37 protein-coding genes, 7 tRNA genes and 1 rRNA gene (1 of these 45 running past the window's edge) are annotated in these 57671 nt (G+C 39.1%); 17 read left to right on the top strand and 28 right to left on the bottom strand.

Annotated features, from left to right (window positions below; all coding sequences use genetic code 11):
- Positions 1–1280, top strand: the 3' portion of a protein-coding gene (locus tag BBI00_RS00220; protein ID WP_065396875.1) for a lipopolysaccharide biosynthesis protein. 199 nt of this gene lie to the left of the window's left edge; the window shows 1280 of its 1479 coding nt (coding positions 200–1479); the start codon falls outside the window, past its left edge; it ends in the stop codon at positions 1278–1280.
- 19 nt (positions 1281–1299) lie between these two features.
- Here BBI00_RS00220 and BBI00_RS00215 read toward each other — a convergent pair whose 3' ends face one another.
- The 4 genes from BBI00_RS00215 to BBI00_RS00200 all read right to left on the bottom strand — a co-directional run bounded on the left by BBI00_RS00215 (position 1300) and on the right by BBI00_RS00200 (position 5935).
- The gene (locus tag BBI00_RS00215) at positions 1300–2346 is read right to left on the bottom strand and encodes a hypothetical protein (protein ID WP_065396874.1); all 1047 of its coding nucleotides are present in this window, start codon (positions 2344–2346) and stop codon (positions 1300–1302) included.
- 164 nt (positions 2347–2510) lie between these two features.
- Positions 2511–3365: a glycosyltransferase gene (locus BBI00_RS00210; protein ID WP_065396873.1), complete on the bottom strand. Its 855-nt coding sequence runs from the start codon at positions 3363–3365 to the stop codon at positions 2511–2513.
- Between the two features lie 70 nt (positions 3366–3435).
- Positions 3436–4836: an aspartate ammonia-lyase gene (aspA, locus tag BBI00_RS00205; RefSeq protein ID WP_065396872.1), complete on the bottom strand. Its 1401-nt coding sequence runs from the start codon at positions 4834–4836 to the stop codon at positions 3436–3438.
- A 73-nt stretch (positions 4837–4909) separates the two neighbouring features.
- Complete coding sequence (locus BBI00_RS00200; protein ID WP_065396871.1) at positions 4910–5935, bottom strand: N-acetylmuramoyl-L-alanine amidase; 1026 nt, start codon at positions 5933–5935, stop codon at positions 4910–4912.
- Between the two features lie 136 nt (positions 5936–6071).
- Between BBI00_RS00200 and BBI00_RS00195 the strand changes: the two genes are divergently transcribed.
- The 3 genes from BBI00_RS00195 to BBI00_RS00185 all read left to right on the top strand — a co-directional run bounded on the left by BBI00_RS00195 (position 6072) and on the right by BBI00_RS00185 (position 6362).
- Positions 6072–6156, top strand: a tRNA-Ser gene (locus BBI00_RS00195).
- Positions 6157–6171: 15 nt separating this feature from the next.
- Positions 6172–6246 (top strand) — tRNA-Pro (locus BBI00_RS00190).
- 42 nt (positions 6247–6288) lie between these two features.
- Positions 6289–6362 (top strand) — tRNA-Arg (locus BBI00_RS00185).
- Positions 6363–6607: 245 nt separating this feature from the next.
- On the opposite strand, the gene BBI00_RS00180 is transcribed toward BBI00_RS00185, so the two are convergent.
- Positions 6608–7297, bottom strand: a complete 690-nt coding sequence (locus BBI00_RS00180; RefSeq protein ID WP_065396870.1) for an MBL fold metallo-hydrolase — start codon at positions 7295–7297, stop codon at positions 6608–6610.
- Between the two features lie 56 nt (positions 7298–7353).
- A complete protein-coding gene (locus BBI00_RS00175) occupies positions 7354–7941 on the bottom strand; it encodes a Crp/Fnr family transcriptional regulator (RefSeq protein WP_065399559.1) in 588 nt (195 codons plus the stop codon).
- A gap of 251 nt (positions 7942–8192) precedes the next feature.
- Here BBI00_RS00175 and BBI00_RS00170 point away from each other — a divergent pair, with 251 nt between their 5' ends.
- Positions 8193–9017: a 5'-nucleotidase, lipoprotein e(P4) family gene (locus BBI00_RS00170; RefSeq protein WP_065396869.1), complete on the top strand. Its 825-nt coding sequence runs from the start codon at positions 8193–8195 to the stop codon at positions 9015–9017.
- Positions 9018–9199: 182 nt separating this feature from the next.
- Here the strand turns inward: BBI00_RS00170 and BBI00_RS00165 are convergent, their stop codons facing one another.
- Together BBI00_RS00165 and BBI00_RS00160 are read right to left on the bottom strand one after the other, a co-directional pair.
- Positions 9200–10330: a tetratricopeptide repeat protein gene (locus BBI00_RS00165; protein ID WP_065396868.1), complete on the bottom strand. Its 1131-nt coding sequence runs from the start codon at positions 10328–10330 to the stop codon at positions 9200–9202.
- Positions 10327–11973, bottom strand: coding sequence for a helix-turn-helix domain-containing protein (locus BBI00_RS00160; RefSeq protein ID WP_065396867.1), 1647 nt, complete (start codon positions 11971–11973; stop codon positions 10327–10329). The genes BBI00_RS00165 and BBI00_RS00160 overlap by 4 nt, the downstream gene beginning before the upstream one ends.
- Positions 11974–12354: 381 nt before the next feature.
- On the opposite strand from BBI00_RS00160, the gene BBI00_RS00155 reads away from it, so the two are divergent.
- The 6 genes from BBI00_RS00155 (at position 12355) to BBI00_RS00130 (ending at position 24417) form a co-directional block, all read left to right on the top strand.
- Positions 12355–14646 carry a fibronectin type III domain-containing protein gene (locus BBI00_RS00155; RefSeq protein WP_083988385.1) on the top strand — a complete coding sequence of 764 codons (2292 nt, stop codon included), beginning with the start codon at positions 12355–12357 and terminating at the stop codon, positions 14644–14646.
- Between the two features lie 244 nt (positions 14647–14890).
- Positions 14891–18028: a T9SS type B sorting domain-containing protein gene (locus BBI00_RS00150; RefSeq protein WP_228394689.1), complete on the top strand. Its 3138-nt coding sequence runs from the start codon at positions 14891–14893 to the stop codon at positions 18026–18028.
- Between the two features lie 94 nt (positions 18029–18122).
- On the top strand, positions 18123–21212 hold the full coding sequence (locus tag BBI00_RS00145) for a T9SS type B sorting domain-containing protein (protein WP_065396865.1): 3090 nt from the start codon (positions 18123–18125) through the stop codon (positions 21210–21212).
- Between the two features lie 253 nt (positions 21213–21465).
- Positions 21466–22740 (top strand): erythromycin esterase family protein, encoded by a 1275-nt coding sequence (locus BBI00_RS00140; RefSeq protein WP_065396864.1) that lies wholly within the window; start codon positions 21466–21468, stop codon positions 22738–22740.
- A complete protein-coding gene (locus tag BBI00_RS00135; RefSeq protein WP_065396863.1) occupies positions 22740–23642 on the top strand; it encodes an ABC transporter ATP-binding protein in 903 nt (300 codons plus the stop codon). Before BBI00_RS00140 ends, BBI00_RS00135 begins: the two co-directional genes overlap by 1 nt.
- Entirely contained in the window at positions 23635–24417 is a 783-nt protein-coding gene (locus tag BBI00_RS00130; protein ID WP_065396862.1) for an ABC transporter permease, read from the top strand. The genes BBI00_RS00135 and BBI00_RS00130 overlap by 8 nt, the downstream gene beginning before the upstream one ends.
- 64 nt (positions 24418–24481) lie before the next feature.
- Here the strand turns inward: BBI00_RS00130 and BBI00_RS00125 are convergent, their stop codons facing one another.
- Positions 24482–25012 carry a thermonuclease family protein gene (locus BBI00_RS00125; protein WP_065396861.1) on the bottom strand — a complete coding sequence of 177 codons (531 nt, stop codon included), beginning with the start codon at positions 25010–25012 and terminating at the stop codon, positions 24482–24484.
- A 255-nt stretch (positions 25013–25267) separates the two neighbouring features.
- Here BBI00_RS00125 and BBI00_RS00120 point away from each other — a divergent pair.
- The 4 genes from BBI00_RS00120 to BBI00_RS00105 all read left to right on the top strand — a co-directional run bounded on the left by BBI00_RS00120 (position 25268) and on the right by BBI00_RS00105 (position 25693).
- A tRNA-Pro gene (locus BBI00_RS00120) sits at positions 25268–25342 on the top strand.
- Between the two features lie 14 nt (positions 25343–25356).
- A tRNA-Arg gene (locus BBI00_RS00115) sits at positions 25357–25430 on the top strand.
- Between the two features lie 96 nt (positions 25431–25526).
- Positions 25527–25601 (top strand) — tRNA-Pro (locus BBI00_RS00110).
- Positions 25602–25619: 18 nt separating this feature from the next.
- Positions 25620–25693: transfer RNA gene (locus BBI00_RS00105), tRNA-Arg, on the top strand.
- Between the two features lie 673 nt (positions 25694–26366).
- Here the strand turns inward: BBI00_RS00105 and BBI00_RS00100 are convergent.
- From BBI00_RS00100 to BBI00_RS00065, 8 genes are all read right to left on the bottom strand, one after another.
- Positions 26367–27212, bottom strand: coding sequence for an SH3 domain-containing protein (locus tag BBI00_RS00100; protein ID WP_065396860.1), 846 nt, complete (start codon positions 27210–27212; stop codon positions 26367–26369).
- 11 nt (positions 27213–27223) lie between these two features.
- Positions 27224–28051, bottom strand: a complete 828-nt coding sequence (gene prmA, locus BBI00_RS00095) for a 50S ribosomal protein L11 methyltransferase (protein WP_065396859.1) — start codon at positions 28049–28051, stop codon at positions 27224–27226.
- Between the two features lie 212 nt (positions 28052–28263).
- Entirely contained in the window at positions 28264–28977 is a 714-nt protein-coding gene (locus tag BBI00_RS00090; RefSeq protein WP_065396858.1) for a 3-ketoacyl-ACP reductase, read from the bottom strand.
- Between the two features lie 512 nt (positions 28978–29489).
- Positions 29490–31079, bottom strand: coding sequence for a calcineurin-like phosphoesterase C-terminal domain-containing protein (locus BBI00_RS00085; RefSeq protein WP_185116310.1), 1590 nt, complete (start codon positions 31077–31079; stop codon positions 29490–29492).
- Positions 31080–31105: 26 nt separating this feature from the next.
- Positions 31106–32551: a SusD/RagB family nutrient-binding outer membrane lipoprotein gene (locus BBI00_RS00080; RefSeq protein WP_065396857.1), complete on the bottom strand. Its 1446-nt coding sequence runs from the start codon at positions 32549–32551 to the stop codon at positions 31106–31108.
- Positions 32552–32563: 12 nt separating this feature from the next.
- Positions 32564–35536, bottom strand: a complete 2973-nt coding sequence (locus BBI00_RS00075; protein ID WP_065396856.1) for a SusC/RagA family TonB-linked outer membrane protein — start codon at positions 35534–35536, stop codon at positions 32564–32566.
- 446 nt (positions 35537–35982) lie between these two features.
- On the bottom strand, positions 35983–36729 hold the full coding sequence (locus BBI00_RS00070) for a glycerophosphodiester phosphodiesterase (RefSeq protein ID WP_065396855.1): 747 nt from the start codon (positions 36727–36729) through the stop codon (positions 35983–35985).
- A 166-nt stretch (positions 36730–36895) separates the two neighbouring features.
- On the bottom strand, positions 36896–39967 hold the full coding sequence (locus tag BBI00_RS00065; RefSeq protein WP_065396854.1) for a TonB-dependent receptor: 3072 nt from the start codon (positions 39965–39967) through the stop codon (positions 36896–36898).
- Positions 39968–40417: 450 nt separating this feature from the next.
- Here BBI00_RS00065 and ligA point away from each other — a divergent pair, with 450 nt between their 5' ends.
- Together ligA and BBI00_RS00055 are read left to right on the top strand one after the other, a co-directional pair.
- On the top strand, positions 40418–42424 hold the full coding sequence (gene ligA / locus BBI00_RS00060) for an NAD-dependent DNA ligase LigA (RefSeq protein WP_065399556.1): 2007 nt from the start codon (positions 40418–40420) through the stop codon (positions 42422–42424).
- Positions 42425–42621: 197 nt separating this feature from the next.
- On the top strand, positions 42622–44913 hold the full coding sequence (locus BBI00_RS00055; RefSeq protein ID WP_065396853.1) for a T9SS type A sorting domain-containing protein: 2292 nt from the start codon (positions 42622–42624) through the stop codon (positions 44911–44913).
- Positions 44914–44963: 50 nt separating this feature from the next.
- On the opposite strand, the gene BBI00_RS00050 is transcribed toward BBI00_RS00055, so the two are convergent.
- From BBI00_RS00050 to rrf, 11 genes are all read right to left on the bottom strand, one after another.
- Positions 44964–45371 carry a hypothetical protein gene (locus BBI00_RS00050; RefSeq protein WP_065396852.1) on the bottom strand — a complete coding sequence of 136 codons (408 nt, stop codon included), beginning with the start codon at positions 45369–45371 and terminating at the stop codon, positions 44964–44966.
- A gap of 13 nt (positions 45372–45384) precedes the next feature.
- Positions 45385–46098, bottom strand: coding sequence for a hypothetical protein (locus tag BBI00_RS00045; protein ID WP_065396851.1), 714 nt, complete (start codon positions 46096–46098; stop codon positions 45385–45387).
- 119 nt (positions 46099–46217) lie between these two features.
- Positions 46218–46733 carry an STM3941 family protein gene (locus tag BBI00_RS00040; protein ID WP_065396850.1) on the bottom strand — a complete coding sequence of 172 codons (516 nt, stop codon included), beginning with the start codon at positions 46731–46733 and terminating at the stop codon, positions 46218–46220.
- Positions 46734–46875: 142 nt separating this feature from the next.
- Complete coding sequence (locus BBI00_RS00035; RefSeq protein WP_065396849.1) at positions 46876–48591, bottom strand: HAMP domain-containing sensor histidine kinase; 1716 nt, start codon at positions 48589–48591, stop codon at positions 46876–46878.
- A gap of 91 nt (positions 48592–48682) precedes the next feature.
- Positions 48683–49792, bottom strand: a complete 1110-nt coding sequence (locus BBI00_RS00030) for a histidine kinase (protein WP_065396848.1) — start codon at positions 49790–49792, stop codon at positions 48683–48685.
- Positions 49793–49837: 45 nt separating this feature from the next.
- The gene (locus tag BBI00_RS00025; RefSeq protein ID WP_065396847.1) at positions 49838–50923 is read right to left on the bottom strand and encodes a porin; all 1086 of its coding nucleotides are present in this window, start codon (positions 50921–50923) and stop codon (positions 49838–49840) included.
- A 70-nt stretch (positions 50924–50993) separates the two neighbouring features.
- Positions 50994–51551: a potassium-transporting ATPase subunit KdpC gene (gene kdpC / locus BBI00_RS00020; protein WP_065396846.1), complete on the bottom strand. Its 558-nt coding sequence runs from the start codon at positions 51549–51551 to the stop codon at positions 50994–50996.
- 10 nt (positions 51552–51561) lie between these two features.
- The gene (kdpB, locus tag BBI00_RS00015; protein ID WP_065396845.1) at positions 51562–53601 is read right to left on the bottom strand and encodes a potassium-transporting ATPase subunit KdpB; all 2040 of its coding nucleotides are present in this window, start codon (positions 53599–53601) and stop codon (positions 51562–51564) included.
- Positions 53602–53772: 171 nt separating this feature from the next.
- Positions 53773–55467: a potassium-transporting ATPase subunit KdpA gene (gene kdpA, locus BBI00_RS00010; protein WP_065396844.1), complete on the bottom strand. Its 1695-nt coding sequence runs from the start codon at positions 55465–55467 to the stop codon at positions 53773–53775.
- 439 nt (positions 55468–55906) lie between these two features.
- On the bottom strand, positions 55907–57229 hold the full coding sequence (locus BBI00_RS00005) for a sigma-54-dependent transcriptional regulator (RefSeq protein ID WP_065396843.1): 1323 nt from the start codon (positions 57227–57229) through the stop codon (positions 55907–55909).
- 364 nt (positions 57230–57593) lie between these two features.
- Positions 57594–57671: ribosomal RNA gene (gene rrf / locus BBI00_RS23770) — 5S ribosomal RNA — on the bottom strand; the annotation flags it as partial.

The following is a 57671-nucleotide window of genomic DNA, read 5'->3' as shown; positions in this document are numbered from 1 at the left end:
ACTCCCTGCAGAAAGACGGTAAAAATCAGAATATGCTTTCGCTTTCGCTGATTACGATCTTGATCAACTTTCTCATATTCACCACGGTATTCTTTATTCTTCCGTATTTTTATCCGAAGTTCATTCATTCGGAAGCCTGGAAAATTAAAGAAATTATCCTGCCTTTAATTTTGATACTGTCACTCTGTGCTATTTTCAACAAATACACTTCCAATTATAAAAGAATCGTTGTCTCTAATATTTTTGACAATCTTTTTCCTAAAATAGCCAATCTTGGTGCTTTTTGCCTGTTCTTTTATTTTTCCCTGTCTCAGAATATTGCACTGGCGTTTTTCTTCGGCGTATTTGCGTTAATGCTTTTCGGTTATATTTATTACACCAATAAGCTTGAGAAGATTCATTTTGATTTCAGTACGGATTATTTCAAAAAGAATAATTTCTGGAAGGAATTTATGAATTACAGTTTCTTCGGTTTTCTGGGAACGTTTGGAAATTACCTGGCCATCAATAGTTTTATGATCGGAGAGTTTATGGGAATGGAGGAAAATGGTATTTATTCTGTTCTCTATGCCCTGATTTCCCTGATTTCAATTCCACAGCTGGGGCTGTTTAATATTTCAGCACCAATTATCAGCAAAAATCTGGCTGACGGTGACATGGAAGATCTGGACAGATTTCACAAGAAAACCTCTTTAACATTATATTTCCTGGGAGCAGTGCTCTTCTCATGCATTATGGTAGGCTTTCCTTACCTGACGCAATTCATGCCGAAAAACGGAACCATGCTCAGGGAATACGAACCTGTAGTCTGGATCTGGGGTTCTGCGGTGCTGATCGATCTGGCAACCGGTTTCAACGGAAATATTATTTCCCTTTCCAAGTATTACAGATTCAATATTCTGGTCATGCTTTTATTGGCAGGATTAACGATTGGGCTGAATTATTATTTCATTAAAAACACAGATCTCAAACTGATTGGAATTGCCCTGTCTACAGCTATTTCTCTGACCATTTATAATGTCGTGAAAATCATTTTCAATTATATCATGTTCAAAGTTTCACCTCTGAGCATTGAAATGATCTTTGTTTCCATTATCTGTACTCTGGCGATCACCGTAGCTATTGTTCTTCCGAACTTCAACAGCAACTTCATCAACCTGGTTTATAAGCCTGCGGTTGTTTTAGTACTGATCTACATCGGTAATTATTTCACGAAAATATTCCCGATTGAAGATTATCTGAACATGCGGTTTATTAAAAGTATTTTAAAAATCAAATAAAATCAGGAAGGATTCTGTCTTAAATGTGAATAAGACTGCTTAAAAGGCGCTTCAGATCATGCTGAACCTCTTCCTTTCCGTAGACTTTCTGAAAGTCGAAATGTATGGCTGAAACTTCTTTTAACTGCTCAAAGATATTTTCTTTTTCCGGAATGATAAAATGCAGTTTCGACGGATAATTCTGCGGGAAAATCGCCAGTTTACCATAAGTTATAGCATCACCTATATTTCCGGTCATCTTAGTGATTCCGTAGGTTTCTTTCATGCTGAAAAACTCTGTTCCCTGCCGGATCGGACACCACAGGACATCAGCTTTCTGCATCCATTTTTCAAAACCTTCTGAAGGCACTCTTTCAGGAAAGTAAGTGATCCTGATATTGTCCGGCAGTTGTGAAGATAAACTTTCAAGCTCCTTCAGTTCATGGCCGGCTGCTTTTCCAAGGAATACAAATTCACACTGATCTGTGTTTTTTATAGCCCGGATGGTTTTAAAAATATAATGATAATCCCTTCTTTTCTGTGAAACTCCCCCGGGAATAACCACCGTAAGTTCTTTATTTCCGGTCTTATCAAAATTTCTTGTGTAAAACAGGGGTAAAAACTGATATTTTCCTGAAACCAATACTTCATCCAGCACCAGAAGAGCCCCGGAATTCTGATAGACCTTCGTTTTATAAAACAGACCTTCCTTCAGCCATAGCTTTAATCTGAATATCACATCACCTTTAAAAATACTTCGAAAAAGATTTATTTTTGAAGCATTGATAAAGTTGAGATTGTGAGTAATAATAGCTGTATTATATTTTTTTGTGAGGGCAAAAAACGTATTGAAATAGCGATGAACGGTTCCTATAATCACCAGATCATATTTTTTCACTTTCAGCTGCTCCAGGATCATTGAACTGTCTGATAAAAACACGGATTCATCATGTGAAATGACCTGATCTTTAATTTTTTTTGAAAAATAATAGTCTACAGCAAAATCCTGGGCTCCTTTCATAACATCTATGAAAGCCTGCGCAATTTCTGCATGAGTATCGATTTCTATGTAAGCTATTTTTTTCACCTGCTGATAGGGATTATGTCTTTGATTTTATAAGTTTTTGGCTAAAGCCAATTGATTTTTCCTGTTTTGTTTAAACGGGCTAAAGCCCGTTCCAATTGAATATATTCCGTTTTGTTTATGATAACGCCGGTTTTTAAAGCAGCTTCATGACGATGTTTTTCCCTCTATATCTTCAGCCATTTTTTCTTCAACATTTTCCAGCGTTGGTTATTAACCACTTTTTGTTCCTCTTTAGTGATCTTAAGTTCAAGTTTCTTTGATCTGCAGCTTTCATAAGCATTAATGATATCAAAGAAAAACGATGGAGATTTGCTTTTCATTGCTTCTTTTGAAGCGGCAATATAAGCCAGGAACCTGTTCAGCCCTAAGAAATAGAAATACCTGCCATAGTAATCTGCCGGTCTGATGGTGTAGTCAGCTCCCTTTACTTTAATCAGCTTTACGTGAAGTTCCGGAATAACAACTTCTTTCCAGCCCAGGTTTTCCAGCAGAACAGAGTCGATATTATCCCAGCCTAATGTTTCTCTCAGGCCCCCCATCTGAATAAAGCATTCTTTACGGTAAGCCTTCATAGGTCCTCTTACGTGATGCTTATTGGAATTCCCTTCATATACCCAGTTTCCGTCTTTTTCTACATACAATAGCCCTCCTGTCAATCCGTATTCAGGGTTCTGTGTAAAAGCATTGACCACTGTTTCAAGATAATGTTCCGGAAGGATGATATCGGCATCAAATTTACAGATGATATCAAATTCATCAACAGCTTTTGTCTGCAGGCCGCTTTTAAAGGCATGCACCACCTTGGAACCTGGCTGGTGTTCAGATTTCTGAAGATTAACGGTTTCAAACCTGCTATCAGTTCCTGTATAGGCTTTTATAATTTCAGGAGTTCTGTCTGTGGAACCGTCATTCACTACCACTGTTTTGAAATCTCTGTGGCTTTGCAGCTTTAAAGAATCAAGGGTAAATGAGAGGTTGTCTTCTTCGTTATGGGCAGGAATTATAATTAAAAACCTCACGAATTATGGTATAAATGATGAATAATAAGTGGTAAATTTTTTGAGGTCATTTACCACTTATTGTTTTTTATTATTTGTTATGCGGTTTCAGCATATTTTTCGGATCAAGAATTTCATCCAGTTTCTCCTGTGAAAGAACTCCTTTCTCAAGGACAAGGTTGTAAACACTTTTTCCGGTTTCCAATGCTTCTTTTGCGATCTGTGTCGACTGCTTATAACCGATATATGGGTTCAAGGCTGTTACAATACCAATGCTGTGTTTTACCATATTCAGACAAACTTCCTTATTGGCTGTAATTCCTGTTACACATTTGTCACGAAGCGTGTCTAATGCATTGCAAAGGAAATTGATATTTTCCATGATAGCATGTGAAAGTACCGGTTCCATTACGTTAAGCTGTAGTTGTCCTGCTTCTGCGGCAAAAGTTACTGTAAGGTCATTTCCGAATACTTTGAAGCAAACCTGGTTCACCACTTCCGGGATAACAGGGTTTACTTTCCCCGGCATGATGGATGATCCCGGCTGCATCGGAGGAAGGTTGATCTCAAAAAGACCGGCTCTTGGTCCTGATGATAATAATCTCAGGTCATTACAGATCTTTGACAGTTTCACAGCAAGACGTTTTGTGGCTGAAGAATAGATAACATACGAACCTGTGTCAGGTGTTGCTTCTACCAGGTCCGGCGCCGAAACAATCGGGAAACCTGTAATCTGGGCCAGGTTTTTAGCACAAAGGGTTGCATAGCCTACCGGAGCATTTAATCCTGTTCCGATAGCTGTTGCCCCCATATTCACTTCTACAAAAAGGCCGGCATTGTTATTCAGTTTGGAAATATCTTCCTCTAAAGTGGCTGCATAAGCCTCAAATTCCTGTCCTAAAGTCATTGGTACAGCATCCTGAAGCTGGGTACGTCCCATTTTGATCACATCCTGGAACTCTACTCCTTTCGCACGGAAAGCAGCTACAATACTTTCAAGTCTTTCTACAAGCCCTGCATTCATCTGCAGCAATCCCATTTTGATCGCTGTAGGATAGGCATCATTGGTAGACTGGGAAAGGTTGATATGATCGTTAGGAGAGCAGAATTCATATTCTCCTTTATTTTTTCCTAATTTCTCCAATACGATGTTGGCGATTACTTCGTTTGCATTCATATTGATGGAAGTTCCTGCCCCACCCTGGATCATATCTACCGGAAACTGGTCATGATATTTTCCTTCTACAATTTCGTCACAAGCTTCTGCTATTTTAAAATACAGGTTTTCGTCAAGAAGTCCCAGTTCATAATTTGTTTTTGCTGCTGCTTTTTTTACAAAAGCCAAACCTTTGATGAACTCAGGATATGAAGACAAAAGCTGTCCTGAAATTTTGAAATTGTTGATAGCTCGTTGTGTCTGAACCCCATAATAAGCGTCTAGCGGCACATTCAGTTCGCCCAATAGATCGCTTTCTTTTCTGAAATTTTCCATTACAGATATTTTACTGTTTTTGATCGTTTAAAGATAGCAAAAACGCATCTAAACGATGCGCTTTAATTTGAATTTATTTTGCCGGATACTTTAAGTTTAAAGCCTGCAGTATCGCCCATGTTTCGGCATCCATCACTCCGTCATAGTTTTGCGGACGGAAATGATACTGGAAAGCCTCAATTGTTTTCTTGGTAGCATCATCCCATTTCCCGCTCAGCTCCATTCCGTATCCAAATTTCTGTAATGCCGTCTGGATGCTGAAAATAAACGTAGGATCGCTATATCTTGTAACAAATTCTGTCTGGGCAAGATCGAAGTAATTTTGCTTGGCCGCTTCATCGTACCACATTCCTATCTGGTATTGATCATATAGCTTCTTCCATGGGAACATAGGACCCGGATCCTGTTTTCTTGTAGGGGCTATGTCTGCATGAGCCAATACATTAGTTGGTGGAATCTGGTATCTTGTAACAATATCTTTGACCAGCGCCGCCACTTTTTTCATCTGATCATCACTGAATGATGCAAATATTCTTTTACCGGTACTGTCTGTTGTATATCCTGTGTTGACAATTTCAATTCCTATGGAAGTATCATTAAGATTCTTGTCATTTCTCCATGAACTTACACCGGCATGATATGCACGTTTGTTTTCATCTACCAACTGATAGATCTCATTATCTCCTGTATTATTTACAAGATAATGGGCACTTACAGCCTGCTGGGTAAGAACAGTAACTGACTTATCGTCCGGAAGAGCCGTATAATGCAATATCAGATAACGCTGTCTGAAGTTTTGTGCAACGGCAGGGAAATAAGTTTTTACCACTTTATATCCGGCCGGTTTTGCAGATACTATAGAACCATAGCTTGCCGTATTATCATTTTTGGCAGGATCTGCTATGTTGGTTGTAAAAAAATCCACTCCGTGATCGGATACAACTTTTGGTTTTGGCGCTGCCGGAGCCGGTGTCTGAACGGCTGGTTTCGTCTGTGCTACCGGGGTTTTCGGTTTGTAAGTATTTTTTTTCACATTTTGCTGGGAAGTACATGAAAAAACAAAAGTGCTTAATCCGATGATATATAATGTCTTACGCATCAGTTTGGGTTTTTAACAATTTATTACTTCAAAAATACGTTAAATTTTTCTTGAATTTTATTTGGTAAATAAAGAAATCTGTTCTATATTTGCACTCGCAATAACGGAACAACGATCATTAAAAAATAAACAAAAAGGAGGGTTGCCGGAGTGGTTAACGGAGCAGTTTGCTAAACTGTCGACGCGAAAGTGTCGCAAGGGTTCGAATCCCTTACCCTCCGCTCTTCTTATATATTCGGGGCGTAGCGTAGTCCGGTCATCGCGCCTGGTTTGGGACCAGGAGGTCGCAGGTTCGAATCCTGCCGCCCCGACTTTTTAATGCGCTTATTGACTAAGCGGGAATCAACTTTTAAGGGTGCGTAGCTCAGCTGGATAGAGCATCTGCCTTCTAAGCAGACGGTCAAAGGTTCGAATCCTTTCGCGCTCACAAAAACCTCATCATTTTTATGATGAGGTTTTTTGTTGTTATTTGATTCTGAATTCAATGATTCAATATCAACTAAAGAAGGAGGTACATGACTATATCTGCTTTATAAGAATCAATTTCATGAATTCTATTCTTTTCCTCCTCAGGAATATGACATAAGGTGATAAAACTTCGCATTAATTCAATTCCATCAATACAAACAATAGTACCCCCAACTTTTGAAACTGATCCGATTACAGTCCGATCTATCCTAAAATAGCCGCACTGCATTTAGCCACAAATTGCTCAAACTTCCGATCTGTATTTTGCATAACCGGTCCATGGCCGAAGCAGATAACAGAAGGGTTCAGTTTTGCTAATTTCCAGAGCGACCTGACGTTGCGCTGCTGGTCTGATGTAAACATGTTTGGTGGAAGATGCAGTCCGGGTACTGTAGTAAGCAGGTTCATATTTGTAGCTGCATCACCAATGATCAGTACACCATCCCGCTCCCTGAATAAAGAAATATGACCCGGTGAGTGTCCGGGTGTTTCTATTACCCGGAAGTTTCCGATTTTATCATTTTCAACGACTGTTCTGTCTACTTTATGCCCCTGGCCTGCCCAGTACTTTTGCTGAAGCTTTGCCACCCAATGTTGTGAGTTGGGGTAATCTGTGGTTACCATACCTGTTTCAGTCCTGAAAATTTCATCGGGATGACACAGTAAAGGAATTCCGAATTCAGCACATATCTGATCGCTACAGCCCTGATGGTCTGCATGCGCATGTGTCAGTATATGCTGATCAACAGGGATTTTGTGGAGCGCTTTCTTTACAGTGGTATAGGAACTCCGTATTCCGGAGTCTACCAATACACCTTCGATAATATAGCAATTGATGCTATTTCGTGGCATCAGTGGAATGTGGAATACTTCAGGAGCAATTTGACGTAGCATAATTTTTTTTGTGCAAATCTACATTGCTGACAGGAGCCCAAATAAGGACATTTGTCCTATAATGTGTTGGGCCTGTGTATCTGTCCCTTTGCCCGTGTAAGCGATCGCTGGGTAACGCCCAGGTATGAGGCCAGATCCTGCGTGGTGGTGCGTTGAACGAGCATCGGTTCGTCTGACAGGATATGACGGTATTTATCCACAGCCGACCTGTTATTGTAATTCAGCAGATACCGTTCCTTTTGGTTATACTCCTGCTCCATCACCCATTTTATCACTCCGTTCCAGGCAGTGACCTTGCCAAGCAGATGCTGATAGTCTGCATATCCTATCCTATAGATTACACAATCTTCTATAGCCCTGATACTCCTTTTTGATTTTTCCTGCTTCACAAACTCCGGAAATGAGGTGACAAATTCATTTTCAAACTTAAAGCAGGTTATATTTTCCTTTCCTTCTTTGTCGACAGCATATGCTTTTACAGCACCACTGGCAATAAATCCAATATGGCGGCAGGGTTCATCTTCACGAATAAAAAAATCACCTTTTTTTAAGTGAACCGGTTTGAAGAATTTTACAGAAAAGTTGATTTCCTCAGCTGATAATCCTCCTGTTGAGGATAGGTAATTTTCAAATATGTCAGTCATTTTTCTGTTTTTTTGTCCTTTTGCTTTTTCCTGAGCGGTTATGGATCGAATATAAGATCCGGTGTTCAAATCTAGCCATTATTGTATATTCAAAAAAGGATGCATTTAAATTTTAAGCAATTTTATAAACCTAGAAGGTTTTGAAAACCTGTTAGGTTGTGTAAAAATAAAGTATTTACTCTTATAATAGAAAGTATTGAGTTGCAGCAAAAATCAAATTGTTATAATTTTGTGATCTCTATTCTAATTCAATGAAAAATTTTAAATACATCCTCTCAGGCAGTTTTCTGGCTTTGTTAGTATCATGCCAAACAGCTGCTCCGGTTTCAAAGGTTTCCAATGAGAATACTCCTTATCAAAACCTGGGACATAACGGAAAAATATATGCCGCATTTTACCAGCAAAGAGCGGCCGAATATGAAGCACTTTGCCTGCAGGCCTATAATATAGCAAAACTCCGACTGGATGAGGCTTTAGCGCAAAAATCTGATAAGCCGTTAGCCATTGTTTCAGATATTGATGAAACATTTCTGGATAATTCCTATTATGCTGTTGAGCGTTCAAAAATGGGAAAGGATTATGATCAGAAAACATGGGAAGAATGGACGGCCAAGGGAATTGCAACACCGCTTACCGGTTCTCAGGAATTTTATCAGTATGCAGCAAGTAAAGGTATACAGGTCTTTTATGTTACCAACCGTGCAGAACAGGAATGTGCAGGGACTCTGAAAAACTTAAAAAAGTACAATTACCCTCTTCAAAGCGATGCCAATTTAATCCTCCGTTCAAAGGAAAGCAGTAAGGAAAACCGGAGAAAGGATATTGCCAGAAATTATAATATTGTTTTGCTGCTAGGTGATAATCTTGCTGATTTTGCTGATATTTTCGATAAAAAATCGGAAGCGGACCGTTCTGCAGCTGTGAAAAGTGTAGCCAAAGATTTCGGTAAAAAATTCATTATTATTCCGAACGTTGGCTATGGAGATTGGGAATCTTCATTTTATCAATACAAATATGATTATACTCAACAGCAGAAAGATTCTATGATGTATAATGCTGTGAAAGCTACTCCTTAAAATCAATTCATATTAAAACTCACAATTTTTATTGTGAGTTTTTTTATAGATAGTTTAGAGATTTCCACCAATGTAACAATTCCCACTATTTTCAATAAACATAAATTATAATTCCTAATTCATTATCATTGCTTTATAATTTAAATAAAATACATAATTTAATATATTTTCATCAATATCAACTAATCCCTGATAAGAGCCTTAATCTCTTCCCTGAATTTCTCATTCTTTTTCCTGATCCTAAATACCATATATGAAAAGATACCCAGAATAACCGCCCCCGCAATAATCACTGCTGCCATCAGATAATTATAATGGCTTACGACTTTTTCGCTTCTCTTTTGCGTTTCTACATTGTGAACATCTATAGCGTGATTGATAGAGCTTAATTCGTTCTGCTCTCTTTTGAATTTTGTTTCAATGTATTTTTTATTATAAATCTGGTAAAGACCAGGTTTCCCCATTGCCAGATAATTATCTGCCATTTCTTTATAAATACCTTCATTAAGAGTCAGATCACCTGCTTCCCTGCCTAATTCTTCAGCTTTGATTAACTGCTCCAGCGCTGCCTGATTCTGATGTTTCTGTTTGTTCATCTCTGCCAGACCTTTCAGGGCGAAAGCTTCAAGGCTTTTAGCTTTGATCTGGCCTGCTAAGTTCATCGACTTCATAAAGGCAGTTTCTGCTTTTTCAGGCTGATTGAGAGTGAGATAACAATGTCCGATATTATAATAAATAATACTCTGATTAAAGTAGGTTTTCTCTTTTTCTTTTATTTTCCCGAGATTTCTGATCGCAATTGAAAATTCCTGAAGTGCAATCTCAGGATTCGACTGGCTTTTATAGATCATGCCCCGCAATGCAAAACTCCGGGCTGTCTCAAAATACCTCAGGTACGAATTTTCAGGAAGTTTCACCAGGTACTCATCAGCTTCATCCAATGTTTCAAGGCTTTTGCTGAAAAGCTCCATCTGCTGGTACTGCATAGCGGCTGCAATTAAAAAACTGGTATGGACTTTAGGGTCATTTGTCTTCTGTACCAATTCTCTTGCTTTTAAAATATACCGCAGAGATTCATCAAAGTTTCTTTTGGCAATGCCTGCAGTGGATAGAATCAGATAAATTTTGATCGATTTGTGGACATCCTGTTCTTTCTGAAGCAGTTTTTTCCCAATGTTTATAGCTTTTTCAGGATTATTATAAAGTTCCTGATTCGCTATTTTCATCAGGGAATCATCAGAAATGTTCTGCCCGGAAAGCGGTGTCTGACAAAACAGTACACCCACCAGAACAATATGGATAAAGAATTTCATGACTTTTTATTTTTGATAATTTCCTGAATATAGGTATAAGGTGACATTCCCGTCACCGACTTAAAAACATTGGTAAATGCCCCGTGTGATGAAAATCCTGAGTATTCTGCCAGATAGCTCACTTTATAATTAAGATAAGCAGGATCCGTTTTCAAAAGACGTGCGATATGATTAATTCTCAGTTCGTTAATGTATCCGTTGAAATTCTTTCCTTTGTTGTTATTGATCACCTCAGACAGGTATTTGGTATTAATGCCTGTCTGTACAGAAAGAATAGCCAGTGACATATTTTTATTCAGGTAGCGGTCTGACTTTTCCCAGTCTTTCAGTTTCTGTAGAATTTCTTCTTCCTTTTCTTTTGATATCTTGGAAGGATCTTTATCAGGATTTTTGCTTTCCTGTACTGTTTCGCCTTTGGGTTTTTCAATGATTACAGTCACAGGCTCTTCTTTCACTTTCAGTTTTTTAAAGAAGTCAAGCTGTTTTTTCATATCCTTCCCTCTTGCTGATTCATTTAAGAAATAAGCTACAGTTCCCACAATGAGAATCAGCATAACAAGACTGATCAGCCTGAGCTGCTTGAGCTTATTCTGTCTTTCAAATTCAATATTTTTGCTATGGTAGGTTTCCAGCAGCTTTACCACATATTGTATTCCTTCTTTTTTATTGGCGTCCAGTTTAGCCTTCTGATCAGTATACAGATTATTGTAATCATAATATTTCTTATCATTATTGAGCGCCAGGTAATTGCGGGCAAACAATTCATAAAATATGATCTTCAGATCATTATAGGGAAGGTTTTGAATTTCAGAAAACCCTTTTTCAAGATGTTTTATAGCGGCAGTATAGTCTTCTTTTAAAAAGAAATAGCGGGACAGGTTTTCGTAAGCAAATGCAGTAATAAAAGCATTGTTTCCATACCTTTCCACATCCCGGATCACATCATCCAGTAATTTTTTTGATTCCTCCAGTTTATTCTGCCGCAACAGGAATGAAGACCGGAAAATAATATTTTCCCACTTGATAATTCTGTTTTCTTCATTGTTATTGTCCAGATAAACATCACTTTTGTCAATATTAATTAAAGCAATGTCATAGTTTCTCGTAATTCCGGCATTGATTGCCTGAAGCTGGAACAGTTTTGCAAGAACCATCCTCTCTTTACCGTTACTGCTCTTCAAGAGTTCAGGATTTTTCAGGATCCCGGCAATGATTTTTTTCGACTGTCCGTATAGTCCCAGATTCTGATACTGATCTGCCAGATTATAATCATCAAACAACTGGATAAAACGGGAAAGATGCCCCTGAAGATTTTCATCTTCTTTTTGGTTAGAAATGCTTACAGACTGTACATAGTTCCCCTGCAAGGCATAAGCCTGGGAAATAATATTCCGTAAAATAACTTTATGTTCAATATTCTTATCACTGATCAGAAGGCTCTGTGAATAACTGATGCATTCTTCGGGATTCTGATATAATTTCTGAAAAGCTTTGTCTGTCAGAATACTGAAATCCGGAGCAGCCTGCCCGTTGATAAAAACCGGACACAACATGATGAAAAACAATATCAGCCTATTACTTTTCAGTATTTTTTTGAACATAAGGATCATTTTCCCACTGTTTTTATTTGATATTCCTATCATTACTCCTTTTAAAACCCAAAAACATAAAATAATGATTTACAATTATTTACATTTTAAATTTTTGTAAAATCAACGAATTATGCAAGCTTATTTCTTGATAAGGGGCAAATATAACGCTAATATTGTTTAAACCTTTAAGCTGATTTAAAATATTAGACTTATTCTCAAAATTTAATGAAATCATCACACCTATCAAGCTTTATGATTATAAAAAATTAAAGATAATTCAGCAATAACCTAATATATGATTTTTGAAGCAATAAAGCAATGATCAGAGATTCAAAAAATCTATAAAAATTCCCTGTAATAATTCATTCTACCACTTATTATCAGAAAAGATCTGACTATAAAGCGGGTAGCTAACTTAAAAATAGAAATAAAATGAGAAAACACTACTTATGGATGATTGTGCTCCTTTCGGTTTTTAAACTGAATGCTCAGACTTATTGTACTCCAACAGCCGGTAGCTCCAGCCAGGCCAATTATCTAAAGAATGCAATATTTTCTGATCAGGGCGCATTATATTATAGTGCTACAGCATATCAGGCTTACGCAGATAACTCGTCCAGCCAGATCGTAACTTCTTATCCGGGAGGAACGGTAAACGTTCATCTGGATTTTGCCGGATCCTCAACCAAATCTTACGTTTGGATCGATTGGAATGCAGATGGAGATTTTGATGATTTCTATGAAAATCCGTTAAGTCCTTCCAATTTTTCAGTAGTAGATGATGTATTCTTTATTCCACCCTCCCAGCCTGCGGGAATGTATAGGATCAGGGTACAAAGCGGAACCTCATTCCCGAATCCGGTAAATCCCTGCGGACCTAATAATTATGGTAATTTTGTAGATTTCAGCCTGAAGATCGCTCCATCACCAAGCTGCTTTGTTCCTACTACACTTGCCGCTTCCGCTATTACCAACAACTCGGCAACGATTTCCTGGGATGCCCCTGCTACTGCACCGGGAAGCTATGAATATTATTATACTTCTTCCACCACTATTCCGGACGCTTCTACTCAGGCATCAGGAACCAGCAATACTACCTCAGCGCCTGTCGGCGGACTTTCATCTTTCACAACGTACTATTATTATGTAAGATCGGTTTGCAGTGCATCTGATAAAAGCGCATGGTCTTTAAGGGGGATATTTAAAACCAAGTGCGACGCAAAAACATCTATGTTTGAAGATTTTGAAAGTGCAGCAACCGGAAATAACAATGCCGACTGCTGGGACAGGATTATTTTAGGTTCCGGGTATCAGAATATTGCTTCCGGCAGTGGTGTGAACAGTACCAAAGCTATGTATCAAAGTGCCAATGGCGCTGCCAATACAGTGATCGCAGTACTACCAAAATTCAGTAATATAAATGCAGGAACCCACTGGCTGAGATTCAAAGCAAAAGTGAGCGGTGCAGCCGGAGTACTGGATGTAGGTTATGTAACCAATGATACGGATGCTTCTACTTTTGTCAATATCCAGTCTGTCAACATCAGCAATACGGTGTATGATGGATATGAATACAGTGTACTCGTTCCCAACACCGTTCCTGCCAATGCCAGGCTTGCGATAAGACATGGAGGTGTACCTTCAGTCAATATTTATTGGGATAATGTATACTGGGAGCCTAAACCCACCTGTTTCGCCCCAACCAATGTTGTTTTGTCTAATGCTACCAGTGCTACTGTAAATGCAGCATGGACTGCACCTGGCAGTGTACCGGCAAGTGGGTATGATATTTATTACAGTACGGACAGTACTCCTCCAACTTCATCTACTCAGCCGATTATCCAGGGAATAACAGCAAATCCATATACCATCCAGGGACTGAACTCAGCAACGACTTATTATATATGGATAAGATCAAGATGCAGTAGCACTGATCAAAGTGCCTGGAGTAATGTATCTTCTGTACTTACGCTTTGTGCCCCTGTTACTACCTTGTCTGAAAATTTTGATTCTTACGCTACAGGATTATTAACCAATGCTCCATGCTGGGGAAGAATTGCAACAGGAATAGCCAGTGTAAACATCAATGGAAACGGAGCGCTTTCCGGAAGCAGACATGTATTGCAGCGCAGTATTTCTGCCGGTGACATTGCTATTGCCGTATTACCGGAAATGAGTAATATCAATGCCGGAACCCATTCTTTGAAATTCAATGCATATTGCAGTGCCAATACAGGAAAACTGGAAGTAGGCTATATGACCAATCCTACAGATGCTTCTACCTTTACCCTGATCCAGCAGCTGAATATTACCAATACCTCCTATGCTCCCACTACCGGAAGCAGTGAGTATGCGGTTGCTATTCCCAATACGATTCCTGCCGGTGCACGACTCGCTATCCGTAATACCTATACTGTTTCAGGTAATGCACAGTATTACTGGGATAATATTTCATGGGCGCCTACACAAAGTATGGGAGTAAGTGATGTAACCGCAAAATCCAAACCGGACATCTATCCTAATCCATTCACAGATATCATCAATATTACAGACGTCAAAAATCTGCAATCAGTGATGGTCTATGATGCTTCGGGCAAACATATCCGTGAGATCAGAAATTTTGAAAATCCAATTTCTTTAAAGGACCTGACATCAGGGCTGTACATGATCAGAATGATTATGAAAGACGGTACTTCCAGAACCGTAAAAGCAATAAAAAAATAATGTTGTCACTGTCATACAGAGTGACGGAATTTCCCGTCGCCTGTATGGCAGTTTTTTCCACACATCAAATTCAGTCTATGTAAAACCTTTACTTCATTTATTGTTCATATTTCAGGGACTGATCACGAATTCAGTCAGTTCAGATTCAGAAAATATCCTCAATCTGCTGTTTCCGGTAATTGACTTTCTATTCAAAGATGTTTGAAACCAGCTTTCACCCTGTATAAAAAAACAAAACTATTCAATGATTACTACCTATATCCCCCGCCAGACAGAATCCCAATCTATTCTGATCAGAAAATATCTGTTTGTTCTTTTACTTCTGTTTTTTGCCTTCAACAATCTTTTTTCACAAAGAGATACGGAACATTGGTTTGCGCCTATGATGTCAAGACTTAATGATTCCAACAGACAGGCTTTGTTTCTATCTACAGATTCTACAATTCCCTTTCCTGTTACGATATACAATAACAATACAGCTATCGGAACGGTTACCATCAGTAAAGGTAACCCTCAATCTTTTGATATCCCTATGGATCATATGATTACAGGAGCCCAGACTGAAATTTTTAAAGCAACAACCCGGGGTCTCTATGTAAAAGGAGAAAAACCTTTTTTCTGTACATTCAGGTTTTCTACAAAAAATCATGGAGAAATTCTTACTTCAAAAGGAAAAGCAGGAATTGGAAACAAGTTTTATATATCTTATGGACCTATTGCTGTTTCCAATTCCACTAATAATTTTACCTGTGGTATCCTGGCCACGGAAGACAATACTACGGTAACGGTTTCCAATTACAGTTCTTCTGTACAATTTTCTAATGGAACGAACGGAACCACCAATCCTGCCATGACCTTTACCTTAAATAAAGGACAATCCTACATTATAGAAGGAGCAGGAAATCAAACGGGAAATCAGACCGGTTTTATAGGAGCAAAAATTGAATCAAATAAACCTGTATCGGTTACTAACGGAAACTTTAACGGCCAGATTGTTAACTCAAATAATGGTGGTGATATTTTAATGGATCAGTCGATACCGGTAGAAAGATTAGGGGATGAATTTGTCCTTGTTAAGGGTATGGCCGCTATTGCAGCTAATGTGGAAGGTGCCGTAGTGACAGCTACAGAGAATAATACACAGGTGTACCTTAATGATGATGTGAACCCTGTTGCTACGCTTAACGAAGGACAGTTCTACCGTATCGGCTCATCTTCATACGTCAATCAGAACAGTACCGGACATTACAACATGCGCATCCGGACTACAAAGAAAGCCTATGTTTATCAGCTGATGGCAGGAACTTCAACTTCATTTGTTGAAATTACCATCGGGGCCAATTACATCCCTCCTCTCAACTGTTTCTTACCTAAAAAAATTGATGAAATAGGAATGATTAATATTTTACCTTATTTCACAGCGATTTCTCCTGTTGTAAAACTTAATATTATCACTGAAGCAGGAGCTACGGTAAGCGTTAACGGAGGAGCACTGGCAACTCAGGGACCATTTCCTGTTACAGGAAATTCAAACTGGGTTTCTTATTCTGTACCTAATGTTACAGGCAATATTACCGTTCAGTCTACCAAGGCAGTCACAGCAGGTATTGCAGCAGGAGAAGGAAATGTAGGCTATGGCGGCTACTTTGCAGGCTTTTCTTCTATTCCCGTTATTGCCAAAAAGAATGGAAACTGTATTCCGGATATGGTGCTGGAAGTGGATGACAGCTATGCTACTTATCAGTGGAATTTTAATGGAAGTCCTATTCCGGGTGCCAATACCAATACCTATACTCCTACACAACCTGGAAACTATACGGTAACGGTATCCGTGGGAGGAAGCTGTCCACCGGCAACGACTCCTGTGTATAAGGTATTTTCCTGTGTTACCCATACTATAAAACCAATAACGGTTTGTTCCACCGGAACTCCTTTGTCAATAACACCGGCCTTTACAAATTCGTCACAGACTCCGGTCCCAGCCACTGTACAGATTATCAGTCCGCCAACTCAAGGTACACTTACCGTAAATCCCACAACAGGAGTACTTACTTATACTGCCAATACGGGAACAACTGCCGATACTTTCACTTATAAGTTCTGCGGTAACGCTCCTGAGTTTACAGATTGTGAGGAAGTAAAAGTAAATGTTACCGTACAATCTGTAACAGCGGTCAATACATCTATTAAAGCCTGCAGCAATAACGGAACGGGAACTTTTGACCTGACTTCAGCCAATGTTGGAGGTACACCGGGAAGTACAAAAAAATACTATCCTACCGCTGCTGATCTGGCTGCAGGAACAAATGAGATCATTCCGGCCAATGCTTATGTATCAGCTGCTCCAAAGGATGTGTATGTAAAAGTTTCTACTCCTGAAGGATGTTTTGCCCAGGCAAAAATCAGTCTGTTATTCCATCCTGCGCCACTGGTTCAGAATGTTTCTCTGACCTCATGTTATATAGATACCACTCCTGACAAAGGAAATTTTGACCTTACCAAAGCTGCCGTTACCAGTGAGCTAGGTGTTACCAAAGTATATTATAAGACCATGCAGGACGCTGCAGCCGGAATCAACGCTATCCTTAATCCCAATGTATATATTGCTTCCAGTGGAACAGCTTATATAAAAGTAACCAATACTACAGGATGCTCTTCAATAGCAGTCGTTACGCTTACAGTTACATTGCCCCATCCTTCTTCTTTGCTGAAAGATAAGTTCATCTGCATCAATGAAACGACCACTTTGGATGCAGGGTCAGGCTATCAGTCTTATGAATGGAGCACGGGAGCTACGACTTCTTCTATTTCGAATATAGGAGTAGGAAACTATTGGGTGATTTTAGGACACGACAACTGCTTTACCAAACAAAATATCACTGTAAAAGCTGCTCCTGATCCTGTTATCAACCGCATCGATCTTGAAAATAACAAGGCTTCTCTCACAGTAACGGGAGGAAACCCACCTTATATGTACTCTATTGATGGTACCCACTGGCAGGTTTCAAATACATTCACGGGGCTTCCTAACGGGCAGAATGTATTTTATGTAAAAGATTCTTACAACTGTGAACCGGTAAAAGTAGAATTAACCGTCATCAATCTTATCAGTGCTATCACTCCCAACGGAGACAACATCAATGATACGATATCCTATGCTGATTTTGCCTATAAAAAAGACTTTTCTTTTATGGTATATGACCGCTATGGCAATAATGTCTTTGCCGGTACCCGTTTCAATAATTATACATGGAATGGAATGTTCAGCAACAAAAAGCTGTTCACAGGAACATACTGGTATGTGATCACCTGGAAAGAACCTTCACTACAGGATGCTACCATTCAATATACGGGATGGATCTTATTGAAAAATAAAGACTGAACCCAATATTAATACACGTATTAGCAATCATTCGCTGTCAGATTTCATCAAAGCAGCTGTTATGACTTATTTAATTTAATCTTCCCTAAAATCTATGAAAAGGATCTTACTTATTTTTATACTGCTACTCATGGCTTCCCCTGCCTGTGCACAAAGGGATACTGATCACTGGTTTGCCCCTATGGTTGCCAGTTCCACCAATGGTTCCCCCAAGCAGGCACTGTATCTCTCTACGGACAGTACCACGCCGTTTCCGGTTTCCATTTACAATAATAATACGGTAATAGGCACCGTCACCATCAGCAAGGGAAATCCTCAGACTTTCGATGTACCATGGAATCTGATGACCGGACAGAATACTGCCGATGCGATGAGTGTAAAAACAAGAGGGCTTTATCTTCATGGTGACCTCCCGTTTTTCGCCACTTACAGATTTTCGGAAATCAATCATGGAGAAATTCTTACTTCCAAAGGGAAGGCAGGAATTGGTAATAAATTTTATGCAGTATACGCCCCGCTGATGAATAACCAGTCCAGCCAAAATTTTAGCTGCGGAATTCTGGCCACCGAGGACAACACTCAGGTGAAGGTTTCAGGGTATGCCATGACAACATGGTTTTACAACAATTTCAATGGACTTACCCACCCGAGTATTACGATCACGCTGAATAAGGGACAATCTTACATATTTGCCGGATATGCCAATAAACCTGGCAATAAAGACGGATTCATCGGGGCTAAAATTGAATCGACCAAGCCTGTATCTGTTACCAACGGAAATTACCACGGTCAGTTCGGATTGGCTCCACCCTATAACGGGGAAGATATCGTAATGGATCAATCTGTGCCTGTTGAACGCTTAGGACAGGAATTCGTGATGATTAAAGGAATGGGAAATCTTCTTCCGGAGATTGAGGGCGCTGTCATTGTAGCGACTGAAAACAATACGGAAATCAGGCTCAATGATAATCCTACACCTGTTGCTACCTTGAATGAGGGACAGTATTACCGTGTCAGTGCGATGAATTATATTGCAAACGGACCCTCGCATCTCAATATGTATATCAAAGCTTCCAAAAATGTGTATGTCTACCAGCTGCTCTCAGGCATTGAGGATAATGATGCTACAGAGGGCTTTAATTATATCCCGCCTTTAAACTGTTTCCTTCCTACGGTGATTGATGAAATTGGAAAAATAGGTGAATTGCCTTATTACACTACATTTAATCCACCACTTGTGGTAAAGCTCAATATCCTTACCCAGGCAGGCGCTGCCGTAACGGTAAATGGTATTCCTACGACAGCTGCACAGGGACCTTTCCCGGTAACCGGAACCAAAGACTGGGTTTCTTATTCCGTACCCAATATTTCAGGAAATGTTACGGTAGCATCTACAAAAGCTGTCACTGCCGGAATTATAGGAGGTAGCGGAAATCTGGGCTACGGAGGGTATTTCGCCGGGTTTAATTCTATTCCGGTGATCAAAAAGTCTGCAGGGGAATGTATTCCCGGAATTGTTCTGGAAGTAGAAAGCGGTTTTGATCATTATCAGTGGAACCTCAACGGGAATCCTATTCCTGGGGCTAATTCCAATACATATACACCAACCCAGGGGGGAAGCTATACCGTATCGATTACCAAAAGTACATGTACACCTCTTACTACTTATCCGTATAAGGTATATACCTGCCTCACCAATACTGTAAAAGCATTAAATATCTGCAGTGCCGGTAAGCCTGTCACCATTACCCCTGCCTTTACCAATTCCACGCAGATTCCTGTTCCCGGAACAGTGCAGATCATTACTCCTCCGGCTAATGGTACTTTAACTGTCAATTCAACGACGGGAGTTCTTACCTACACTGCCAATGCAGGAACAACCACCGATACTTTCACTTATAAATTCTGTGGAAACGATCCCGATTTCACTGATTGTGAACAGGTAAAAGTCAATATAACGGTACAACCCCTGATTCTTACGGATACCACTGTAAAAACCTGTCCCACAACGACCGGAACCGGTATTTTTGACCTCACTACAGCCAATGTAGGCGGACCTGCGAATGTGACTAAACAATACTACCCGACTTTAGCGGATCTGAATGCAGGGATCAACGAAATTATTCCGGCTAATGCATACTCATCTGTAGTTCCGGCCAGTGTTTACGTAAAGGTTACCACTGCAGAAGGATGTACCGCAAATGCCAAAATCACTCTTCAGTTCTATCCTGCACCTAATATACAGAATGCGACGCTTAACGGATGTTTTGTTCCTACGAATCCCAGTACCGGAACTTTTGACCTGACTTCAGCACTGGTAACGACTACAGTTCCTGTGACAAAAAAATATTATCCAACGCTTATTGATGCAACCAACGGAACTAATGAAATCCTGACTCCGGCGAATTATATTTCCCCGAATGCCACAGTATACGTCAAAGTCATTACGGCGAACGGATGTTATGATTTTGCCCCAATAACATTGAACATCATTCCTCCCAAGCCCTCTCCTCTTCTGACGGATCAATATATATGCCCCGACGCAAAAATCACATTGAATGCTGGGCCGGGTTATACTTCCTATCTCTGGAGTACCGGAGCTACAACGCCTTCCATCACTGTTTCCATAGGAAGTTACTGGGTGATCCTTACCTCTGGCGGTTGCGAGACAAAACAGTTGGTAAAGGTAATGTCCGTCCCGGTCCCGAAGGTCAAAAAAGTTGAGGTGACCCATAATACAGCAACGATTACTGCAGAGGGAGGCACCCCTCCTTATCAATACTCAAGAGACGGAATGATATGGCAGGATTCGAATGTCTTCACCAATCTTCCAAGGGGTAAAAACAACTTCTATGTGAAAGATTCCTACAATTGCAGCCCAGTGGAAACCCAGATCCTGGTACCCAATCTCATTAATGCAATTACCCCTAACAGTGACGGGATCAACGATACGCTGGACTATTCTCAGCTGGCATTCCTGAAAGATCTGAAATTTGGTATATTCAATAGGTACGGACAGCTTATTTATTCTTCTGAAAAAAGCAATACGTTCAAATGGGACGGTACCATCGGCGGTAATCCCGTCAGCAGCGGAACGTACTGGTATGAAATAAAATGGGCAGATCCGGAAACCCAAAACCTGGTAACTTATACAGGCTGGATCCTCGTAAAAAACCGGAACTAAATACAATACATGCTGCCTAATCAGGCTTGTAATACTTTTTGTTTAAAGAGGCTGTCTCATTTTTTTGAGACAGTTTTTTTATTTTTCCATCTTAAATATTCACCGGTACCGGAAAAAAATGACGAACTGGCATTATTTTCCACATGGCATTCTTTTCGGATCAAACCCATTCATTACCTATCAAAATCTTTTATTTTTTATCACAATAAAAATAAAAACAACGGTATATTAGCAACATTGTAATTTCCAATGAATGAAGAAACTTCTTTATATTTTTATCTTTTCTGTTATATCCGTTTTATTCCTGAATAAAATTGTTTTCAAAGAAATTCCTGAGAAAGAAAAGCAGGAGCGTCTGATGGATGTCCGGCGGTATACGCATCCTATAAAAAGTATTTCTATGGATCATGCTGACAACGGTGATTTAAAGATCTTTGATTCCGTGCTGAAAGGCAACAGGATTCTTATCCTCGGAGAGAACGTCCACTCCGACGGTGCTACGATGCAGGCCAAAGGCAGGATGATCCAATATCTCCATGAAAATCTGGGTTATAATGTAGTTCTTTATGAAGCCGGGCAATATGATACCTGGATCATGAACGAGGAAATGAAAAATCATCCGATGAAGGTCCCTTCGAATTCTATCGCAGGGCTCGGACTGTTTGATTTCTGGTGGGATAATAAAGAAAACCGGCCGCTGATCAGTTACTATCAGAAATCCAAAACTTCCACTCAGCCAATAGAGCTTGGAGGATTTGACATCCAGTTCAGCGGAAATGTGCTCTACGGCAGGAGAAATAAGCTGTTTAGGGAGTTTTTAAGCAAAAATAATATTGATCTCAAACCGTTCAAGGTCTTCAGCAAATACATCAATCAGCTTAATAATTTTATGTTTGAAGGTTTTGCCAGAAGAACCCTGGAAGGCAAGCAGAAGGAACAGCTCTTCAATGAGATGAGCCAGCTTGAAAAAGCTGTTATGAAACTTGAAAAAACTCCTGAAAACATGATGTATGCAAGGTATTTGCATGATATGAAAAATTATTTCCATAAGGTGACAAAATATAAATCCGGAACCCTATCCAGTATGCATTTCAGAGACTCTGTAATGGCTCAGAATCTTATCCATCAGATTGATTCTGTTTATCAGGACCAAAAAATCATCGTATGGTGTTCCAACATTCATTCTTTTGCAGACCAGGAAAGCAAAGACTACCGCCCGATGGGAGCTTATATCAAAAATAAATATGGAAAGGCGTCTTATATGATCGGTTTTTCATCCTATGCTTCATTCAATACTAAAGGAAAACTGATGGACAAACCCGGAAAGCTTGCTATTGAAAACACATTCCATGCAATGAAAGAGCCTTATTTCTTTATCGATCTGAGAGCAGTTCCCAATGCTTCTGTCTTAAAAAAGGAATTTACTTCAACCATCAACCAGAAAACAGACCAGAAGAAAGTCTGGAGCCGCTTTTTTGACGGAATTTTCTACATCGATACCAATACTTCTTTAACACCCATCAAATAATGGAAAGCATTACAACCAAAGATCTCAATTATAAGATAGGTTCTAAAACCATTTTAAACAACATCAGCCTCAATATTCCTGAAGGCAGCATTTATGGCTATCTGGGAAGAAACGGTGCAGGAAAATCAACCACGATCAAGCTGCTGTTAGGACTTTTGGAATCAGACCATGATAATATTTTTTTCCGGAATAAAAGTTTAAAGCAACACCGGACAGAGATCCTTGCCAACACCGGAAATCTTATTGAATCCCCATGCTATTATACGAAACTGACTGTTTTTGAAAACCTGAAATACCTGGATATTATCTACGGAAAAGGTTCAAAAAGGATCGATGAGGTTCTGGAACTGGTAGATCTTCACAAAGAGAAAAAGAAGAAAGCAAGTGCCCTGTCGATGGGAATGAAACAACGCCTGGGCATCGCCATGGCCATTTATAATGATCCAAGACTTCTGATTCTGGATGAACCACTCAACGGACTTGATCCGCAGGGAATTTTTGAGATGAGAAAGCTGTTCCAATACCTGAATGAACAGGGGAAAACCATTTTTCTTTCGAGCCATATTCTGAGCGAACTTGAAAAAACCGCTACGCACATCGGGATTATTGAAGGTGGGAAAATGATCTTCCAGGGAACAAAAAATGAACTGCTCAACCAGGTTGAAAGAGAAGTAACACTAAAGGTAGACCAACCTGAGAAAGCTTTATCTATATTGCAGGAATCTTTTTCCGCAATGTTAAACAGCTCCGGTAAAATATCGGTAAAGATCACTGATGATAAAAGCTTTAATACTCTTCTAAAGAGCCTTATTCAAAACGGGATTGAGATCTATGATACGGAATCTCAAAGCTCCAATCTTGAACAGATCTTCATTCATTTAATTTCCAAGAAACATGACTAATACCAATACTTTCTTTAAAGCGTTTTCATCTGAGCAGTATAAACTGTCTAAAAACAAAGAGATTTTCGGGATACTTCTGCTGCCTGTTCTTATTGTTTTTGCGGTTGACCTGTATATTGCTTATGACGTTATCAGTGCCGGAAGTGATGCTGCAAACGGAACCTCAAACCCATGGAAGATGATGCTGGGAAAAACAGTATTCATGTTCTATTACCTGCTGTTCCCTATTCTTGTCGCCCTTTTTGTACATGCCTGCTGCGATGTGGAATACCGGAATAATAATTATAAGATCCTATTTACGCTTCCGGTTTCAAAGGCCAGGATCTTTTTTTCAAAGGCTCTGTTCATTCAGATCACTGTTCTGTTTTCAGTTCTCTTCTCCTATCTGGCATTTCTGATGAGCGGCTATTTTTTAGGCATTGCTTTTCCTGAACTGGGTTTTCAGAATTATGACTTCAGAGAGGTTATTTTTTATGTTTTCCTGAAACTTTTCATTACCCTTTCTGCAATTGCGATGGTACAGTTCACCTTAAGCCTTATTTTCAAAAACTTTATTTACCCTATCGGAGCCGGAGTATTCCTGTTACTTTTCTCCACCATCATTCATGAGAAGAAATTTTCTGATTTCCTGATTTATACAGGCGGTTATAAGTCACTTGATAATCTGATCATTGAAAATACAGCTTTTGAAAGACTTGACTATTCCAATATTGCTGCTATTTTTCTATTGATGGCTGTCAGTTTTTATCTGTTCATCAAAAAGAAAGGCGGATAAAAAAAGTGTAATTTAAAACTGAACTGAAGTTAATAAACTACTCACAATACAACAAAGGAGCGATTTATATCACTCCTTTTGTTTTTACTTTGATTTCGTTTTTGGATGCTTCGGATTTTTTAAGTTTTGAAGCTTCTCTTTTCATTTTCCTGTATTCCCAGGGAGCCATGGCATTCACATCCTGCCAGAGGCCAATTTTCTTAGCCTGAGCTTTTTCCTGTACTTTCCCTAAGGTGGTATCTTTAGAATAAGAGAAGTACCACCACCCCATGCCTGCTTTGATCAGCTCTTTGGAAAGGTATTTTCCATCGTCATAATATACTTTGGCAACGGAACGTCCATAGCGGTCTGTAGTGGTTTCCACAAAATTTACTGTTTTACCAAACACCTGGGCAGAAGTAAACTTTTTGGCATTCTTCCCGAATGCCTGACCGTTTTCAGGACAGTCGACTTCCGCCAGTCTGAGCTTTTTTTGTTGGTTTCCTTCTAAAAGTAAAGTAATGGTATCCCCATCTGAAATTTTGATCACTTTTCCGCTGGTCTGTGAGAACATTAATACCGGGAAAAACAGATACATCAACATTAATCGTTTCATGGGACAAATATAGGAATTAGTATTTTTCACAAACAAAATATTCCTAGAAAATGCAGGACTGGCGGGAGAACCGGAAATTTTTCTTCATTTTTTTTAAATAAGGTAAGTCAATGGTTATTAATCGGGTAAAGTTAATGAAAAAGTATCATCAAAAAATTAATTAAAATTTATCTTAAAATTTATTTTTTTATTCCAAAAAGTATTGTACCTTTGCAACCGCAAAAACGAAGTAAAATTCGTTATTGATGGCCACCTCGGGGCGTAGCGTAGTCCGGTCATCGCGCCTGGTTTGGGACCAGGAGGTCGCAGGTTCGAATCCTGCCGCCCCGACTTAAAAAATTTAAGGGTGCGTAGCTCAGCTGGATAGAGCATCTGCCTTCTAAGCAGACGGTCAAAGGTTCGAATCCTTTCGCGCTCACTCAATGCTCACAGTTATCTTGTGAGTTTTTTGTTTCAAAAAGTGTTGTATCTTTGCAATGCAAAACGAAGTAAAATTCGTTACAGATGACCTCATCGGGGCGTAGCGTAGTCCGGTCATCGCGCCTGGTTTGGGACCAGGAGGTCGCAGGTTCGAATCCTGCCGCCCCGACTTTTTTCAAAATTTTAAGGGTGCGTAGCTCAGCTGGATAGAGCATCTGCCTTCTAAGCAGACGGTCAAAGGTTCGAATCCTTTCGCGCTCACAGGACTCACAATTTTTATTGTGAGTCTTTTTTTTGTTTATAAAAAAAGAAGTTAATAGAAAGGTTCGAGTCCTTCTGCGATTACTGAAGCTTTACAGGTTTTATAAATCTAAAAAATCTTTTGAATTTCTTTATTCTGTAGCTTTTCAAACCACGTAGATCCATAGATTTTTTAGTCTGATCAATAAACCTAACAGGTTGTAAAAACCTGTCAGGTTTAGATATATGATAGATAAAATGATCATTCTACACTTCATCATATAAAAATGCCGTTTCGCCGGCTTATTTTACCGGGTCAGCAAATGTTTTATAGCGACAGATTACAAATCCCGGTAATTTTACTGTAAACTTGATCAGAAGATCGTTAAAAGTTAGTTTTAATTATTAAGGGACATCGATTAAGAGTCAATAAAAATCTTTTTGTGCACTTTATAATTCCTTGTAGCCATTTTTGATGGCTTAACTATACACTTAATCATGTTTGGGTAGGGTTGGTTTATTTCCAATCCTATTTTTTATATCCGTAAAGATCTGCAAGCTTAAAACCTTCTATTAAAAGAATTTAATAATGTCTGACGATCATCTATTAACTGTAGACAAGTCTCTTCTGGCTTTGGAAAAAAATAAAAACCGCTGTCAAAACAACGGTTTTTATCTCTATCTGAATATTTAATTATTTCTGTTTATAGATGCTTCCATTCCACAAATATGTCTTGGAAGAATGTTTTTTGATTTCCCTGTCTTTATCATCCATTTCCATATCTTCTGTTTTCAGGATAAATGCTCCCGGAATTCCACCTTTATCATTGGGAAAAACATATTCTTCACTATGATAGAAAACTCCGGCATCAGCTACATTCATCAATTGCGGAATAACAATCAGCTTCTTATCTTTAAAAAAAACATACTGGTCGTAGGTTGCCACACCGCATGCTTCTCCGGAAACCATTGCTTTCAGAGTGAATTCTACATTCTGCAGTTTATGATTGCTTTCAATAGTAAAAGCTGCAGTACTCAACTCTTCTTCTTTTCCTGTATTGAAATAGGCTTCATCTATAAGCGTATTGCCCTCCATTACTTTTATACCGGCAATATTCTGCTTTTCAATATCATTATATTCTTTGTTTTTTCTTTCCACTGTTTTTGACAGCCCAAAGAGGAAGTCATAACCGTTTTTATTACGAAAGCCTACACAAAGATTACCACCCCAGACATATCCTTCAGCAGTTGTATCTCCTTTCTGGTAAGAAATTTTATACCAATTGGCTTTTCTTTCCCCCAGCTTCAGAACGGGAACAGTTTCTTCTTTTTTAAGGATCATAACCTGCTGATTGGTCTGCAATGAATCTACAATCCGGGCATTCACAGCCGGGTCTTTTCTGACTCTCGTCCAATCTGTAAAAATTTTCTGGGCTTTGTTCTCTTCAAAACCAAAAACACCGTCTGCATAAATTTCATTTTCCTGTGCTGTCATCAACTGCAGCATCAGTAAAAATAAAGCCGTCAAAAAAGTTTTCATATCTGTTTTTATTATTTTTCAAGCAGCAGACTTACCCATTCTTCACGCTGCAATTGTTTTTTCAGCTCAAGACCGCTCTCTCTGCAAACCTCAAGAATATCATCTACATCAAAGAAACAAAGTCCGGAGAGTAATAGTTTTCCTCCGTCATTCAGTACTGAAACATAGGTTGGAATATCTGAAATAAGAATATTTCTGTTGATGTTTGCCAGGATAATATCAAAATGTTCCTGCCCAAGATTTTCTGCTGTTCCCTGTTCAATATCCAGCTCCACATTGTTTCTTACGGCATTTTCTTTTGAATTCTCTACAGACCATTCATCAATATCGATTGCTTTGGTATCTCCGGCTCCCTGCTGTTTTGCATAGATTGCCAATACGGAGGTTCCACATCCCATATCCAGGACTTTTTTACCATTAAAATCAATATCCATCATCTGCTGGATCATCAAATGGGTCGTAGGATGATGCCCTGTTCCGAAAGACATTTTAGGCTGAATGATAATTTCATGAATTCCCGGCACCGATTCATGGAATTCTGCTCTGATCAGTACTTTATCATCAATATTGATCGGGGAGAAATTCTTTTCCCATTCTTCATTCCAGTTGATATTCGGCATTTCTTCGAAAGAATATTCAATTTTTACATTTTCATTTTGAATGATAGAAAGTGCCTTCAGCTGCTCTTCGTTGAACAAATCAGTCTGGATATATCCTAAAATTCCGTCAATTTCTTCTGTAAAGCTGTCAAAACCTATTTCTATAAGTTCTGCCATTAATATCTCGTTCCAGGGTTGTAATGGAGAAATCCTGAAATTGAATTCTAAATAATTTTGCATGTGAGTAATTTGCTGCAAAAATACTAATGTTATTATTGTTAAAAAAATGGAAGGGGTAAGTTTTGGATAAAGTCAGGGGATTTTACGTTTATTTTTTAGGTTTCGGCTAAAGCCATTTGAAGGTATTTTATAAAGAGAGCGGGCTAAAGCCCGCTCCTATTGAAGTATTGTTATGTTAAAATAATTGAAGCTTCAACTTCAAATTTTAAATCTTATGGATTGGTAGAGAAAATAGAACCATTGGCAATTAATGCTCTTCTGTTCATTTTCAGAATATCTCTTACCCATTCTGCAAAGTCTTCCGGCTGCAATACTTTATCAGGATTTCCGTCTGTAAGACCTCCCTGGATGCTCATATCAGAGGCAATGGTACTTGGGGTAAGGGTGATCACACGGATGTTCTGCTTTCTCCATTCTGCCATCATAGACTGTGATAAAGATACCACTGCAGCTTTTGAAGCGGCATAGGCAGACATATTCGGGCCACCTTTCAATCCTGCTGTAGATGCTACGTTTACGATATCTCCTTCTCCTTTAGCTTTCATAAACGGGTGAACGGCTTTAGCTGCATAATACACCCCGAACAAATTGGTTTTAATGACCTGTTCCCATGTTTCAGAAGACATTTCTTCGATAGTACCGAAATCACCGATTCCTGCGTTGTTGATCAGAATATCAATTCCTCCCAATTGCTCTGCCAAAGCTTCTATTCCTGCTTTTACCTGAATTTCATTGTCTACAGAAAAAACTGCATAGGCAGAGTTTACGCCCAGTTTTTTGATCTCCTCAACCGTCATTTTAAGGTTCTCTTCGTTTCTTCCTGTAATGGCAACGTTTACGCCTTCATGCGCCAAAGCTAAAGCTACGGCTTTCCCCAATCCTCTTCCGCCACCTGTGATGATGGCATTTTTTCCGTTTATATTCATAGTAGTAATACTTTTCGTGATGCAAATTTACGAAAGAACATTTTTATGGGGTGGGGAAAATGGAGATTTAATAGTTTTTTATGGTTGTTGATGGTTATTAACCACAAAAGGCACAAAAGATTTTAAACACTTAAGTTATTTTAAGGAATAAACTGAGCGCACAATAAGGACACTTAAGTTGCTTGAAAATCTAAGATTTTCTTATCACAGAGATCTGCGTAATCTGTGGTATCTGCGGGAGATAAAATAATAAAACCACAAAAGGCACAAAAGATTTTAAACACTTAAGTTATTTGAAGTAACAGGCATGAACATATAAAGTACACCAAAGTTTATGAAATCTCTGATTTTCATCTAAATTGAACTCAGTTATACAGTATTACTCATACTAAAGTGGTTTAAAATAAATCTTTTTGTGACTTTTGTGGTTTAATCTCAGCAAAAATAAAAGCCGGTCTTTTGCTGAACCGGCTTCAAAATCTAAAAAAGGTATAGTAAAAAAAATAAAAAGCTTAAGGAATCTGAATTGAATTCTGTACTTCAAATTCTTCTGAAGCAGAGAATTCATTTCCGAACATATCAACAGCTTTTACCTCCACGGTATGTTTTCCCAATGATAATTTCTTTGGAAAACCTGCTTTCCAAATATGTTTTGACATTTCAGGATTCGAAGGCCTTCTTCCCTCTAAAATCTTTGCCGTAGTATCCCATTTGAAAACAGATAGGGCAAAATTCGGGTCAATGGTTTCATCATATTCCATTTCTTCCCATTTTCCGTTGTCTATTCTGTATTCAACTTTGTCTTTTTTGCTTCCCATAAAGAAGTTAGCCAATATTTTTGCTGAGGTTTTCGACGGGAAAGGAATTACTTTCGGAACATATAATCTGATCTGATAATCTTCCGGTTTCCCGGCAGTTTTGTATTTTATTTTATACTGATTGTCATTAAAGCTGATAAAGGAATATCCTTTTGCTGTACCGTCTCTCATCGTAGAAGTAGGAAGCCCCTTGTCGTCAGGAGTTCCGGAATACCAGTCTCCACAGGTTGTTCCCGCATTGTATTCATGCAGTTCCCGGATCCCGTTCCAGCCTTCTTTTTTTCCATAGAAGATCTGCTGCTGAATGTGAGTATGTGCGGATAAAAGCAATACATTTTGGAATGGATTTAAAAAGTCAAATAACTTCTGGCGGTCGCTGTTCCTGAAGCTGTCTTCATTTTTATGTTCCAGCGGAATATGGAAAGACACTACAATCAGTTGGTCTCTGTTTACCAATTTAAGATCGTTTTCAATAAACTGAAGCTGATCTTCACGGAAGCCTCCCCAATAGCCTTTGCCGTCTCTTGGATCAGGATAAAGAATATCGTCTAAAATGATAAAGTGTACATTACCATAATTGAAAGAATAGTTGGCCGGGCCAAAATTGGCTTCAAAAGTTTCATCAGATTGTTTATCTTCTTTGGCATCGTAGTTCATATCGTGGTTTCCCATTACATTATACCATGGCAGACCTATTTCTTTCATCACATCGGCGTAAGGCTTCTGTAAGCTCAGGTTATCTCCTACCAGATCACCCAGACTGATTCCCAATACTGCATTTTTCCTGGTATTTTTAACTTCATTTACAATTCCTCTCCTGAAGTAGTCCAGCTCTTTTTCCGTATAAGGCTGCGGATCTCCAAAAACAAGGATATCAAAGGTCTTGCTTTCGTTTTGCCTGTAAAGCGGGAAGTTCAGTTCTCCCGGAAGTTCTCCTGTGGGTGCAACTCCTTTATATTTAAAATCCGCCGGTGAACCTTTTGTCTTATGATGATAATAAAACTGAGGCAGATTATTGCTGTTCATAGCGGTCTGATATCCTGAAGGCTTGATCACAAAAATGGTCTGATCGTCCTGTACAGGGAGACTGTAACGTCCGTTTTTATCCGTCAGCACAACCTGAACTCCATTAGAGACCGCTACTCCTGCAATTCCTTTTTCACGGTTTTCCTTTTTCTGGTTTTTATTGATGTCTTCATATACATACCCTGAAACGGAAGACTGGGAGAATGCCATTGCAGAAACCAGCATACAAGGCAACAGAAGTTTTATATTACTTTTCATATTTTTATTATTTATTTAAAAAACAGTTATTTATTCCACCACATTTTCACATTGATATCATCTCCGCCCATCTGCTGTACTGCTATCTGATAGTTTGCAGTATTCAATACTTTAGGGTTAGGAGGATACATCAGTCTCTGCGGAAGATTACCGTTATTCAGTAATCCTCCGTTATTGGGAAGTACCGGAAATCCTGTTCTTCTTTTTTCAAACCACTGCTGATGATCTACGAAGAATAAGGCGATGTATTTTTGGAGCATTATTTTTTTCAGATCTGCTTCATAGGCAACGTTCGGGTTGTCGAAATAATTGGCAGGAGTTACCGCTCCCCATTGTTCGATAGAAGACTTTACACCGCTTTCATAATAGCTTTTTGCACTTCCGCTGATGATGCCTTTAAGGGCAAGCTCAGCCATTGTGAACTGAAGCTCGGCATAAGGATATATAAAAATTTTCATGGGTGCCTTTGCCAGGTTCTGATTAAGGTTTGATGGCTGGTAAGTAAATACGGTTCCGAAAGGATATCCTGACGGAGCGCCCACATAGCCTATATTATTTCCTTTCAGGTCTTTTGCCTGGCTAAGGAACATCGGTATACGGGGATCATTATTTGCTTTTAGAGCCTGTACAAAAAAGTCTGAAGCTGCCCTTCCTGTCGTAAAATCCTGAGGTCTTGCAATAGGCGGCATCAATGGGGAAACTCCCGTGATATCAAGCTTTGCAGCATCCGCATTGCTTTGAAAAACCGGATATACTGCAGGATTATTGGCAATTTCCTGAATTCTTTCTTTGACATTCACGTCTCCATCCTTGCTTAAAATTCTTGTCAGTAATCTCAGAGAAAGTGAATTACAGAACTTCTTCCAGTTGTTGATTCCGTTCGGATCTGTATCTGCTTTATAGAAAAGATCTCCCCCGGTAAGCATTTTATTGGTAACAAATAGGGAATTGGCAGTTTTAAGGTCATCCAGCAGACGCACATAAATATCTTTCTGCTTATCAAACCTTGGCTGTAAAATATAGTCTTCCAGCTGGGATGCCTGCGAAAAAGGGACGTCACCATAGGTATCGGTAAGGTTGGAATAGATCCACGCGTTCAAAACCATGGAAATAGCCTGATAATTTTTGTCTCCTTCAGCAATGGCAGCTTTTTTCAGATCATCCACCTGCTTCAGCCATTTGTAAGAATTGTTCCAGAACCCGGATCCTGTATTTTCTGTGATGTAATACCTGCTCAGCGAGTTGCCTTCATTAGGAAAATCAAGGGAAACCTGCATGATGTCGAAAGTAAAATCATTAGCTCTGTTGTATCCCACTACAGACATATTATACTGCACCGGAACCAGCAAGGCACTGGCAACGGGCACATTGACCCTGCTTTTATCTTTATTGATCTCATCAAGGCTCCTTTCACACGAAACGGTACTGCTTACAAGGGCAAGAAATGAGCATATATAGATTAGTTTTTTCATTTTTTCTGATTTTTAAAATTTAACGTTTAACTGAATTCCGATTGTTCTGGACTGCGGCAACTGCCCTACTTCCACTCCCGGGGTAATGGTAGCATTATCCAGGGCAGCCACTTCCGGATCAAATAATGGGAATTTCGACCACATCCAAAGGTTTCTTCCGAATAAGGCAAGGGTAATATCTGTAACTTTTAAAGGTTCAATAGTAGATTTCGGGAAAGAATAAGAGATTCTCGCATCTCTCAGCTTAATGAATGAGGTATCAAATGAGTTGGTTTCCACATTGGCTCTTCTGTAATAATCCCCGTAATACGTATAGACAGGAATTCCCTTTGTATTGGGTGAAAAGCTTCCGTCCGGATTCTGAACCACTCCTTCTCCTACAATAAGACCGCCTGGGTTATCTCTTCCTACAAGTGTATGGGTAAGTTTTCCCTGCTCAGACATTTTGTGATGGGACTGCGAATAGGCAATTCCTTTATACTGACCGTCAAATGAGAAGCTGACACTGATATTTTTATACCTGAATTCGTTCTGAAGACCCGCCCTCCATTTCGGATAAGCATTTCCTATCTTTTTCATTTCATTCGGTTTTGCGGTAAGGCCGTCAGTGCCATAAATCACCTGCCCATCCGGGGAATACATCAGTCCGTATCCGTACATATCTCCCAAAGAACCGCCCACTACTGCATTATAATATACCACTCCGCCTATGCTTCCCATCGTATAGGGTGTTCCTTTAAATTCCTCGGGCAAGGACAGGATTTTATTCCTGTTCATAGACCAGTTGGCATTCACGTTCCATGAGAAATTTTTCGTTTTGACAGGGTAAGCATTCAGGGACATTTCAATTCCTCTGTTTCTCAGCTCACCGGAGTTAATGATTCTTTTGTTATAACCTGTTTCATACAATACAGGAATAATGACCGACTGGTCTTTGGAGTTATTCTGATAAAACGTAAAGTTGAAGATCAATCTGTTTTTAAGAAGATTAAAATCCATTCCTCCTTCTATATTCGTGATCATTTCCGGTTTAAGGTTTGGATTCGGGTATAAGGAAGGGGATTCTACTGAGCCTATAAACACACTGTTGTCATAATATTTTTCAAGCATGTAGTTGTACGTATCGTTTCCGACCTGTGACCATGATAACCTCAGCTTCCAAAGGTTTACATTATCTGATTTTAATTTAAAAATATCAGATAAAACAAATGAAGAAGCTACTGACGGATAAAAATATGACCTATTGTGCTTTGGAAGTGTGCTGCTCCAGTCATTTCTTGCCGTCACATCCAGGAAGATCATATCTTTATAGCTGAAATTGGCTAGTGCATATACACTATTCACCTGGTTATCATTAGGACTGGCAAGCTTAAAGTCCTGTGAAGTAGCATTGGAAAGCTGGTAAAGTCCGGCCCTGTTGAGTCCTATTGCCCTGTAATCATTCATTGTGTATTCATGATATCTGATATTTCCTCCTGCAGAAGCTGTTACTCCAATGTCACCGAATTTATTTTTGTAAGTAAGCAGAACGTCATTATTCAGATCAAAATACCTGATGTACTGTTCTCTGTAAAATCCTTTCAGATAATTGGCAGAGCTCCACGGTCTCCTTTGGGTACGAAGCTCATTGCTCCATTCCAGACCTGTTTTATAGGCGATATCAAAATTCTTTGCCAGCTGATAGCTGATATTGATATTTCCGGTTATTATTTTCTTGTTTGTACTGTTCAGATTTTCGTAAGCGATCAGGTAAGGGTTATCGATATATGAGCTGAAAGGATGCACCTGATCTATCTGCTCGGCTCCTTTTCTCCAGATCGGCTTATACCAGTCCAGGTCTACATTCGGATTCTGGAAAATCATGAAATAGGAAATCGACTGGTTATTGTACCCCGTTGCGGGAAGGTTGTCACTTTTGGTATTGCTGAAATTGATTTTGGTTCCGATTTTCAGTCTGCTGCTCAGTTTATGATCCAGGGACAAAGCTGCATTCAGTCTGTCGAAACCTGTATTAGGCATCATCCATTCATTTTTCAGGTAAGAAAGGGATGTTCTGAAAGCAGTACTTTCATTGGAATGCTCCACAGATAAGCTGTTGGAATAATTGGCACCTACCTGCCAGAAGTCTTTGATATTATTTTTGTAAGGTCTCCAGAGTTTTCTTTCCAGGCTCTGTCCTTCTATGGCCGGATCGTACTGAAAATAGTACTGGCCATCAAATTTAGGCCCGAAAGCACTGCTGGTAGATCCTGTATTCACTCCATCCACAGAAGCTCCGTAAGAATAATAGTAGTTCCCGTTTTTATCTCTCTGCTGGGTTCCCTGCCCGTATTCATACTGATAATCCGGCCATTTCAGAACGCTGTCAAAGCTTGTGTAGGAATTTAAGGTCACCTGAACTTTTCCTTTTTTGGTCTTTCCTGATTTGGTCGTAATCATTACGGCTCCCCTTGATCCTCTGGAACCGTATAAAGCAGATGCAGTAGGGCCTTTCAGAATGGAAATAGATTCAATATCATCCGGATTGATGCTGTTGAAACTGTCTCCATAATCAATGGGCAGATCTCCTCCTGAGCCGGCACCATAGGCTGCTGTTCCCGTCCCTGTTCTTCTTCCGCTCAGAGGAACACCGTCCACAACAATCAGTGCATCATTATTTCCAATACTCATAGAAATGTCTCCACGAAGGGTGATACGGCTTGTTCCAAGAGGTCCGGCTCCGGCGGTCTGAATCTTTAATCCGGCAACTTTACCCTCTAAAGCCTGTGCCCAGTTGTTGTTCTGAGTTCTCAGAAGTTCTTCAGATTTAACGGTTTGAGTAGAATATCCCAAAGACCTGTCTTCTCTTTTGATCCCCAAAGCAGTAACAACTACTTCGTCAATTCCTTTAATACTGTCTTTTTTAGCTTTCTGCTGAGCCGTCAGATGAGTACTGAATAATCCTAACAGTGACAAAACCAACAGTTTTTGTGTCTCTTTACGCATTTCCTTTTTGTTTGCGCAAAATTAAAACGACATTATGAGTACGGTTTTAATACGATTTTAACGTTTTTTAAAAGATTATTGAATAATATGTTAATTTTTCCTTAACAATATTGGATAACATGCTATCAAACAGCCTCTTAACTCATTAAGTATTTTTAATGCCAGTTCACCGCTATATTTATGTATCTTTATTGTCTTCACATGAGATAATACCACACAACAAACACAAATAACTAAAAATCAATTATTTATAATAATCAAATTCAGTCTTATTGACTACTGGTTCATACAAATCGGAGATTTTTCAATAAAAAAAGACACAGCCTGCACTTAAAAGTGCAGGCTGTGTCTTTTTGCTAAGTACTGGAAGTAAGAGCGGGATTATGAAGTTTCCGATTGTCGTTTTAGCAAGTAGCAGATGACTCTGCCTGATCGGAATTACAGTACTATTTATTTTTCAGCTGTTCAGGGATATTGGTTGTTACAAATCCGATTCCCTGTTTTTTTAATTCTTCATATACTGCCACGTCATTTACAGTCCATGAGTTTGTGATAAGGCTGAGTGCTTTCGCTTCAGCAATCCAAGTTGGGTTTTTCTGAAATACACTGAAATGATAATCCATCCCGTCCAATCCTTCTTTTCTGATCTGTTCCGGCGACAATTCTCCGTTCAGATACTGAACTTTAAAAGAAGGCGCCTGTTTTTTGATCTCCCTGCAGATATTTAAACTGAATGAAATAAATTCACTCTGAGATTCAAGCTTCATATCTTTGATCATCTGAATGGTTTTCTTAGTGATCTCGTTTTCTATTTCCGGGGTTTTGGCCGGTTTGATCTCAACAATCAGTTTTACTGACGGATCTTTCTTTCCCTGTTTTAAATAATCTTTTAAAGTGGGAAACTTTTCACCGTTCGATAATTTCAGCTGCTCCAGTTCTTTGAAAGAAGTTTCCGAAATTTCCATTTTACCGTGATGCTCATCATGATTGATCACCAGGACACCATCTTTTGTCATTCTCACATCAAATTCTGACCCGTAAACTTTTAGCTTCTGGGCATTTTCTAAGGATTTTAAAGAATTTTCCGTCGTTGGAGGCTGAGTCTGAAAATATCCTCTGTGTGCTATAATCTGAGTTTGTGCTTTCATGAGAACCGTACTTAAAACTGCTAAGCCTAAGATAAAATTTTTCATAATATAATTTAGATAATTAAAACAAAGTCCTGAAACTTTTTGATAAAGATAAGTATTAAAAAATGTAAACCACAAAGACGTAAAGATTTCAGATTAAAGCTAAGGTTAAGATTAACTTAGAAATTCGCACTTCTTTCCCATTCTTTGTGGTTTAAAAAACCCGCTATCAGAAGCTGTATTTTGCTCCGATCTGGATCTGGTACGGATTCCCTGTTAAAGGTGCCAGTCCGCTTCCGCTGATGTTTTTCGTATATTCAAACTGTCTGGTAACGGGATTGAATTTATTCATCCTGTACAGCGATGTATTTCCGTATGATTTATTCACGCCCCATTCTTTGTTCAGAAGGTTGGCAACGTTGAAAATATCTACAGACAATTCAAAGGCGCCTATTTTATCAAATTTTATTTTCTTTGCCACCCTCAGATCCCATACTCCATAGAACCCGTTTTTACCGCCGTTACGTTCTGCAATTTTACCGTTGTAATCGCTGATATAGTTTTTCAGAGCTTCTCCTACCTGCGGGTCATCCAGAATTGTCTGGGCAATATTCGGGAAGATATAAGCCAGGTCATTATTATCTACAAAGTCTCCGTTCACATTTCCTCCTGCTGTTACGGAGAAGCGGGTTCCTCCTATTCCTGAATACCTTATTCCCAGTGTAAATCCTGCGATGGTAGGAGAATTCCCATAGATCACCACTTTATTCCTGAATTGGTTATCAGAGTACGTCATCCTCAGATCTCTCGGATCACTCTGGATCATCGTAGACAATGTTGCAGAATTGGCAACATTTCCGTTATAAGAAGTATTGTCTTTGATATCAGACCAGGTATAGCTGGCTGTGATCTCCCCGTCTTTCCAGTAACGGTAGCTGGTGTCAATCACGAATGAGAACTGATTTACTTTACCATCACTTACAAGCTCCAGCACTCTTCCGAATTTGTTGTTGATTCTTCCTGCTTTCCAGTCTATCCTACCCTCATTCAAAGATTCTGCCGGAACAAACACTCCTCTGCCTCCTTCATTGTCTAATGTAAAGAAAGGATTGGCTACCATATTCCTGTCATAGTAATAATAGTTGTTTCTTCCCAATGCCATATATCCTGCAATTCCTGCTCTGAATCTTTCATTGAAGAAATGGGTATATGAGATATTGGCTTTATACACGATTGGGATTTTAGCATCTTTTCCTGTGTAATTGATAGTAGGAATCTGATATTGGGAAAGTGTAGGAACCGTATTGTAATCATTCCTGTAACTGTTGAAATCCGGGAACGGAACCGCTTGAGAAGTTACATCTACCGTTGCCAGATGTTTCCCGTCAAATACCAGGTTATTGATGATCATATAGTTATTAATATCAGACGAGAATATTCCGGCTCCGAATTTTAAGAAATCCTTACCCTGCTCATTGATATTCCAGTCAAACTGAAACCTGGGCTGGATCACAAATGATTTTATTTTATTATCTGTTCGGATGCCCATCTCATCATATAGCTTCTGATTGAATTCTGCTTTAGGATATCCGCCGTAGTCGAATCTTAATCCGGCCATTAAATCAAGACCTTTGGCAATTTTGGTCTGAAACTGCCCATAAAAACCGATATTCCAGATATTCGACCTTACGGACGGATCTTCCATCAAAGGAACTTCCCTGTAAAACCGTGAAGGCGTCATGGTTTCAAAATTCCCCATTCCCTGAAAATGGAACCTTCCGTTTACCTCACTTCCGTATATAGATTTTGAAGTAGTATACATCAGATCTGCTCCGAAGGTATATTTTACCTTATCTGTATTGTAGTACAAATTATCTACAACCTGGAATACATTATTCCTAAAGCTTTCCTGTGCAAAACGGTGACCTCCGATCTGGATATTGGTAGAACCCACTCCCGGAGATGTCACATTTTCAACAATAGCTCTTGGTACCGGCTTACCCAGCTCATCATTCTGATAACTGTTCTGGAAAGTATACAGGTACTGTGCTTTCAGCTCATTGGTCAGGTTAGATTTCAGGTTGGATCTCAGGGTCAGCAATAAGCTGTTGTCAAGGTTTTTATCATTTCCATAGGATTCAAAGAAAGTGATATTGGTATTATCTCCCAATCCGTTTTTATTAAGATCGTAGGTGAAGTTATTTCTCAGGGTCAGCAAATGCTTCTCATTGATCTGCCAGTCTAAACGCAAAAAGGCTGCATCTGAATTTCTTACCTTATCAAAGCTCCCGAACTGCGGGCTGTTCCCTACCCCATATTTTGATCTTGCAATATCCAGAAACTGATTAAGGGTCTGTGTGGTGGTATTCAGTCTTTTCTCATCTTCCGGAGATCTGATATCAGCAATAAACAAAGGTCTTGAATCCAGCTGGTGATCCCATGCTACGAAGAAGTGTAATTTATTTTTAATGATAGGTCCTCCTAATGAAAATCCGAACTGAGAAGTAGAGAAATCATTCTGTCTTTTGTTTCCTCTGATATCGTACGGGCTGGAAAGCCAGTTTGTCCGTAAGTATTCCCAGGCACTTCCCGAGAATTTATTGGTTCCTGATTTAGTAACGGCACTTACGGTTCCGCCACCACTTCTTCCCAGGGTAACATCATATTGGTTGGTGGTAATCTTGAATTCACGTACCGCTTCAATCGAGATGGAGAAAGGAGCGCCACTTCTACTGGTTGTAGATCCTGCAGAAGTTGGATTTTTAGCCGTCATACCGTCAATGGTAAAGTTGGTGGATGAACCGAGCTGTCCGGATAAACTTCCGCCTTTTCCGCTTAAAGGGGACAGTTCTGTAAGACTGGTAAAATTTCGTCCGTTTACTGGTAATATGCTGATGTTTTTAGCAGTAATGGCCGTAGCTGCACCAAGGTTTCCGATCTTGTTTTTCAGGTTTCCGGTAATTTTTACCTCTTCAATATTCTTCTCACCGCCCAGATCCATATTTACCGTAATCTGATCCCCAAAGCTGATATTGTACCCTTCCTTTTTATCGTCATTTACAATGACCGTATAAGGCCCGCCAAGAGGAATTTCTTTAAAAATATATTCTCCTTTGGAGTTGGTTTCCGTCTCTGTTCTGAATCCTGTAGATTCGTTTACAATGGTTACCTTCACTTTTTCCTGAGCGGTACTTCCCGGCCCGGTTACTTTCCCTATGATAGAAGCCTGTGTGGTCTGTGCATAAGCCATAGATCCAAGCCCTAAAAACAATAATCCCAGTACAATCTTTACTTTTCTCATTTCTTCAAATTAGATGTGCAAAGGTATTTTGACTTTAAAGGCCTTCTATTTAAGAGACTTTTAACATTTTTTTAATTAAATCAGAACATTATGTTAAATTAATCTGAACATTCACTTTATTCCGTACACAATCAGCTTGTTGAGGTGTATTACATATTTTTAATTTTCCTGTGCTATTTCATTCTGTTATTTTTTAAATGATGGAATTAAGCTGGGCTTGGTTAAAAAAATCAAGAGTAACAGACTGAAAGCCAGACTAGAGAAGTTGGAGCATTATTCATGGTTAATGTAAGGAATCTTAAAAACGATGAAAATACAGGGAATGATTATTCTTTAAGGGCGTCACAACTTCCTGCTATCATTTCCCGGCTTCAAACCTGTCCAAAAACCGGAAGTTTTTATCCGAATTCACATTACTTTAATTATTTTTGCCCAAAAGATATACAACCCATGTCTGAAAATATTCAACAAAAGATAGAACAGCTCCGCAAAGAGCTCCACCAGCATAACGAAAATTACTACCTTCTGGATACTCCTACCGTGACTGATTATGAGTTTGATATGCTCCTTCAGGAACTCCAGGATCTGGAAGCCAAGCACCCCGAATTCTATGACGAGAATTCACCTACGGTACGTGTAGGAGGCGGTATTACCAAGGTTTTCCCTACGATCCAGCATAAGTTCAGAATGTATTCACTGGATAATTCCTATGATTTTGACGATCTGGAAGACTGGGAAAAAAGAATTATCAAAACGATTGCGGATCCGGTAGAATTTGTTGCCGAACTGAAGTATGACGGTGCTTCCATTTCCATTCTTTATGAAAACGGGAAGCTGACACAGGCCGTAACCCGTGGAGACGGTTTTCAGGGGGATGAAATCACTCCGAATGTCCGTACGATTTCAGATATTCCTTTGACGTTGAAAGGTGATTTTCCATCACAGTTTTTTATGCGTGGAGAAATTTACCTGACCAGAAAGAATTTTGACAAAATCAATAAACTTCGTGAGGAAGAAGGCCTTGATCCCTTCATGAATCCAAGGAATACGGCTAGCGGAAGTCTGAAGATGCAGGACAGCGGTGAGGTAAGAAAACGGGGCCTATCTTCTGTATTGTACCAGTTCATTTCAGATGAGGTTCCGGCAGAAACCCACTGGGAACTGCTTCAGAAAGCACAGAACTGGGGCTTTAAAACCTCCCAGCAGGCTAAACTGTGCAGAACTCTGGATGAAGTAAAGGAATTTATCACATTCTGGGATACCGAACGCCACAATCTTCCTTTTGAAATTGACGGAATCGTCTTAAAAGTGAATTCTTTACAGCAGCAAAGACAGCTTGGATATACCGCAAAATCCCCACGTTGGGCAATGGCTTACAAATTTAAAGCAGAAAAGGTGGAAACCGAGCTTCAAAGTGTTTCTTATCAGGTAGGAAGAACCGGGGCCATTACTCCTGTTGCCAACCTAAAGCCTGTTTTGCTGGCCGGAACGATCGTAAAAAGAGCCTCTCTTCACAATGAAGATATCATCAAAAAGCTGGATCTGCATGAGCATGATTTTGTATATGTAGAAAAAGGTGGTGAGATCATCCCGAAGATCGTAGGGGTGAATACGGATAAAAGAACTGAAGAAAGCAAAGCAATAGAATACATCAGAAATTGCCCTGAATGCGGAACGGAACTGGTAAAAATTGAAGACCAGGCCATCCACTTCTGTCCGAACGAACTTCACTGCCCGCCTCAGGTGGTAGGAAGAATGATTCACTATGTTTCCAGAAAAGCTCTGAATATTGAAAACCTGGGTGGTGAAACTATTGAACAGCTTTACAGGGAGAAATTGATTGAAAATCCTGCAGATTTGTATGTTTTAACGAAAGAGCAGCTGCTTCCTCTGGAGAGAATGGCTGAAAAATCGGCACAGAATATCATCACAGGAATTGAAAAGTCAAAAGAAATCCCGTTTGAAAAGGTATTATACGGAATCGGGATCAAGCATGTGGGGGAAACCGTAGCAAAGAAACTGGTTAAAAACTTTCCTACGATTGAGGAGCTGAAAAATGCTACTGTTGAAGAGCTTTGCCAGGTAGAGGACATCGGAACAAAGATCGCCATCAGCATTGCAGAGTTTTTCAACAATTCTGAAAACATACTGATGATCGAACGCCTGAAATCTTACGGCGTACAGCTTGAAAAAGGAGAAAGTACCAATGAAGTTCTCTCTAATATTCTGGAAGGAAAAACATTCCTTTTCACCGGGAAACTGTCATTATTTACCAGAGAAGCCGCTGAAGAAATGGTAGAAAAACATGGAGGAAAAAATATTTCTGCCGTATCGAAAAACCTCAACTATCTTGTGGTAGGTGAAAAAGCGGGAAGTAAACTGAAAAAAGCCCAGGATATAGGAACTATCGGTATTCTTGATGAACAGCAGTTCCTGGATCTGATTGAAAAGCAATAACAGGCTGACAACCTGGTTACCATACTATTAGGCTGTGAAGAATTTCACAGCTTTTTTGTTTTTCAACCTTTTATAAAGCCTTAACAGCCATCAAAAAATATTTTAAAAAAAATCAACTGACTATATGCTTAAAAGTTTACATTTGCTTCCTATTTGCAATCAAATAATTAAAAACTAAAAACAAACCAACTAAATCCATGAAAAAAATCTACTTAATCATCTCCATGATGATTTTGGCGGTATTTCAGGCTCAGACCGTCAATATTCCTGATGCCAATTTCAAAAAACTGCTGACTTCCAATATCCCTTATATGGCCAAGGATCTTATGGGCAATAGTACCTCTATCGATAAGAATCATGACGGGGAAATCCAGTTATCTGAAGCTGCCAATATCAGCAAATTGAACTTCGATACTTTTACTCTGCAGAATTATACTTCCATTTCCAGTAACATTGTTTCAATAGAAGGGATAAAAAGCTTTACCAATCTGACTGATCTTTATATAGACCTTTTTCCGTTGTTACAGAGTGTTGACCTGAGTAACAGTACGGCATTGTACAGGCTGGGCCTCAGCAGATGTTATGTGCTCTCATCTGTAAATGTTCAGGGCTGCAGCCAGCTATATGATCTGGAGGTCTTCTTTTGCAGCATGCCCTCCATCGACTTATCCGGGCTGACCAATTTATATAAAGTAAATATGACCCAATGCCAGCTTCAAAATATTTATTTAAATAACAATACCAATCTTGTCGACTTAAACTTAACTGTAAACAAACTTCAAACACTTCCTTTAAACCAGACGCCCAATCTGAATTTTCTAATTATCGCCGGAAATTCTTTTACATCGCTTAATTTCAGTGCTTTTCAAAAGCTTGAAACATTGGACTGTACTTATAATAAATTTACAACCATTGATCTCTCACAGAATGAAAAACTTAAGATTTTTGCATGTGATGTGAATCCCAATCTTCAGTCTTTACTGATTAAAAACGGTATCAATAATTTTATCCAGGCAATTTCTTCGTCTTTTTCAGGTACGCCCAATCTTAAGTATATCTGTGCGGATGACTTTGAGATTGCCAATATGAATTCATTATTACCCACCACAACAGTCAATTCATACTGCTCATTCACTCCTGGCGGAATATTCTATACAATCCGGGGAAATACAAAAACAGACAGCAACAATAACGGTTGTGATCCGAATGATCCCAACAAGGCTTTCCAGAAATTTACCATAAGCGGAGCCGGAACTACAGGAAGCATGATTGCCGATACTTCGGGAAATTATTCTGTACCGGTGCAGGCAGGTTCGCATACGGTAACTCCGGTTCTTGAAAACCCGGCATACTTTAATATTTCTCCGGCCAATGTCACTGTCAATTTCCCTCAACAGGTTAGCCCGTTCAATCAAAACTTCTGTATAACTCCTAACGGTGTACACCCGGACCTGGAAACGGTGATTGTACCTGTAACGGCAGCTTCACCTGGTTTTGAATCAAAATATAAAATCATCTGTAAAAACAAAGGAAATACCATACAATCCGGCACCCTGCTGTTTAATTATAATGACAGTCTGGTTGATTATCTGAGTTCTACCCTTACGCCTGCCTCTCAGTCTACCGGAACATTGAGCTGGAACTTCACCAATCTTCATCCTTTTGAAACCAGAGAAATCACGGTAACACTTACATTAAATAGCCCTACTCAGATTCCTCCGTTACAGGGTGGTGATATTTTACACTATACCGCACAGATTAATGGAGCGACTGATGAAACACCTGCTGATAATAATTTTACATTAAATCAAACGGTTGTAAACTCTTTTGATCCGAATGACAAGACGTGTCTGGAAGGCACTTCTATTACCCAAACCCAGGTTGGAGACTATGTTCACTACCTGATCCGGTTTGAAAATACGGGAACGGCCAATGCCAGAAATATCGTAGTAAAGGATGCAATTGATACCTCGAAATTTGATATTTCAAGTTTAGTTCCGCTGCATGGAAGCCATAACTTTGTGACAAGGGTAATCGATCCTAATATTTTAGAATTCATTTTCGAAAATATTCAGTTACCTTTTGATGACGCCCATAATGACGGTTATCTTTCATTTAAGATTAAGACAAAATCTACTCTGAATACCGGCGACAGTTTCAGCAATACGGCCAGAATCTATTTTGATTACAATGCTCCGATTATTACCAATACTTATACGACCTCAGTGGCAGGTACATTGGCAACTTCTGAAATCAAAAATGATAAGAATACAATAGGTATTCATCCTAATCCGGTAAAAGATATCCTGTATATCAAATCTTCTGATGAAGTAATCAAAGCTGAAATTTATGATACAGCCGGAAGAATTATAAATTCTATGGGAACGAAAAACAATACGGTAGATGTTTCCAGTCTGTCCAAAGGAAATTATTGGATTAAATTATTTTTAAAAGATAAAGTCTCTGTACAGAAATTCATTAAAGAATAATCTTTCAGACCATTTATAAAAAGGCTGCATAACGTTATGCAGTCTTTTTTTTATTCCAAACCAAAAAGAAGGCCTGCAGCTCCATACAAAATAAAAGTGATCAGAGGCAATCCGAAAAAAGTGAGTAAGGAAAATATAAATGTATAGGTTCCATAGCTTTTAACAAACACGATCATATTATTGACCACATTGTTGAGGAGTAAAAGTAAAAGCAGGTACACCGACATCATGATATTGCCGATAAGTAAAAAAATAAAAAATGTTCCGGCATCTTCGATCTTCCCTCTTACATCTGCCATACATAGAACAACCGCAGCCATAAAAATCAGAACTGAAAAGCCTGCCATTAGCCTTAACATCGTTTTTTTCCAGGTCTCTTTCTCTTTCATGGCAAACTGAAAATAATACAGATTGGCCAGCCCAAAAACCGAAACGGTATAAATAATAAAAATTTCCATTTGGTTACAGTATTTATTTCAGGTTTTTATAGTTCTTTTCTACAGTAAACAATGCATTGGAAATTATCTCTGCAAATTCTGTCTCTCTATTTTCAAAATAGAAAAAACCTTTTTCCAGATTATCTTTATTTTTCGCAATCCATGAATTGATTCTTTTTATATCATCTCTTTTAAAGTCCCTGAAATTTTTACCATCGTAAATCATATCAAGGTAATAATGATTAATATAATCAACAAAGACTCTAAAACCGTTTGTCTGAAAATCAGTTTCCCAACACTCCAATATTCTGTCAAGCGCTCCGGTTATTTTATAGATACCGCAAAAGGCTTCATGATCAAAATAAGATTGGGTTGCCAAACGATTCTGCCACCATTGCCAAAGAAAGGTTTTAACTGCAGCTTTTTCATTTTCCGGCCACATCACAAATTTTCCGTACTCTAATTTACCTAATATCGTATCTAAATAAGCAATGAAACCTCCTTTTGCAAGTATTTCAAATAGCCTAGGTAGGAAATGTTTAAAATCTTCAATACTTCCCCAGGTTGTCAAAGCTTTAAATACATACCTTAAAAGATCATTCTCTTCCAAATCCCGCAACGGCCTGATATGAAGTTTTTCCTTATCTGTTCCCGAAACACAGCACGGGCATCCGTTCATCCTGGGGACAAGCGGATAGCCTGAGAAAATCTCATAAAGCTGTTCAATGGATCGTTCTAATGTATTCATCTATGATTTGAAAACAATGATCTTTTCATTTTTATAACAAATATAAAGACGAATTTACATCATTTACCAGTTATAACCGCCTTCTTTTAATTGTGTGATTCTGTTAATTAATGACGTTATTACTTATTTATCAAACTATAAGGCCTTATTTTACTTTGCAATAGTTCCAGCAAAACCTTGGTTTTTACATTGATCATATCGATCTGAAAGCTGAATTCACGGCTCTCAGAATTCCGGAACAGCCTGGGAGAAATACGATTCAACAGATTGGAATTTTTCTTTGGATGTTTTAATACAACATGAATAAATGCAGCTGTTTTAATGCCGTGATGCTTCATATCCGATGTACAAAAAAGAAGAACATCCTCAAAGTTGACCGTCGTTGGTTTTCTCAATACATTATAAACGATAATCTGCTGATCAGTAACGGTTAATAAAGGTTTTGTGCGGAACAACAACAGTAAAGAATACACAATTCCAAATAAAAAAAGTGCAAAGGCGAGACCTAATATCACCATCAGAAAAAATTTCTCATTCTTACAACCAATATGATAAAGTCCAAAGGTAAAAATACCAGAGACCATAAGCATGATCAGACTTTTGATTTTACTGGAATAGAAATGAATCTCCTTCATGATCATTATTTTATTATTGAATTCAAATATATAAAACTTAAAAAGCTGAAGGATGAAAAATCTGATAAAAGTATTTCTGTCTTCTATAAATAAACCTTACAGGTTTTTAAAAACCTGTAAGGTTGAGATAAATCTAACAATTTTATGACACCGGTAATCTGAAATAAAAAGTACTGCCATGATTCAGGGAACTCTTTACTCCAATTTCACCGTTCTGTTTCTCAATGAAATTTTTCGAAATAGCCAGGCCAAGCCCCGTACCGTTCTGATGCTCTCCCGGAACCTGAAAGTAGCGGTCAAAGATCTGGCGATGGTACTTTTCATCAATTCCACTTCCGGTATCCGTAATACTGAACTGAATAAAGGTCTCTTTTTTTTCTACCAGAATCCGGATACTTTCATCCTGAAAAGAGTGTTTCACGGCATTCGTAAGGAAATTATTCATGACCCAGACCGTTTTGTCAAAATCAGCCATTACAAGGTCATTGTCCTCCAAAAGGAATTCTGTAATGATGGAGATATTTTTCTGCTCGGCAAGCTTTTCAACATTTTTCACGGCCGTCTGTACAATTTCTTTCGGAGCACATTTTTCAATGGTCAGCCGGATATTTCCGGATTCAACCTGAGAGAGATTAAGCAGTTCTCCGGTGATATCCAGTAATCGCTGCCCGTCTTCGTTGATGCTTTTCAGCAATTCCTGCTGCTGTTCATTCAGATCCCCGAATTTTTGATTGCCAAGTAACTGTACTCCCATTTTTATGGCAGAAATCGGTGTTTTCAATTCATGGGAAATGGTAGCGATGAAATTGGTTTTCGCAAAATCCAGTTCTTTAAACGGAGTGATATTACGCAGAAGAATAACTTTACCGATATTTTTCTTCTCCTTCTCGCCTGTTTTTACGATATTAATAGGAACAATATCCTGTTCAAAATAATTTTCCTTATTATCACGGACAATCTTAATAGGATCCTTTACCGGATGATCAATATTTTTCAGCAGCTCACGCATCAAATCGTTATTCACCGCCACTTCATGGGCTGTTTTACCTATAATCTCTTCTTTACGAAGGTTCGTGATCTTCAGTGCTTCATCATTGATCATGTAGATAAAATGGTTTTCGTCAAGACCAATAACAGCATCATGCATATTGTTGACCAGGGTTTCAATCCGTTTTTTATCCATCAGCTGTTTTGAAAGTGTACTGCTTTCATATTCCTGCAGTTTCTCTGCCATTGTATTGAATGATTCTGCAAGACCATTGAATTCTTCACTTCCTTTAAAATGAACCCTTTCGTTGTAATTTTTATCTGCAATCTGCCTGATACTGAAGGTCAGCTGGCTGATAGGCTCCGCAATCGTCTGAGGGAGATTGAAAAGCAGTACAAAAGCGATCAGAAAGCATACAGTTCCTAAACTCACAATCCAGAACGTGGCATTTTCTGCCGTAATGATGGCAATATCGCTTTTACGTTCTATTCCCTTCATATTCAAGGACATAATTTTGGCCAGATCTTCCCGGATCAGTTTTTCTTTATGGGGACCCGGTTCTTTCAGGTAGCTGTTGAAGTGCAGATTCAGGTTCTGGGTGGCCTCTTTCTCTCCGAATTCTGTGAGGTTCTTTTCCTGAAGTTTGTTATTTTTCTGGAAATCAGCAATGGCTACTGTACTGTCTGTACTGATATTATCAAGAGCCAGAAGCATATTTTTGGAAAATTCCAGGCTATTGTAATTGGCCGTGAGGATCTTTTCAGTATCAGATTTTAATTTATTGATGTATACAGAACCTATCACTGAAAGCAGAACAATCAGTAGAAATAACAGGCCTACACCCAGGGTAAGTTTCGTTTTAAGTTTCATATGAAGATACTTATTGCTTTTTAAAAGACCTATGCAATCGCGTCATCTTTATCGGGGTTTGTGTTTCCAAATCATTACGATTTCATTACTTTTAGGATAAAATAATAATATCTATCTGTCTTTCATTCAGTCTGTTCATCAGGGTGTAGATCCAGCTGTATCCCAGCAGGCGCTGCCAGAACTTCGCATGAGGTTTCCCGATGCAGACCGTTGTGATATTATGGGCAATCACATACTCAAGAATTCCGTTATGGACACTATTTTCTTTGATCCGGACCACTTTTGCCCCCAATTCCTGTGCTAAATTAAAATTATTAATCAAATATCGCTGTTTATCCAATGCTATTTTTTCAGGATTCTCGGAGGGTTTCTGAATATAGAGAACCGTCCACGGACTGTTGTAATAGCTGGCTAATCTGGCTGTTTTCCGGATGATTGTTTTGGCAATCTTCTCATTACTGCTGATGCAGGCCAGGAATTTTATAGGTTTAAAATTCCCGGTTTTAATTTCAGTTTCCACTTTTCTTTCCACGTGGGTGGCGACTTCCTTTAAAGCCAGCTCACGAAGCTGCAGAATATGTCCGCTTTGGAAAAAATTGCTGAGTGCCGTCTGGATTTTTTCTTTTTTATAGATTTTACCCTCTTTCAGACGGGTCAGCAGTTCATCGGCTGTCAGGTCAATATTTACCACTTCATCTGCCAGTGCCAGAATTTTATCAGGAACTCTTTCTGCGACTTCTATTCCGGTAATTTTTTTTACCTCTTCGTTCAGGCTTTCAATGTGCTGGATATTCATGGCACTGATCACGTTGATCCCGTTCTCCAGAATTTCCAGTACATCCTGCCATCTTTTTTTATTTTTGGATCCTTCTACATTCGTATGGGCCAGCTCATCTACCAGCACCACTTCCGGATGTTCGTTGATAATGGCCTGAAGATCCATTTCCTCCAGATTCTTCCCTTTATAAAAAACCGATTTGCGGCCAATTTCAGGAATTCCTTCTACAAGAGCCAGGGTTTCTTCCCGGCCATGGGTTTCGATATATCCGATCTTTACATCAATGCCGTTGCGTAAAAGGGAATGCGCCTCCTGAAGCATCCGGAAGGTCTTTCCTACGCCCGCACTCATCCCGATATAGATCTTGAATTTTCCTTTACGGGATTTCTGGATCAGTTCTAAAAAATCTTTTGCTGATGACATTGATTTGATTCTTTTTAGTTTTATTTTAAACACATTTACTTGAGGTTAAAACCACACCGCTAAGCTTGTTGTCACAAAGAAATTTCCTTTTCTGAAATCATCATTTTTCGCAAAAATGGCATCTTTGGAAGTAAAACCTCTTGCCTCTGTACGGAAAACCACATTTTTGAATACCGCATAGTCCACATTCAAAGAATATCCAAAGGTCTGAAATCCGTTGGGTGTTTCTGTATTGATAATAACTCCGTTCTTATCGTTATAATATTCAAGTCGTCCTGCCAGTGCCCATTTATTATCAAGCTGATATTTCATCTGAACATTCGGGCTGTACCAGATATTGTACCGGCTGCTTCCCTTTGATTCCTGTTCTGCCCCGATATCAAATCCCAATAATGCCAAGAACCGCTCTGTCAGCTGAAAACTTCCGTACAAATCATGGAAATACCGCATTCTTTTATCGGCTTTTGCTTTATCATTCCCGATAAAAGAACTGCTGTTGAGCGTTATCTTGTCATTCGGTTTATATGTTACCTGATGCCCGAATGAGATGCTCTGATTTCCTTCCGGTTTGGCAATACGCTGCCAGCCGTTCAGTAACAATCCGCTCAAAAACCATTTTCCGTTATCTGAAGTGTAAGAAATTTTGGCTCCTGTTTCAAAATAAGGCGAATTTTCTGCTGCAAAACTTCTTGTCAGGTTAATATTATCTTTTCCTATGGCACTCTCCCAGCCTATATGGGAAGGCATAATCCCCGCATCAATCCACAGGTTTTTATTTTTTGAGATTCTGATCCCTATATTGGCTTCATTCACATAGCGTAAAGCATTTTGTTCAGCTGCCATATTATCCTGGGCATAGGTTCCGGCCATCAGGGCAACATTGGCCCGGAGGTTATCACTTTGATAATTTGCTTTCACCAGTCCCAGATTGAGGTTCAACTCATTATGCCTGTTGTATGAGTATAAAAAATTCTGACGGAGGTGATCGGATGGTTCATTAAAGTCATAGGTATAGAAAAGTTCCGCATAGGCAGAAAATGTCACTTTATTTCCTGTTTTTAATGAATCTGATGATTGGGCTTTGGCAAAAAACAGTCCCAATACTGCACTTATAACTAGATATTTTTTCACGTTGTTTAGGGGATGTTAACCACGTCAGGATTAAATCTTGACATGGTTAGTTAGTTGGTTAATTAGTTAATTACTTTAGCTGATCTAAAGCAATATTAAGCTTTAAAACATTTACTTTTGATGGTCCGAGAATTCCCAGAAACGGCTTTTCCGTTTGGTTATTGATTAAATTTCTGATCTGTTCTTCAGAAAGGTTTCTCACTTTTGCAATTCTTTTTGCCTGGTATAAAGCTCCTTCTTCAGAAATATCCGGATCCAACCCGCTCCCGCTTGCTGTCACAAGCTCTACAGGAACTTTTGCATTTCCCATTTCAGGGTTTTTCATTTTCAACGTATCAATTCTTTTCTGTACGGTTTCCAGATATTCTTCATTACTCGGGCCTTTGTTGCTTCCTCCACTTCCCGCTGCATTATAATTAACGGAAGAAGGGCGTCCGTGGAAGTATTTTTCAGATTTAAATTCCTGTCCGATATTGGCGTACAGCTTCTGCCCTTTATTGTAAACAATTTCTCCGTTTCCTCTGTCGGGAAGTATTTTAGAACCTCCGTATACAACACCAAGATAAATACCTGTAACCACCAGCATTACAAGGGTTAATCTGAATGCTGAAACAATATGATTTTTCATTTTTAAAATTTTAATAAAATAAACTGATTACCAGATCAATGATCTTAATTCCGATGAAAGGTACAATAACTCCTCCCAAACCATAGATTAAAAGATTTCTTCTCAATAATGCACTGGCTCCGATCGGTTTGTAAGCGACTCCTTTTAAGGCCAGCGGAATCAGGAACGGAATGATCACTGCATTAAAGATCACAGCTGACAGTATAGCTGTTTCCGGGCTGTGAAGGTTCATGATATTCAATTTCTGAAGAGATGGAATAAATGTTATAAACAGTGCCGGAATAATCGCAAAATACTTCGCAACATCATTTGCAATACTGAAAGTTGTCAACGTTCCTCTTGTCATCAGCAGCTGTTTCCCGATTTCCACAATTTCAATCAGTTTGGTAGGGTCATTATCAAGGTCTACCATATTGCCTGCTTCCTTGGCTGCCTGTGTTCCGCTGTTCATTGCAACACCTACATCTGCCTGGGCAAGTGCCGGTGCATCATTCGTTCCGTCTCCCATCATGGCGACCAGCTTGCCTTCCTGCTGTTCTTTTTTGATGTAGTTCATCTTATCTTCCGGTTTGGCTTCTGCAATAAAGTCGTCTACTCCGGCTTTTTCTGCGATAAATTTTGCCGTCAAAGGATTATCTCCGGTTACCATCACCGTTTTTACCCCCATTTTTCTCAATCTTTGGAAACGTTCCTGGATACCGGTTTTAATGATATCCTGAAGTTCAATCACTCCCCAGACTTTTTCATTAACGGATACCACCAGAGGAGTTCCGCCGTTTTCCGAAATTCTGGTAACAGCATCCTGCGTTTCCTGCGGGAAAGTATTGCCCGATTTTTCAGTCAGTTTTTTTATAGTATCATAAGCGCCCTTGCGGATTCTTGTTTCTTCAAAATCGATTCCTGAGGTTCTTGTTTCTGCCGTAAAATCTATATAAACAGGATTCGGTACCAGAAGGTTTTCTGATTTCAGCTGGCTAAGCTCTATGATTGATTTTCCTTCCGGTGTTTCATCTGCTACAGAACTTAGGGCAGAAGCTTTTATAAACTCTTCAAGCTGAATTCCGTCAGCAGGGTGAAACTGTGTCGCTTTACGGTTTCCTATCGTAATTGTTCCCGTTTTATCCAGCAGCAGGACATCAATATCTCCTGCAGTTTCTACGGCTTTCCCACTTTTAGTAATAACATTTGCCCTTAACGCTCTGTCCATTCCCGCAATTCCAATTGCAGAAAGCAGACCTCCGATCGTTGTCGGAATCAGACAAACGAAAAGTGAAATAAATGCCGCAATCGTAATCGGTGTCTGCGCATAGTCTGCAAATGGCTTTAATGTGAGGGTAACAATGATAAAGGTCAGTGTAAAACCTGCCAGCAATATGGTTAATGCGATTTCGTTTGGTGTTTTTTGTCTTGATGCTCCTTCTACAAGGGCGATCATTTTATCCAGAAAAGATTCTCCTGGCTTTGTGGTTACTTTCACCTTGATTCTGTCTGACAGTACTTTTGTACCGCCGGTCACAGAACTTTTATCTCCTCCGGCTTCACGGATCACGGGAGCACTTTCTCCGGTAATTGCAGATTCATCAATGGTTGCCAGACCTTCAATGATCTCGCCATCCATAGGAATCTGATCTCCGGCTTCGCAAAGGAAAATATCTCCCAGTTTCATTTCTGCAGACATTTTCAGTGCGGTTTCTACCTGAAATCCCGGTTTGTTGTCCACCACAAGCTTAGCAGGAGTTTCTTCTCTTGTTTTTCTGAGAGTATCAGCCTGCGCTTTTCCTCTGGCTTCTGCAATTGCTTCTGCAAAATTGGCAAACAGGACGGTGAAAAATAAAATAATAAATACTAAAAAGTTATAGGAAAAACTTCCCTGGGTTTTATCACCAGTGAGACTGAACATGCTTACGATAAACATGACAATGGTTCCGATCTCTACCAGGAACATTACTGGATTTTTAAACATAATTTTCGGATTCAGCTTTACGAAAGACTGCTTAATCGCTTCGTTTACCAAATCTTTCTGAAACAATGTTTGTGATTGATTTTTCATTTTTTTGAAAGAGTTATATCATTGCAACCAATATCAACCATCAAGGCAGACTGAAATGATAAGGAGTGGAATGGATTATATTCTGTAGTGAACGTTTCAGTAAGTTTAAGACTAGTTTCCTTACCTGATCCAGCCTCCTTAATGGTTTATTATTGACTGTAAATTATATTATTATTTAGAGAAATACTGTATCTGTTCTGCAATAGGTCCCAGTGTAAGTGCAGGGAAGAAAGACAGCGCTGCAATCAGTAAAATAACTGCGAGTGTCATGAACCCGAAAGTTGCGGTATCCGTTTTCAGGGTTCCTGAACTTTCCGGAATAAATTTCTTCTGCGCCAGCAGTCCTGCAATAGCTACCGGACCTATGATCGGAATAAATCTTGACAGTAATAATACGATCCCTGTAGAAATGTTCCACCAAGGGGTATTATCTCCCAATCCTTCGAATCCGGATCCGTTATTGGCCGAAGAAGAAGTAAATTCATACAGCATTTCACTGAAGCCATGAAATCCCGGGTTATTTAATGTTTTTGCTCCGAACTCCGGCAAATAAGCGGTTAAGGCTGTTCCTACAAGAATTAAAAAAGGATGGAATAAAGCTACAATCATAGCGATTTTCATTTCTTTGGCTTCAATCTTCTTACCCATAAATTCCGGAGTTCTTCCTACCATCAGGCCACTGATAAATACGGCGAGAATAATAAAAATGAAATAATTCAGAATTCCGACACCGCAACCTCCGTAGAAGCAGTTGATCATCATCGCCAGCAATTCATTCATTCCCGAAAGAGGCATTGTGCTGTCATGCATTGAGTTTACAGAACCTGTAGAAATAACCGTTGTTACAATGCTCCAGTATCCTGATGCTGCACTTCCGAAGCGTATTTCCTTCCCTTCCATAGCGCCAAGACTGCTGTCTGCTCCCATTTTTGTGATCAAAGGATTTCCGCCGGCTTCATTCACAATATTCGGAACGGCAAGCGCCAGAAAGCCGACCGTCATCACGGTAAAGATCACCCACGAAAGTTTTCTTTTATTCAAGTAAAAACCTAAGGCAAATACCAATGCAAACGGAATGATCATTTGGGTAACCATCTCTGTCATATTGGTGATATAGTTAGGATTCTCGAGAGGATGGGCTGAATTTGCCCCGAAAAAACCACCGCCGTTGGTTCCTAAATGTTTTATCGCAACAAAAGCTGCTACAGGACCTCTGGAAACATCCACTTTTTGACCTTCCAGTGTTGTAATATGGTCTTTGCCTTCAAAAGTCATCGGACTTCCGTTCATAGAAAGGATAAAAGCAACAATCACACTGATTGGAATCAGAATTCTGACCATAGATTTTGTGAAAAAATCATAGAAGTTTCCCAATTCTGTACTGGTCTTTTCTTTAAAAGCTTTGAAAAGGACAGCCATTGCAGCCATTCCTGTTGCTGCGGTTACAAACTGTAAAAACATCAGATAAAGCTGGCTCAGATAACTAACGCCCGTTTCTCCTGAATAATGCTGCAAATTACAGTTGACCAGAAATGAAATGGTTGTATTGAAAGCCAGATCGGGTGACATATTGGGGTTTCCATCGGGATTTAAAGGAAGCCAGGATTGGTTCAGTAAAAGAAGAAATCCAATGATGAACCAAACCAGATTGATTGTCAGCATGGCGTACATATTCTGTTTCCAGTTCATCTGGCGGTCAGGATTTATTCCCGCTACTCTATAAATCAACTTTTCAACCGGCTCAAAAACAGGATCCAGAAAAGTTTTTTTGTATCCATATACATTAGCTATGTATTTACCTAAAAATATCCCGATAACTAATGTGATGACAAACATTGCTATAATGCCTAAAATTTCTGTATTCATAACCGTTTAAAATTTTTCAGGTTTCATTAAAACATAACAGATATACACAAAGGCAAGTATTGAAAGGAAAAATAAACTCCACATAATTTATATTCTATCAAAAAATTCAACTGATTTATATAAAAGCCAAAACAATACTGCCAACAGCAGAATTAAACTTATGAGCATCATATCTTAATCATTAGGGTTAAAACAGTCAACAATACATACGATACCATCAGCAGACTAAAAGTGGAATGCTCCCGTTTTTTAAACGTTTTTCTTGAAATTGTCATTTTTAAAATATTTTATTCAGATACCATATGCCAAAAGGAATTCCAATCTGGAAACAAAACACTTAATCAACTACTAAACAAACAGTTACATACAATCAATAATCCTCATAAAAACACAAAAGCCTATCAAAATGATAGGCTCTTTATTAAAATGATAAATTGATTTATTTTAATCCGTATTCTTCCAGCTTACGGTATAATGTGGCAATACCAATTTCAAGGAGTCTGGCTGCTTCTGCCTTATTTCCTTTTGTATACTGTAATACTTTCTGGATATGTATTTTTTCTAACGACCGGATGCTCAGTGAATCGCTTTCCGTGGCTCTTTCAGCATAATGAGGAAGGCTTTCTGCGTCCAGTGTATTATGATCCATCAAAATTAAGCTTCTTTCTACAGCATTTCTCAATTCACGGATATTTCCCTTCCAGTCATTTTTTTCAAGCGCTTTGTAATAATCAGGCGTTACTTCAACAGAGGTTAAATGCAGTTTGCCTGAAAACAGATCAATAAAATTCTTGGCCAGCATTTTCAGGTCTTCTTTGCGCTCTCTTAAGGCGGGAAGTGTGATTTCAAAAACATTCAGTCTAAAATACAGGTCTTCTCTGAAGTTTCCCTGCTTTATTTCCTGTTCCAGATCTCTGTTGGTTGCGGCCACCAATCTGAAATCAGATTTTGAAACTTTAGTTTCTCCCATTTTGATAAACTCTTTGGTTTCCAAAACACGAAGCAGCTTGGCCTGCAGTTCTACAGGCATTTCCCCAATTTCATCCAGAAACAGTGTGCCACCATTGGCTTCTTCAATCAAACCTTTCTTATCCTTCAGAGCTCCTGTAAAAGCTCCCTGTTTATGGCCAAAAAGTTCGCTCTCCAGAATTTCCTTGCTGAATGCGGAACAGTTGATCGCCACAAAACTATTCTTCTTCCGGTCACTTCCTTCATGAATAGCATTGGCAAAAACTTCTTTTCCCGTACCTGTTTCTCCGGTTAAAAGTACAGCAGCATCTGTCAAAGCAACTTTTTCAGCCAATTTTTTAGCTTGCAGAATGGCTGGAGATTTGCCGATGATCTGCTCAAAACCTTTTGCAGTACTGGCAGGCTGAATGATCCTGGATCTGTTATCTTTTACTTTATCAAGAGCTTTATATACCAGGGGAATAATTTTCTCATTATCATCACCTTTTACAAGATAATCGTAAGCTCCATTCTTCATCGCCTGAACAGCATCTGTAATATTACCAAATGCAGTCATCAGAATGATTTCCAAATGAGGATATTTAGTCTTGATCGACTTTACCAGATCTACTCCAAAAGCATCAGGCAGACGGACATCGCTTAAAACAACATCAAAATCATACTGCTCAAGCATTGTCATTGCAGAACGTGCCGTAGAAGCTTCTTTTACATTAAAATTTTCCTGGGAAAGGATCATGCCCAGTAACTTAAGGAGCTTGATCTCATCATCGATGATCAGAATGTTTCCTGACATTATAATTATTTTAGAAAACCAGTACAAACTTATTGAAATTATTTGAGTAAAACAGGTTTGTAATGGGAAATAGTTTTTGTTGTGCGACTGAACGTCAGATATGGATTAATAATGAGTAATAAGTAATGAGTAATGAGCAATCCGGAATAGAACAAGAACAGGATTGGGATTTGGATAAAAGAGAGTAAGGGATAATAATAGGAGTATTAAGCCATAAAGTATTCAATAGGGACGGGCTTTAGCCCGTTCTCATCAAAAAGAATAAACTGCATTAAAAATAAAGAAGTCCGATGAGAACTTCTTTGGATATAAAACAAAAAAATCCTTTATCGTTATGATAAAGGATTTTTAAAAATAAAATAAAAACTGGCGGCGGCCTACTCTCCCGCGTTAGCAGTACCATCGGCGCTGGTGGGCTTAACTTCTGTGTTCGGAATGGGAA

Source organism: Chryseobacterium arthrosphaerae (assembly GCF_001684965.1).
Taxonomy (GTDB): domain Bacteria; phylum Bacteroidota; class Bacteroidia; order Flavobacteriales; family Weeksellaceae; genus Chryseobacterium; species Chryseobacterium arthrosphaerae.
This window is presented reverse-complemented; position numbering and strand designations above follow the sequence as displayed.

Bases quoted from the DNA above. Each gene is read 5' to 3' on its own strand.
- aspA (WP_065396872.1), bottom strand. From the start codon at position 4,836: ATGGAAAATTTCAGAAAAGAAAGCGATCTATTGGGCGAACTGAATGTG.
- BBI00_RS00200 (WP_065396871.1), bottom strand. From the start codon at position 5,935: ATGCGTAAGACATTATATATCATCGGATTAAGCACTTTTGTTTTTTCA.
- BBI00_RS00180 (WP_065396870.1), bottom strand. From the start codon at position 7,297: ATGCTACGTCAAATTGCTCCTGAAGTATTCCACATTCCACTGATGCCA.
- BBI00_RS00175 (WP_065399559.1), bottom strand. From the start codon at position 7,941: ATGACTGACATATTTGAAAATTACCTATCCTCAACAGGAGGATTATCA.
- BBI00_RS00170 (WP_065396869.1), top strand. From the start codon at position 8,193: ATGAAAAATTTTAAATACATCCTCTCAGGCAGTTTTCTGGCTTTGTTA.
- BBI00_RS00165 (WP_065396868.1), bottom strand. From the start codon at position 10,330: ATGAAATTCTTTATCCATATTGTTCTGGTGGGTGTACTGTTTTGTCAG.
- BBI00_RS00160 (WP_065396867.1), bottom strand. From the start codon at position 11,973: ATGATAGGAATATCAAATAAAAACAGTGGGAAAATGATCCTTATGTTC.
- BBI00_RS00155 (WP_083988385.1), top strand. From the start codon at position 12,355: ATGAGAAAACACTACTTATGGATGATTGTGCTCCTTTCGGTTTTTAAA.
- BBI00_RS00150 (WP_228394689.1), top strand. From the start codon at position 14,891: ATGATTACTACCTATATCCCCCGCCAGACAGAATCCCAATCTATTCTG.
- BBI00_RS00145 (WP_065396865.1), top strand. From the start codon at position 18,123: ATGAAAAGGATCTTACTTATTTTTATACTGCTACTCATGGCTTCCCCT.
- BBI00_RS00140 (WP_065396864.1), top strand. From the start codon at position 21,466: ATGAAGAAACTTCTTTATATTTTTATCTTTTCTGTTATATCCGTTTTA.
- BBI00_RS00135 (WP_065396863.1), top strand. From the start codon at position 22,740: ATGGAAAGCATTACAACCAAAGATCTCAATTATAAGATAGGTTCTAAA.
- BBI00_RS00130 (WP_065396862.1), top strand. From the start codon at position 23,635: ATGACTAATACCAATACTTTCTTTAAAGCGTTTTCATCTGAGCAGTAT.
- BBI00_RS00125 (WP_065396861.1), bottom strand. From the start codon at position 25,012: ATGAAACGATTAATGTTGATGTATCTGTTTTTCCCGGTATTAATGTTC.
- BBI00_RS00100 (WP_065396860.1), bottom strand. From the start codon at position 27,212: ATGAAAACTTTTTTGACGGCTTTATTTTTACTGATGCTGCAGTTGATG.
- prmA (WP_065396859.1), bottom strand. From the start codon at position 28,051: ATGCAAAATTATTTAGAATTCAATTTCAGGATTTCTCCATTACAACCC.
- BBI00_RS00090 (WP_065396858.1), bottom strand. From the start codon at position 28,977: ATGAATATAAACGGAAAAAATGCCATCATCACAGGTGGCGGAAGAGGA.
- BBI00_RS00085 (WP_185116310.1), bottom strand. From the start codon at position 31,079: ATGAAAAGTAATATAAAACTTCTGTTGCCTTGTATGCTGGTTTCTGCA.
- BBI00_RS00080 (WP_065396857.1), bottom strand. From the start codon at position 32,551: ATGAAAAAACTAATCTATATATGCTCATTTCTTGCCCTTGTAAGCAGT.
- BBI00_RS00075 (WP_065396856.1), bottom strand. From the start codon at position 35,536: ATGCGTAAAGAGACACAAAAACTGTTGGTTTTGTCACTGTTAGGATTA.
- BBI00_RS00070 (WP_065396855.1), bottom strand. From the start codon at position 36,729: ATGAAAAATTTTATCTTAGGCTTAGCAGTTTTAAGTACGGTTCTCATG.
- BBI00_RS00065 (WP_065396854.1), bottom strand. From the start codon at position 39,967: ATGAGAAAAGTAAAGATTGTACTGGGATTATTGTTTTTAGGGCTTGGA.
- ligA (WP_065399556.1), top strand. From the start codon at position 40,418: ATGTCTGAAAATATTCAACAAAAGATAGAACAGCTCCGCAAAGAGCTC.
- BBI00_RS00055 (WP_065396853.1), top strand. From the start codon at position 42,622: ATGAAAAAAATCTACTTAATCATCTCCATGATGATTTTGGCGGTATTT.
- BBI00_RS00050 (WP_065396852.1), bottom strand. From the start codon at position 45,371: ATGGAAATTTTTATTATTTATACCGTTTCGGTTTTTGGGCTGGCCAAT.
- BBI00_RS00045 (WP_065396851.1), bottom strand. From the start codon at position 46,098: ATGAATACATTAGAACGATCCATTGAACAGCTTTATGAGATTTTCTCA.
- BBI00_RS00040 (WP_065396850.1), bottom strand. From the start codon at position 46,733: ATGAAGGAGATTCATTTCTATTCCAGTAAAATCAAAAGTCTGATCATG.
- BBI00_RS00035 (WP_065396849.1), bottom strand. From the start codon at position 48,591: ATGAAACTTAAAACGAAACTTACCCTGGGTGTAGGCCTGTTATTTCTA.
- BBI00_RS00030 (WP_065396848.1), bottom strand. From the start codon at position 49,792: ATGTCATCAGCAAAAGATTTTTTAGAACTGATCCAGAAATCCCGTAAA.
- kdpC (WP_065396846.1), bottom strand. From the start codon at position 51,551: ATGAAAAATCATATTGTTTCAGCATTCAGATTAACCCTTGTAATGCTG.
- kdpB (WP_065396845.1), bottom strand. From the start codon at position 53,601: ATGAAAAATCAATCACAAACATTGTTTCAGAAAGATTTGGTAAACGAA.
- kdpA (WP_065396844.1), bottom strand. From the start codon at position 55,467: ATGAATACAGAAATTTTAGGCATTATAGCAATGTTTGTCATCACATTA.
- BBI00_RS00005 (WP_065396843.1), bottom strand. From the start codon at position 57,229: ATGTCAGGAAACATTCTGATCATCGATGATGAGATCAAGCTCCTTAAG.